This window comes from Endozoicomonas sp. 8E (assembly GCF_032883915.1).
Lineage (GTDB): Bacteria > Pseudomonadota > Gammaproteobacteria > Pseudomonadales > Endozoicomonadaceae > Endozoicomonas_A.
The window spans coordinates 927,136-984,806 of the sequence record NZ_CP120717.1; the positions used below are offsets into that span (position 1 = coordinate 927,136).

General features: G+C 48.5%; 39 protein-coding genes (2 of these 39 only partly in view). 7 read left to right on the top strand and 32 right to left on the bottom strand.

The annotated features are described in order from the left end of the window. On the bottom strand, nt 1-170 hold the 5' portion of the coding sequence (locus P6910_RS03810) for an ABC transporter substrate-binding protein (RefSeq protein WP_317144957.1). The gene continues 2,002 nt to the left of window position 1, outside the view; only the first 170 of its 2,172 coding nucleotides appear in the window; its start codon is at nt 168-170; its stop codon lies beyond the left edge, outside the window. A gap of 756 nt (nt 171-926) precedes the next feature. Between P6910_RS03810 and P6910_RS03815 the strand changes: the two genes are divergently transcribed. Next, a complete protein-coding gene (locus P6910_RS03815; RefSeq protein WP_317144958.1) occupies nt 927-2,705 on the top strand; it encodes an ABC transporter transmembrane domain-containing protein in 1,779 nt (592 codons plus the stop codon). 22 nt (nt 2,706-2,727) lie between these two features. Here P6910_RS03815 and P6910_RS03820 read toward each other — a convergent pair whose 3' ends face one another. Beyond that, complete coding sequence (locus P6910_RS03820; protein ID WP_317144959.1) at nt 2,728-3,159, bottom strand: hypothetical protein; 432 nt, start codon at nt 3,157-3,159, stop codon at nt 2,728-2,730. 154 nt (nt 3,160-3,313) lie between these two features. On the opposite strand from P6910_RS03820, the gene P6910_RS03825 reads away from it, so the two are divergent. After that, nucleotides 3,314-5,074, top strand: a complete 1,761-nt coding sequence (locus P6910_RS03825; RefSeq protein ID WP_317144960.1) for an ABC transporter ATP-binding protein — start codon at nt 3,314-3,316, stop codon at nt 5,072-5,074. Between the two features lie 64 nt (nt 5,075-5,138). Here P6910_RS03825 and P6910_RS03830 read toward each other — a convergent pair whose 3' ends face one another. The 7 genes from P6910_RS03830 to P6910_RS03860 form a co-directional block, all read right to left on the bottom strand. Further along, complete coding sequence (locus tag P6910_RS03830; RefSeq protein WP_317144961.1) at nt 5,139-6,110, bottom strand: aldo/keto reductase; 972 nt, start codon at nt 6,108-6,110, stop codon at nt 5,139-5,141. 114 nt (nt 6,111-6,224) lie between these two features. After that, nucleotides 6,225-6,530: a DUF1244 domain-containing protein gene (locus P6910_RS03835; protein ID WP_317144962.1), complete on the bottom strand. Its 306-nt coding sequence runs from the start codon at nt 6,528-6,530 to the stop codon at nt 6,225-6,227. A gap of 87 nt (nt 6,531-6,617) precedes the next feature. Beyond that, complete coding sequence (locus P6910_RS03840) at nt 6,618-8,834, bottom strand: YgiQ family radical SAM protein (RefSeq protein WP_317144963.1); 2,217 nt, start codon at nt 8,832-8,834, stop codon at nt 6,618-6,620. A 549-nt stretch (nt 8,835-9,383) separates the two neighbouring features. Beyond that, nucleotides 9,384-10,715, bottom strand: a complete 1,332-nt coding sequence (locus tag P6910_RS03845; protein ID WP_317144964.1) for a hypothetical protein — start codon at nt 10,713-10,715, stop codon at nt 9,384-9,386. After that, nucleotides 10,715-11,209, bottom strand: a complete 495-nt coding sequence (locus P6910_RS03850; RefSeq protein ID WP_317144965.1) for a SycD/LcrH family type III secretion system chaperone — start codon at nt 11,207-11,209, stop codon at nt 10,715-10,717. Before P6910_RS03850 ends, P6910_RS03845 begins: the two co-directional genes overlap by 1 nt. A 111-nt stretch (nt 11,210-11,320) precedes the next feature. Further along, entirely contained in the window at nt 11,321-14,545 is a 3,225-nt protein-coding gene (locus P6910_RS03855) for a hypothetical protein (RefSeq protein WP_317144966.1), read from the bottom strand. 117 nt (nt 14,546-14,662) lie between these two features. Then, nucleotides 14,663-15,250: a hypothetical protein gene (locus tag P6910_RS03860; RefSeq protein WP_317144967.1), complete on the bottom strand. Its 588-nt coding sequence runs from the start codon at nt 15,248-15,250 to the stop codon at nt 14,663-14,665. A gap of 96 nt (nt 15,251-15,346) precedes the next feature. Between P6910_RS03860 and P6910_RS03865 the strand changes: the two genes are divergently transcribed. Both P6910_RS03865 and P6910_RS03870 read left to right on the top strand, forming a co-directional pair. Next, nucleotides 15,347-15,661 carry a hypothetical protein gene (locus P6910_RS03865; protein ID WP_317144968.1) on the top strand — a complete coding sequence of 105 codons (315 nt, stop codon included), beginning with the start codon at nt 15,347-15,349 and terminating at the stop codon, nt 15,659-15,661. A gap of 60 nt (nt 15,662-15,721) precedes the next feature. Continuing rightward, entirely contained in the window at nt 15,722-16,789 is a 1,068-nt protein-coding gene (locus tag P6910_RS03870) for a hypothetical protein (protein ID WP_317144969.1), read from the top strand. Nucleotides 16,790-16,873: 84 nt separating this feature from the next. Here P6910_RS03870 and dbpA read toward each other — a convergent pair whose 3' ends face one another. Next, entirely contained in the window at nt 16,874-18,253 is a 1,380-nt protein-coding gene (dbpA, locus tag P6910_RS03875; RefSeq protein ID WP_317144970.1) for an ATP-dependent RNA helicase DbpA, read from the bottom strand. Between the two features lie 143 nt (nt 18,254-18,396). Further along, nucleotides 18,397-19,947, bottom strand: a complete 1,551-nt coding sequence (locus P6910_RS03880; protein ID WP_317144971.1) for a hypothetical protein — start codon at nt 19,945-19,947, stop codon at nt 18,397-18,399. Between the two features lie 251 nt (nt 19,948-20,198). Here P6910_RS03880 and P6910_RS03885 point away from each other — a divergent pair, with 251 nt between their 5' ends. After that, nucleotides 20,199-21,668, top strand: coding sequence for a DASS family sodium-coupled anion symporter (locus P6910_RS03885; RefSeq protein ID WP_317144972.1), 1,470 nt, complete (start codon nt 20,199-20,201; stop codon nt 21,666-21,668). 17 nt (nt 21,669-21,685) lie between these two features. On the opposite strand, the gene P6910_RS03890 is transcribed toward P6910_RS03885, so the two are convergent. The 8 genes from P6910_RS03890 to P6910_RS03925 all read right to left on the bottom strand — a co-directional run bounded on the left by P6910_RS03890 (nt 21,686) and on the right by P6910_RS03925 (nt 27,441). Then, complete coding sequence (locus tag P6910_RS03890) at nt 21,686-22,027, bottom strand: DUF2956 domain-containing protein (protein ID WP_317144973.1); 342 nt, start codon at nt 22,025-22,027, stop codon at nt 21,686-21,688. 71 nt (nt 22,028-22,098) lie between these two features. Then, nucleotides 22,099-22,953, bottom strand: coding sequence for a putative RNA methyltransferase (locus P6910_RS03895; RefSeq protein WP_317144974.1), 855 nt, complete (start codon nt 22,951-22,953; stop codon nt 22,099-22,101). Between the two features lie 205 nt (nt 22,954-23,158). Continuing rightward, complete coding sequence (locus P6910_RS03900; protein ID WP_317144975.1) at nt 23,159-23,419, bottom strand: DUF5062 family protein; 261 nt, start codon at nt 23,417-23,419, stop codon at nt 23,159-23,161. 64 nt (nt 23,420-23,483) lie between these two features. After that, on the bottom strand, nt 23,484-23,711 hold the full coding sequence (locus tag P6910_RS03905; protein WP_317144976.1) for a hypothetical protein: 228 nt from the start codon (nt 23,709-23,711) through the stop codon (nt 23,484-23,486). A 76-nt stretch (nt 23,712-23,787) separates the two neighbouring features. Then, nucleotides 23,788-24,219, bottom strand: a complete 432-nt coding sequence (locus tag P6910_RS03910) for a DUF962 domain-containing protein (RefSeq protein WP_317144977.1) — start codon at nt 24,217-24,219, stop codon at nt 23,788-23,790. A 344-nt stretch (nt 24,220-24,563) separates the two neighbouring features. Beyond that, on the bottom strand, nt 24,564-25,604 hold the full coding sequence (locus tag P6910_RS03915) for a peptidoglycan DD-metalloendopeptidase family protein (protein WP_317144978.1): 1,041 nt from the start codon (nt 25,602-25,604) through the stop codon (nt 24,564-24,566). A gap of 432 nt (nt 25,605-26,036) precedes the next feature. After that, nucleotides 26,037-26,654 carry a pseudouridine synthase gene (locus tag P6910_RS03920; protein ID WP_410493874.1) on the bottom strand — a complete coding sequence of 206 codons (618 nt, stop codon included), beginning with the start codon at nt 26,652-26,654 and terminating at the stop codon, nt 26,037-26,039. 193 nt (nt 26,655-26,847) lie between these two features. Further along, nucleotides 26,848-27,441 (bottom strand): hypothetical protein, encoded by a 594-nt coding sequence (locus P6910_RS03925; RefSeq protein WP_317144980.1) that lies wholly within the window; start codon nt 27,439-27,441, stop codon nt 26,848-26,850. Nucleotides 27,442-27,668: 227 nt separating this feature from the next. Between P6910_RS03925 and P6910_RS03930 the strand changes: the two genes are divergently transcribed. After that, nucleotides 27,669-27,890 carry a TA system antitoxin ParD family protein gene (locus P6910_RS03930; RefSeq protein WP_317144981.1) on the top strand — a complete coding sequence of 74 codons (222 nt, stop codon included), beginning with the start codon at nt 27,669-27,671 and terminating at the stop codon, nt 27,888-27,890. An 84-nt stretch (nt 27,891-27,974) separates the two neighbouring features. Here the strand turns inward: P6910_RS03930 and P6910_RS03935 are convergent, their stop codons facing one another. From P6910_RS03935 to P6910_RS03965, 7 genes are all read right to left on the bottom strand, one after another. Next, nucleotides 27,975-29,303: an MFS transporter gene (locus tag P6910_RS03935; RefSeq protein ID WP_317144982.1), complete on the bottom strand. Its 1,329-nt coding sequence runs from the start codon at nt 29,301-29,303 to the stop codon at nt 27,975-27,977. Nucleotides 29,304-29,408: 105 nt separating this feature from the next. Continuing rightward, entirely contained in the window at nt 29,409-29,582 is a 174-nt protein-coding gene (locus tag P6910_RS03940; RefSeq protein ID WP_317144983.1) for a hypothetical protein, read from the bottom strand. Nucleotides 29,583-29,907: 325 nt separating this feature from the next. Then, entirely contained in the window at nt 29,908-37,275 is a 7,368-nt protein-coding gene (locus P6910_RS03945) for an AAA family ATPase (protein WP_317144984.1), read from the bottom strand. 337 nt (nt 37,276-37,612) lie between these two features. Next, complete coding sequence (locus tag P6910_RS03950) at nt 37,613-38,596, bottom strand: transposase (protein ID WP_317144985.1); 984 nt, start codon at nt 38,594-38,596, stop codon at nt 37,613-37,615. A 109-nt stretch (nt 38,597-38,705) separates the two neighbouring features. Beyond that, entirely contained in the window at nt 38,706-38,840 is a 135-nt protein-coding gene (locus P6910_RS03955; protein WP_317144986.1) for a hypothetical protein, read from the bottom strand. A 216-nt stretch (nt 38,841-39,056) separates the two neighbouring features. Continuing rightward, nucleotides 39,057-47,060: an AAA family ATPase gene (locus tag P6910_RS03960; RefSeq protein WP_317144987.1), complete on the bottom strand. Its 8,004-nt coding sequence runs from the start codon at nt 47,058-47,060 to the stop codon at nt 39,057-39,059. 401 nt (nt 47,061-47,461) lie between these two features. Beyond that, entirely contained in the window at nt 47,462-47,680 is a 219-nt protein-coding gene (locus P6910_RS03965; RefSeq protein ID WP_317144988.1) for a hypothetical protein, read from the bottom strand. 161 nt (nt 47,681-47,841) lie between these two features. Here P6910_RS03965 and P6910_RS03970 point away from each other — a divergent pair, with 161 nt between their 5' ends. Then, complete coding sequence (locus P6910_RS03970) at nt 47,842-48,579, top strand: hypothetical protein (protein ID WP_317144989.1); 738 nt, start codon at nt 47,842-47,844, stop codon at nt 48,577-48,579. Between the two features lie 225 nt (nt 48,580-48,804). On the opposite strand, the gene P6910_RS03975 is transcribed toward P6910_RS03970, so the two are convergent. From P6910_RS03975 to P6910_RS04000, 6 genes are all read right to left on the bottom strand, one after another. Continuing rightward, nucleotides 48,805-48,984 carry a hypothetical protein gene (locus P6910_RS03975; RefSeq protein WP_317144990.1) on the bottom strand — a complete coding sequence of 60 codons (180 nt, stop codon included), beginning with the start codon at nt 48,982-48,984 and terminating at the stop codon, nt 48,805-48,807. 170 nt (nt 48,985-49,154) lie between these two features. Further along, the gene (locus P6910_RS03980; protein ID WP_317144991.1) at nt 49,155-49,817 is read right to left on the bottom strand and encodes a hypothetical protein; all 663 of its coding nucleotides are present in this window, start codon (nt 49,815-49,817) and stop codon (nt 49,155-49,157) included. Between the two features lie 44 nt (nt 49,818-49,861). Then, nucleotides 49,862-51,265 carry a hypothetical protein gene (locus P6910_RS03985; RefSeq protein ID WP_317144992.1) on the bottom strand — a complete coding sequence of 468 codons (1,404 nt, stop codon included), beginning with the start codon at nt 51,263-51,265 and terminating at the stop codon, nt 49,862-49,864. A gap of 63 nt (nt 51,266-51,328) precedes the next feature. Then, nucleotides 51,329-52,060 carry an ATP-binding protein gene (locus P6910_RS03990; protein ID WP_317144993.1) on the bottom strand — a complete coding sequence of 244 codons (732 nt, stop codon included), beginning with the start codon at nt 52,058-52,060 and terminating at the stop codon, nt 51,329-51,331. A 42-nt stretch (nt 52,061-52,102) separates the two neighbouring features. Beyond that, nucleotides 52,103-52,507, bottom strand: a complete 405-nt coding sequence (locus P6910_RS03995; RefSeq protein WP_317144994.1) for a hypothetical protein — start codon at nt 52,505-52,507, stop codon at nt 52,103-52,105. A gap of 241 nt (nt 52,508-52,748) precedes the next feature. Then, a protein-coding gene (locus P6910_RS04000; RefSeq protein WP_317144995.1) for an AAA family ATPase crosses the window boundary here: on the bottom strand, nt 52,749-57,671 show its 3' portion. 2,769 nt of this gene lie beyond the right edge of the window; only the last 4,923 of its 7,692 coding nucleotides appear in the window; its start codon lies off the right edge, out of view — the gene reads right to left on this strand; it ends in the stop codon at nt 52,749-52,751.

Genomic DNA, 57,671 nt, shown 5'->3' on the forward strand with positions numbered 1-57,671 from the left:
ATAGCCGGATCAAAGTGCTGAGGGGGGAGCTGAAAATTGGTGTAGTAGACAGTCTTGTTCTGATGATCAGAACTTTCCTGATGAGGATTATTCCAGGGACCTGAGCAGCCCGTCAGCAGAGTGAAAGCTGTCAGTGTGGCAGCCAGATATCTGGTTGCTTTTCGGTTCATAATAACTTCATCCCCGTTTTCTAATAATTGTTCGTCGATGTCAGAGCTACTGGGTCATGACCGGTGTTTTAATAGTCGGGTAATGTCTGTCAAGTGTCTTGTTTTAGGATTCTACTTATTTGTCAGAGAAACGTCATCTAAAGCAGAACTCCAGTCGTTTTAGTAAAATCCTGGCAATGATCTGCCAGATGCGACGGAGTCTGTAACAGTCTGTTTTTTCTCAAAATCTGTTGCATCAGTTATACGACTAAGAAATAATGATTATTCCTGATGCTTTTATCCTGCAGAAGGATAAAGATAGCGCTAATAGACAGCACTACCAAGTACTATTAAACAGCACCTCTAATCTCGGCCAACAGCTGGAAAGCAGCCTGATCTTCAACCAATACATGGTCTGCATCATCAAGAATAAAAGGTGAAGGAGTACAACATGAACAATACCGCCCAAAAGACCTTTATCATGTCTAAAGCCACCCATACCGGCAATATCTGTCGTGTTGTCCATGTGGCAGGTCAGGGCGGAATGCTGACCCCCCTGCCTTGACGATCCGTCAGCACTGACCGGAAAGGGTCAAACAGTGTTAGGAGCAATCCATTTAGAGCAACCAATGTAGAGCGAATGCATTCGCTGTAACCTTTTATCTGTATTGGTTTAAAAAAGAATTTTAAAAAGTTGTATTGACTTGTTTCGGTACCCTGCAGGTTTGGCTTTGGTCGTCTGTCTGTGAGCTGTATTCAAGTATTTCGGGGGAAGTAATGGATATTTTCTGGAACCTCGGATGGTTCTTTAAGCGCCACTGGCAGCGCTACTGTTGTTGTGTCCTTTTTTTGGTCCTCGTCTCTATCGCGGAAATGCTGCCGCCCTGGCTGATCGGGAAGTTGGTGGATGATATTCAAGCGGGCGACTTGTCCAGAGGTGACATCACTAAACCTGTGTTGCTGATCGCTCTCATCGGTGTGCTGGTGTACGTCTTCAGAAATGGCTGGAGAGTTCTGTTGTTCGGTGGTGCTATTGAGCTGGGCCGGGTAATGAGAAGTCGTCTGTTTCATCACTTTACCCGAATGTCGCCAGAGTTTTATCACCGCCATAAAACCGGTGATTTGATGGCCCACGCAACGAATGATGTGAGAGCAATTGAAGTCACCGCTGCTGAAGGTGTTTTGACCCTGGTGGATTCGATTATCGCCGGAACTGCCGTAGTTGTAGCCATGATTTGGGTGTGCGGTTGGCAGATGACGGTCGTGGCCATCATGCCTTTTCCAGTCATGGCCTGGCTCATGTTTCACTACGCCTCCCTATTACATAAGCGTTTTCGCACGGCACAGGAAACTTTTTCTGAACTGAATAATCGGGTTCAGGAGTCTGTTTCAGGAATAAGAACGATTCGGGCCCATTATTTGAGTCAGGCCCAGAAAGTTAAATTCAGGGAAAGATCTGAACAAACCAATGATGCCAACCTGAAGGTGGCCCGTGTTGATGCACTGTTTGATCCAACCATCGTTTTGTGTGTTTGCCTCTCCATTATGGCAAGTCTTGGCTTCGGCTCATGGCGCATAGCTAACGGTCTCATGACTGTGGGAGAGCTGACGGCATTCACCATTTATCTGGGTCTTCTGGTATGGCCCATGTTGGCTTTTGGTTGGCTCTTCAACATAGTGGAGCGTGGCAGTGCATCCCTGAATCGCCTGCAAAAACTGATGGCAGAGCAGCCGGATGTGGAAGACAGAGCGGCTGATGTGCAGGAAAAGCCCGAAGGGGATATTGCGTTTTCAATCAGCGCCTTCACTCATCCGGGGGCTGAACAAAAATCTCTGGGGCCACTGAATTTTCGGGTAGAAAAAGGAGCTTTTGTCGGAATCTGCGGTCGAACAGGCAGCGGTAAAACGACCCTGTTCAGACTCTTACTGAGGGAATATGAGCAGGAGGGTGTATCCATAAAAATAGGGGGGCGACACCATGACTCCGTGAGTTTGGATGCTCTGAGAAGTTGCTTTGCCCTGGTATCTCAGGAGCCTTTCCTGTTCTCCGCGACGATTGCTGACAATATTGCTTTTGGACGACAAGGCGTTGCTCGCAGTGACATTGAGCGAGTAGCAAAACTGGCCTGTGTTCATGATGACATTCTGGGCTTTACCGAAGGTTATGAAACTATGCTGGGGGAGAAAGGTATCAACCTATCAGGGGGGCAGAAACAGAGGATCACTATTGCCCGCGCCCTGTTGTTGGAAGCGGATATTTTGCTCTTTGATGATGCATTCTGTTCTCTGGACATGAAGACAGAAGCACAGATTCTGGACAATCTGATGAACAGTGACCGACAGCAAACGTTGCTTCTGATTACCCAAAGACTGACCAACCTCCATAGAGCCGATCAATTGATCGTTCTGGAGCAGGGGGAGATATCAGAGTCCGGCAGTCACAACGAGCTGGTCAGAAGCGGGGGCTGGTATTCACGCATCTTCCAGCGTCAGGCCATGGAGATTTCAGCTCAGGAAAAGAGCGAGGAGGGCGTAGAGCAGTTGGCTGCAAGTTGATACTGGCAGCCGTATGAGGAACTTATTGAACAGGTAGACGTTGACGGATCAGGAGTTCAAGACCTGCTATATCGCTGCGTATGCTGGATACATCATCCTTGAGTGAGGCAACATCACTTTTAAGTGTGGAAACATCACTTTTAAGTGAGGCAACATCACTTTTGAGTGTGTCAACATCACTTTTGAGAGAAGAAGAATCACTCCGCAAAGTGCTTATTTCTCCATGGATAACAGCGAACTCTTCATCGACACGCTTAAACCCGGCCATAGTCGCTTGGGTTAGGGCCGAAAGATCTGACCTGACCAGACTAATGTCTTTTTCAACCCGGTCAAATCGACGATCTATCCGGTCAGATTGATCCCGATTATGGTGTTCGTGTTCCAGTACATCGACCCGTGTTTCAAGGTTACTGTGATTTTCCTCAAGTAGCTCAATCCTCGGCTCAAGAGACATATAACTTTCTCCATTCTTATTGATAGTGGAGGAAGCTTAGCAGAGCAGATTCTGACCGTGATTAAAAAAATAATAGAAGAAGTGTGTGGTGATAGAAAAACTACATAAGGAGTGAACCCTGGAAAGGTTAGATAAAAAGGAGCAGTTCAGAAGATTGCTTCGTTATGGATTGCCTTATAAAAACAGGCTGATTCTGAGTTTTACCCTGCTGATGATAGCAACGGCTGCAGGGCTGACAGCACCGGTCATCATGAAAATGTTTATTGATGATCATGTGGTGCCGGGTAACTGGCAAGTAGCCCCTATGGTCATGATGGCATTCGTATTTCTCAACTTGTATTTGCTGGATGCAGTGATGACCTGGCTGGAGACCCTGCTGTTCCAGAAAGTGGCTCTGGCTATTGTGCACGACATACGCCTGCAGGTGTTTAATCACCTCTTTCGTTTACCTATGGCTTATTTTGAGAGGGAGCCAGTGGGTAAGCTGGTATCCAGTGTGACCAACGACACCGAAACGATCAAGGATCTGTTTGTCACCGCTTTGCCAGAGACATTAAAAGGTGCCATTACGGTGGTCGGTGTGGTGATCGCGATGTTTTTGCTGAATGCCAGGCTGGCCTGGTTCTGTATAGCGATATTGCCATTTATTCTGGGCTGTATTTACCTCTATCAGAAATTCAGCCATCCGGTATTTCATTCCTCAAGGGCTCTGCTGAGTGAAATCAATACCCGGGTGAATGAATCCATTCAAGGCATGTCTGTCATTCAGACGCTGTGCCAGCAAAAGCGGGTCAGTGAGCAATTTGAAGCGGCTAACAGGGAATATAAAGAGGTACAAAATCGACTGGTGCGTATCAACGGTCTTTTATTGAGGCCGATGGTGCATCTTGCTTCAGCCTTGGCTTTGGCATTGATGGTGGGGGGCTTTACGGGACAGGCGCTGAATGGTCCGATTGAAATTGGTTTGCTCTATGCCTTTATCAACTATCTGGATCGAATGTTTGAGCCGCTGACTCAGGTCACTATGCAAATGGAGGTACTTCAACAGTCGGTCGTATCAGCGGAGCGAGTATTTAGACTCATGGATGAGTCTGTTGAATCCGGGCAGGAAAGCATCAAAGAGTCTCTGATCTCAAAAGGAAAAATTGAATTCAGAGAGGTAGAGCTTTCTTACGACGGTAAAAACAAGGCGCTGGACGGCATTACCTTTACGGCGGAGCCCGGACAATTTATTGCTCTGGTCGGTCATACCGGCAGTGGCAAGAGTTCTATTGTCAACCTGCTGATGCGATTCTATCAGTATCAGAGTGGACAGATTCTGATTGATGGTCAGCCTCTGTCCAGCTTTCCTGAAAAAGAATTGAGGCAGCAATTGGGATTGGTTTTCCAGGAACCCTTTGTGTTTGAAGGCAGTATTGCCGAGAACATTCATCTCGGTCATGAACATGTGACGGAGAAAGAGATGTGGCATGCTGCGCAACTGGTTCAGGCGGCAGAATTTATAGAAAAGTTGCCGGACGGTTATGCCCAGGTACTGGGTGAAAGGGGGCAATCGCTGTCCAGTGGTCAAAAACAGCTGTTGTCGTTTGCAAGAACACTGGCCCAGAACCCCGGCATTCTGATCATGGACGAAGCGACGGCCAATGTTGACAGTGAAACGGAGCAGGCCATCAAGCAAGGTTTGAAAACCTTACGGGAAGGCCGGACCACAGTGGCTATCGCACACCGTTTAACCACGATAGAAGATGCTGACCAGATTCTGGTCATGGAAAAGGGACGGATAGTACAACGGGGGACTCACCAGCAATTGCTGGCAGAGCCGGGCCTGTATCTCGATATGTACCAGTCCCAGAGAAACCAGATGGAGGGTGAGTCACCGCTGGCAGAGGCCAAACCATTCCAGCCAGTGATGTAAGTGTCTCAAAAAGTCTGATGAAAAGAAGCGGTTTCTGTCAACGCCGAGGCTGCTTTATTTCAAATCAAGGCAGAGGTCGTCCTCTGGAGGCGATATAAAGCTTGTACCAGTCTTCCCTGTTTAGATGAACTTCCATCGCCTGAGAGCATGCGCGAATACGATCTTTATCCGTTGTGCCAATAACGGGCTGAATGCTGGCCGGGTGTCTCATCAGCCAGGCCAGAACAATGGCTTCTCTGGAAGTCTGATAGTCTTCAGCCATCTCGGTGACCTGTTTTGCAGTGGCCTGAACGGCCGCTGGTTCCTTACTGGTATCTTTTCCGGTGAACAGTCCCTGATCCAGACAGCCCCAAGCCTGAAGCTGAATGCTATTCTTACGACAGTAATCAATCATTCCCGGCGTAAAGCCAGTGTCGGCACTCTCATTCATGGCAACCAATATCCCGTCTTCCACGAAGTCACAACGGGCAAGACTGATGGGCAACTGGTTGGCTATCAAAGGCTGTTCGATGCAGGAGTGAAGATAGGCGATTTGATGCTGGTTCATATTGGAAACACCAAAGTGCCGTACTTTTCCGCTGTCGTATAGACGAGTAAACGCTTCGGCGATTAAATCGGGCTCCATCAGCGGGTCAGGGCGATGCAGTAACAGAATATCCAGATACTCTGTACCGAGTCTTTCGAGAATGCCATTGACACTGAACTCTATCCATTGAGGAGAAAGATCGTATCGACCGGGGTTATCATCGTCGGCAAAGCGAATGCCACATTTGGACTGGATGATCAGGCCTTGGCGAAGTCTTGGCTCTGCTTTAATAACATTGCTGAATGCCTGTTCTGCTTTGCCCATGGCGTAGATATCAGCATGGTCAAAGAAGTTAATGCCACACTCCAGGGCTGCATTTACGGTATTATGGGCCAGAGTAGAGTCGTGATCGGAAATAGGATTATTGTTCCACTCACCTCCGAGACCCATACAACCATAAATCAGTCGGCTGGCTTTAGGAATGTGAATCTGTAGCGGGAAACGATTCATACTCAGCTCTCTTCTTAAGGACCATTCGGAAAGCTCAAGGCGGTTCGGAAAAACTCATTGCTGCATTGACATTACTATGGCTGTTTGTTGGATATTCGGTCAGTATTCAGAGCACTACTTCTTTTGTCTGGCTTTAAAAGCGGCCAGCTGTTCTTCAGATGCGGGCTGCTGATGCTTTTCTTTCCATTGGGAATAGGGCATGCCATAGATACGTTCTCTGGCTTCATTGTCGGACACTTCAACACCCAGATCATCAGCAGCCGTTTTGTACCACTTGCCCAGACAGTTCCGACAAAAGTTTGCCAGAATCATCAGGTCAATATTCTGCACCTCTTTATTATCATCAAGGTGCTTTAGCAGACGGCGAAAAGTAGCTGCGTCCAGTTTATCCTGAGTTTCCTGATCAATCTGTGTATTCATCACATCTTCCTTATAAGTTTGGCAGGCAGTGTAAGAAATTGTGGGTCAATAAAAAAGCCCCGGAGTTTTCGGAGCTTTCTTCAGGGATTATCTGGACTTTTTATTGGCTAAAGGCTTTTTCCGGGCTACCGGTTTCTTGCGGGGAGCCCGGTTATCCCATTGACCACCACGGGCCTTCTGGAATTTTCCCGCAGGCTTTTTGTTGTGTGGTCGGCGGTTGTCTTTGCTCTGTTCTTCCGCAGGTACCAGCTGATTGGGGCCGTCGCCGATCAGTTCAGAGCGGTTCATCTTTCTCAGGGCGTTGCGAAGGACATCCCAGTTTCTGGAGTCGTGATAACGCAGGAAGGCTTTTTGCAGACGACGTTGTTCCAGCTCTTTGGGAATATAAAGTCTGTCACCCTTGTAATTGAGCTTCTTGAGCGGGTTACGACCGGAATAGTACATAGCCGTTGCCAGGGACATAGGCGACGGATAAAAGGTTTGTACCTGGTCGACACGGAACTTGTGACGCTTCAGCCAGAGCGACAGGTTCATCATATCTTCGTCTTCACAACCCGGGTGAGCGGCAATGAAGTAAGGAATGAGATACTGCTTTTTTCCGGCTTCTTTGGAGAACTTGTCGAACATTTTCTTGAAAGCGTCGTAGGTGCCCATGCCGGGTTTCATCATCAGGTCCAGAGTACCTTTCTCGGTATGCTCCGGCGCAATCTTCAGATATCCACCGACGTGATGTGTGACCAGCTCACGGACGTATTCCGGATCTTCTACTGCCAGATCATAACGAAGACCCGAAGCAATGGCGATTTTCTTGATGCCGGGAATGGCACGGGCTTTTCGGTAAAGCTCTGTCGTTTGCTTGTGTGAGGTTTCCAGATTTTTGCAGATACCGGGGAACACACAGGAAAGACGGCGGCAGCTGGCCTGAATCTCTGCACTCTTGCAGTTCAAGTGATACATGTTGGCAGTGGGGCCACCCAGGTCAGAAATCTGACCGGTAAAGCCTGGCACCTTGTCCCTGATCTCTTCCAGTTCCTGCAGAACGGATTCCTGGGAACGACTCTGGATGACCCGACCTTCGTGCTCGGTGATGGAGCAGAAAGTACAGCCACCAAAGCAGCCCCGCATGATATTCACGGACGTTTTGATCATGTCATAGGCCGGAATTTTGGCATCACCGTAGGACGGGTGTGGCCTGCGTTGATAAGGCAGGGCGAAGACACCATCAATCTCCGGCGTTTCCAGAGGAATGGGGGGCGGGTTTACCCAGATTTCCCGGTTGCCATGTTTCTGCACCAGCACCCGGGCATTATGGGGGTTGGATTCCTGGTGCAGCACTCGGGAGGCATGGGCGTATAGGGCTGGATCTTTACGCACTTTTTCAAACGACGGCAGACGAATGCAGCTTTTGCTGGAATCGAATTCAGTCTTGCGGTGCAGCGGAAGTGGAACAATACGGACAGGCTGAATATCCGACTGCTGTCCTTTTTTGGATTCGCACTCTTCTTCCTGCACATATTCGTACGGGCTGGTGCCATAGGCTTCTTCCAGAGATCCCGGATCTCTTGGCCAGTCGATACGGGTAGAGTCGATTTCGGTCCAGCCTTCTGGTGTGCCAGGCTTAACGACAACCGTACCGCGAATATCATCCATATTTTTGATGTTAACGCCTGCAGCCAGTTTGTCCGCCACTTCGGCCATGGCTCGCTCAGCGTTGCCATAGAGAAGGATATCTGCCGTGGAATCCATCAGAACAGAACGGCGCACTTCATTACTCCAGTAATCATACTGGGCAATCCTGCGAAGGCTGGCCTCAATACCGCCAATAACGACGGGCACATCGTTATAGGCTTCTTTACAACGCTGACTGTAAACAATCACCGAGCGATCAGGTCGTTTGCCCGGCTCTGCATCCGGTGTGTAAGCATCGTCGTTACGAACTTTCAGGTCGGCAGTGTAGCGGTTGATCATGGAGTCCATGTTGCCGCCGGTGACACCGTAGAAGAGGTTGGGCTTACCCAGACGCATAAAGTCTGCTGTGTTGTTCCAGTTTGGCTGGGCAATAATGCCCACCCTGAAACCCTGGGATTCCAGGAAACGGCCAATGACTGCCATACCGAAGCTGGGGTGATCTACGTAGCCATCGCCTGTGACAATGATGATGTCGCAGGAATCCCAGCCTAACTCATCCATCTCTGCTCGGGTCATGGGGAGGTAAGGCGCTGTGCCATAGCATTCAGCCCAGTACTTTGGGTAAGAAAACAGTTCCTTGGCAGGTACAGGTTGCTGCAGAGAGGAGTGACTCATGAATGTTCTGGTTTTATCTGTTCTATCTGAAGGGGCACTATTCTTTCAAAAAATGTGTCGTTTAGATAGCAAGAATTGCTGCCAAGGGATGAGATGAAACCGAAGTGATGTGGTGATAAACCATCCCTGCCTCGGTATGACCATCATTGATTCATGGCAAAGGCAGGGTGGTCAGATACTTAAGTACTCAGCCATACGGAATCGAATATTTCTGGCTTATTGGGCAGGTGCTCTGCAAGGCGCAACGACGGGAACATAGCAAGCTATGTGACCAGAGTTGCAACGCAGCACGACTGCATGGATGCAGGAGCTAGCAGCCTGTCGGACTTAAGACTGTCCTACTGCGGTTGCAATAAATTGGTCTAAAAATCCCTGTTTCTTCGTCAAATAGCTCGCTATTCTCCTCAGAAACAGAGATTTTTATCCTCAATTTCTTGCAATCCTCGCTACGGACGCTTAAGTCCGACAGGCTGCTAGAGCAACGCAGGAGCAGTTGCCGCGAGTGCCTGAACAATAAGTCAGAAAATATGATTTCGTATGGTTGAGTACTTACACAGAGGTGAAGCGCTTGATCAGGCTCAGTTCAGCGTCTGCATCCTTCATGGAAGAGAGCACTTCGTTAGGAACATCGGATATATGACCGATAAACCTCTTGATATCCTTTGTCTCTGTAATCTCTTTATCACCGGTTGCTGCACTCATGCTGTCTCCGATACTGCTATCCAGTCCCTGAGAGCCCAGAATTTCTTCTGCCAGAGCGGGGTCTCCGCCTTCCAGTGCATTGATAGCTGCCTCAAGCTTCTTCTTGGCTTCTTCTGATTCTGCCTGTTGCTGGAGAGTCTGCAGCAGAGCCTTTCTTCTCTCAAAGTGATCAAGACCTTCGCTGGCAATCTGCAGGCCTTCAGTGGCATCGCTCACTGGAGAGCCGGATTCATCAAAGACTTCATTGCGCTCTTCGGTATCATCCGTTTTTGATGGGTGATTATCGGTTTGTTCAGAGGAGCCGATTTCCACCATGGAGGCTGGCATAAAAGGACTCGCATGTTTGATTAAGCTCACATCCGCATCCCCGGTCTGCTGCAGCATAAAGTCAATTTCATTTTTGGAGAAGATACTCAGATGAGAGTTGTCTTTGCCGGGGTTGACCTCTCGGTCAATCATCAATGCGGTTTCCCACAGCATGACTGGCGGGAACAGGAAAGACAGGGCTTTCAGGAAAATATTGTCAGGATTAGCTGTAGCCTCGGCACTGGCGCTGTTAGCCTCTTCAATGTGTTCCCGAATACGCTCGATATTACTATCATGCCGCTGTTGAGCATCAAGGGAAGCCATCTCAATCTTGTTTTCAGCGTATTTAACCGAGCTGTCTTCCAGGCTGGCATTGATCTGAGCCAGTATTTCTTCGAGCTTATCAGCGGTCAGTGTGCCCTCGACATGCTCTGTCCGAAGTTGGTCTACGGCATTATCGATGTCTTGTAGAACATGAGGAGGGGCTTGCACCATCGTTGACAGTTTGTTATCGATATGATGAAGCGGTTCATTGACGGGCAGATTCGCTAACTCGGGGCGGTTATTGGAAACTGAGTTGGGAGTCTCACCAAATATTCCTCCAATCTCGCCTCGCAGCCTGGCGGCGGTCTGTTGGGTTACCTGCTTTTCAAGGTTACCCACTTCACCTGTTATTGCTGAATCGGGTTCTGGAATGCTGGGAGCCTTTGAAGCACCAATAGGCCAATCAACCTGAACTTCCCCGTTTATGACGGATATCGTGTTACTGTTGTCAAAGCCGCTGGAGACCGGGTTAGTCTTCTCAATCTCTTTTAGAACTTCTGCCTGCGTTGGGACTACAACTGCACTATTGCGATTAACTGAATCGACCATCAGGACTGCCCTCCCTTTTCGTCCTCAAAGTTCTGGAGCAGGTTTTCGACCCTTTTCAGCTCCAGATGTGTAAACTGATGTTTTCTGGCATCTTTCAAGGCACTTTTATAAATCACTTCAGCAATGCCTCTTTCCTTCAGAGCCAGATAGCAATCGCCCATATAGACTTTGGCCAGTGGATTACTGATATCCATTCGCGCAGCGTATTCGAGGGTTTTGATGGCCTGACCGTAGGTCTTCAGCATCATCTGACAGGAACCCAGGCAAAGAAAGTTACGGGCATTCCAGTGATCATAAAAGCAGAGATATTGGAAGATTTTGGCAGCCTCTTCAAAGTGACCATTCTGGTACTGGCTGTAGCCATGGGAATAAATGGACTCAAGGGCTTTCTCACTCATCTGGTTGGCTTCTGCCAGCGTTCCTCCAGTGAGCAGGTATTCGGTGATAGTGGCCAGTTCCTGACTGTCAGGGGCCTGTAAGGGCTGTTTCGACATCGACGGCATCCTTGCTGGTATATCAATTGACTGTTTCTAAAGGTATAGCATCCGCTTTCAATAGACTCCTGCCTGTTAAGACGAAAGTTATAAAAAGGTCTAATGAGTGGTTCAAGGTCCTTTCTTCGACTTATCGCCTGCCTTTTCAGGTTTGGCTTGTTTTACCGGTTGCTTCGTAAACAACTGGTAATCTTCCTCGAAACCGCATTGAAAGTAATGCTCCATAGAAGCAAACCATTGGTGTTCTCCCTCGGAATAAGTGGAGTATTCCAGGCGCAGGTGGGGTTCCGGGTTTGTGCAGAGGTCGAGTTCCTCGGGCCTGACCAGACCTGGCCGGAAGTAGAGCTTATTGCTCATCGGCAGGTTAGCCTGGATAGGAATGTTCAGAGCATCTGACAGAAAGGTAAAGTCAACGCCAAAATACCAGGAGTCTTTCAGAAAAGTACCCTGCTGTACTCTTGCCAGCAGTGCTTTTAAATCCAGCTTCTCAGGCACAGCTTTGCCATCAGGTGTTTTTCCTGTCTCATTGAGAACTTCAAGATAGTCACAGAGCCTTGTCTGGATTTTCAGGCCCAGTTCACCGGGATCGGCATTTTCCTCTTTAACAGCGGTGGCTTGGGGTTGAGGTTCTGTTGGACCTTTTTCTCTTCGCCCCTGCCGCTTCCCTTTTTTGCCTTTTCTGGATTTTGCAGCGGTCAGATTTTTTTCCTGAAAGCTTTCTGAATCATAGAGCTTCATGGGTGCTATAAGCTTGTGCTCTAAGATCGAAATGCCCAGGGCGACCATCATGTTCTCGGGAATAGGCAGCTTCAGGGGTAGCAAAACCTCTTGAGGTTCTTCAATGCCTGTAACTAATGGGGCTTCCATGTCCGTTTCATTGAAGTCCTTTGAAAATTCAGCGCTAGCCACCGGAAGGGTTGCCATGGATGAGGTTGCCGGGTCGGACAGGGAGCCCTGTGCAGAGTCATCACTGCGGCCAGGCGCAGGGCCCGGATCATCAGGGTTCAGGGTCTGTTGTTTGTCTTCAGTGGAGGTAGGGCTGGTTTTTTCATCCGGCGTCGGGGTGTTTGTTTTCGCGATTGAAAGCGTCTGTCGGACTTGAGCCGCCTGTTCACATGTAAGGGTTTTTGCCAGCATTCCCATACTGGTGTCGAGATTTTTGCCGAGTTCTTCCAGATCCTTGATGTGATCGGCTAGCTCGCGATGTCGTTCTGAGTCACTTCTTAACTCACTGCGTCGCTGTGAGCCAATTTTTTTAGACAGCTTGTAATGCTGAATCATTTGACCCCGTCGGGCATAAATATCTGGAATGTCCCTGCAGCATTGAATGACGGCTTTTCCCTCTGCAACCAGGTACTCCATGTCATTGTGAAGGTCCACCAATGCATCAACAAACTCTGGCTGATCTTCATTAAGGCTAAAGAAAATCTCCTGCGCTTCTTTGACGGCCTTATTCATGATCAGGGTGTTGATACTGATTTGCTGCATATTAAGCTTGAACTGCTTCAGTGCTTCCCTGAATTTGATGTCTTTCTCCAGCTCAGGCGGACCCTGATTTTCCAGGGCTTCACTGTAGGCATAAACGGGCTCAATCATTTTGTGAACAGACTTCAGTTGACGCCGAAGCCTGGAGGTCACCATGTCTGCATAACTGTAGTGAGCCTGAGCCTTGTCAAAGCCGCTGACCCGGGAATGATGAATCACTTTCTTGAAGATATTGTTCAGAACACCAATAGGCTCTTTTCTGGCAAACGCCTCAGCTGCCTCGTTCAGAGTACTTTCCAGATCATAGGGCTTTGGCTCAGGGGGCTCTGGCTTCTTCTCTGCGGCTGCGGCCTGTATGGCCTGCTTTTTCTGCCATTGGGCCTCCTGTCTCTGTTCTTCTTTTTCCCGACGTTTTTTTGCTCTGGCCTCCAGTTTTTCTTTGATCTGCTTTTGTTCCTCTTCTTCTTCTCTAATCAGGTCGGAAGCTATCTGAACGACCCCTGCTTCGCGCTCATGAAGATCCTTTATTACTAATTGGTAGTCGTTGTTGATCCGCTCAAAAAGGTACACCAGCGCAGCCCATAGGTCGTCAGTTAGCATTTTTTTCTTGTTAATGGTTCTGATCAGGGTTACTAACTCAGTTAACAGAACTACAGTCCCTTCCAGCCGTGCTTTAAAGTAGGCCAGTGGTTCAGGGCGGTCATAAAGATAGGCTAGCGATACAATTAGGGAATGGCAGAGCGAGAAAACATCCTGTGGGGCAAAGTCAGGATTATTTGCTTCCATCTGTTTCCGGAAGAACTGCAAGAAGCGCTCAGCTTGTTTGGGGTTGTCTGCCAGAATGGCGGCATTGATCAGATGCTTGACTCTCCAGCTGCACAGCTTCACTACTTGTGGCTGCTCCGGGTCGAAGTCAGTCAACCACTGGATGAAGCAGCAGGAATGGGTCGCCAGCATTTGGCGAAGTTTATCCTTACCGTCAGTGGGCATGTAGTCATCCATAGCCAGATCAGCCAGCATGGCTGCCCCGAAGGCCGCTCTATCGAGGGCAATAAGGCTTTCTTCAAGTTTTGAATATTGTTCAAGCCCCAGCTGACATTGAATGACTTCCTGGTACATTTTCATGCATTCTATGGACTGGGGCAAAAAGTCTTCTATCCTTTGGCGGAAGGTTTCGCTCCCTCGTATGGCATCAAGTTTAGGAATTACCTTGAGAGCCGCGAAAAAGCGTATTCCACAAAAACTGGCATAAAGGTGTATCCGTTTTTTCTCTTGCCAGTACTCCTTGTGGCGTTTGTCAGAATTTCCCAGAATGACGAGGTCTTTCAGGAGATTCTGTTCCTCTTCGCTGACCCGTCGCGATCTGGCAGCTCTTCTGGCGGTGCTTTCCAGTTTTCCATAAGCTCTGTAATCCGACTGGAGCACTTGGTACATCTGGTTCACATTGGAAAAATGCGCATCCAGTAATCGTTTCATCTCTACGAACAGAACCCGAGTGGACTCTTTGTAGCCATCATAAAGTTCACATTTAAGTTCGGGTTCCCTTTTATTTAAGTCATTCTCTATTATAAACGCGGCAATGGCTTTTCGGGACTCTTCGACCTTATATCCCATTTCGGCCATTTCATCTGGAGTGTATTTCTTGCTGCTGACGCTGCGCCTGGATAGCTGCCCGTCTTTGCCAGCCATGGTAGTCGCTCTCGCTACCAGATTTTCACCGCTGGTGGGAGTAATATCACGGTGATTACGTTGACCTGTGACTTTGCTTTCCTGTTCAGAGCCTATTGAAGATTGAGAAGGGGGAATATTCCCTGTTTGGGGAGAGGGCATACCCCGATTTGTTCCGTCCACTGTAACCTCCCTTTTACCAGTTCGTTTTTTTCGGTTTAGAAAGTCTAGCAGATTTGTCAGCAGAGGCAGGATGGCAGGAAGCTGGCTCACAGGAGCCAGCTTTAAGTTAGGGATAGGTCAGATATCCCAGTGCAGACCCAGGTTAAAGCCCTTCATGCTCTCATCGTTATAGATGCCCTTGGTGCCATCCATATCGATTTCGTAGAGGCGGTAGCCAGCCTGTAGTTTCAGGCCGGCAAACAGGTAAAAACGGGCACCCACTTCCAGATCATTAAAGTCAGTATCTTCAGAACGCCCTGCGAACAGCTTACTGTAAAAGCTGATAGTGCTGGCCTGAAACAGCTCCACATCGGCAGTTAACATGGGGATTGTATCGCTGAATGAGGCGTCCAGGTATTTACCGCTGTCAAAGCGACGAAGCCCCAGGCCCAGGTCCAGGGCAATATTGCCATTATCCAGAATTTCGTAGTAGCCGGAGGCATCATAACTGTCGAATTTCAGCTTGTCATGATTGAGTTTGCTGTAGCCTACCGAGAGATTGGGGAGCAGTGGGATAGGGTGCTCTATCTGTCCGTAAACGGTGTGAAAGTCACCGTGATCGTCAGTATTCCAGTAGTTGTAACCCAGTTTTGCGCCAATAATATCTGCCTGGGCAACGTTAATGCTGGCCGCCAGGATGACAGCCGTCAGAATCGATTTTTTCATTTGTCGTTATTACTTAGATAAAAATAACAAAATTACCGTTTTGAGCACTGGCTCCTATGCTGACTTTTACCAATAGCCAATGCTCAGCGATATTTCATGTCCCTGAGGAGGGGGTCGCAAAACTCTCTACAGCGTGGGAACGAGTTGACTCCCGTCATTCCCGGCTTCATTCCCGCGAAGGCGGGAATCCACACTGACTCACCACCAGAACCATACTGCCCGGTGCCCCCCTGGCCTTGTCATCCCCGAGAAGGCAGAGATCCACCGTTGGCGCTGGATTCCCGCCTTCGCGGGAATGACGACCTCAGAGCATGGGAACGAGCTGTTGGAGTTTTGCGACACCCTCTGAGGGGAGAGGATGTGGCGGTAAATCCTAACTTCGTCTATATAACTGTGTCTAGAAAAAGATAACTCCAATAGCTCTGAGGCAGCCGGTTCTGAATTATCAATTTTTAGCAGTGGTGAAATCTGATGCGTTTAGTTCGAATGGCTTTATCCAGTCTGACAGGAGCTTTCCTTTCACTGTCTATGGCACATGCGCAAGCAAATAAAGCGTGCTGGCTTACAACCTATGCCAACAGCTCGTACAGCGTCGATGCTCTCTCTGAAATCATCGAAGCAATGGACGATGTGCCACTTTGTGTGATGAATTCGCCGACACGCTCTGGCATTGAGGTTGGGCATGTGGCCTATGAGGGAGTAGAAGGCAGCGAAGTTCTGGCCTGCCTGTACAAGGATTCCAACGGAAATAACTCTTACGGTTATGAATTTCAGTGGCTTTCGGCCAATTACACTCAGTTACAGCAAGAGGAAGCCAATAATCCCTATTTGAAGGATCCCGCGGGAATTACTACTGAACTTTTTCTATCAAAGCGTGTTTTTGAGTTTTGTGATCTACTGACAGGAGAGCCCGAGATTGGTGCTCAGGGTGGAAAGTATCAGGGAGAATCAATCTCCGGAGGTGGCGACAAACCTACCGGGGAAGCTGAGCCTGCCACGCAGGGACCCAGATTCTGTATGGGGAGCAGAACCGAAGAAGTTGGTGGAGAAAATCGCCGTTACTTCTCTTTTGGTACTAAATCAGCCGATGGCGAGCGCTGTGAGCTGGGTGAGTCTCGTTATTACGAGAAATCCCCTTATTATGAGACTCTTGGCTCAGCCAATACTCACAGTGACAGCACTCAGCAGAGCCCCGATCAGGTTTTCTTAGCCCTGGCACCGGAGAATCAGGGGTGCAGGTTCCCTGAATATGTCAAAGGCAACATTGATGTCTGCAAGTTCGATATAGGGACTGATAATGGCCATTACTGGATTCGGGACGGTCAGGAAATGAGGCATTCTGCCGGGAGTCTGGGTGAGTGTGCCCGTTTCAACTACGAACCAAGGTTTTGCATGGATATGAAAGGTCACTGCATTATTGGCAGAAAAGTCAAACACGATAGTGATCACAACCGCAACTACTGTTATGTCTGCAATAAAGAGATAACTCAGGAAGCGAAAAAACTGGACTGGAGCAAGATCAAGTGTATTACCCCTTGATTTAAGAGGCAGTTTCCAGAAAATCCGGCTCATAACACAAATTGGATGTCTTATGGGCCGTGAGCACTTCAAACACTTGAGTTATCAGAGTCTGCGAACTTTAAACTTCCGGCCCTTGATCCTGCCCTGTTCAAGGCGAGCCAAGGCTTTTCGGGCATTTTCTCTTTTAATAGCCACGTAGGCGACAAAATCATAGATATTGATTTTGCCGACCTGGTCTCCGGGAATGCCAGCGTCACCAGTTAGAGCGCCCAGAATATCGCCAGGGCGCACCTTGTTCTTTTTTCCTCCATCAATAGCCAGTGTCACCATTGGGGCTTTTGGGGGTGGCTGTGTTGCTGGCTTCAGTGCTCTGTGGTCACCAAAAGTCAGTTCCGTCCGCAGGATATCGGCAATAGCATCCAGCTTGTATTGCTCACGGGAGGTGTGCAGGTTTAAGGCCAGCCCTTCCTTGCCGGCGCGACCTGTTCGCCCGACTCTGTGGACGTGGACTTCCGGATCCCGACTCAGGTCATAATTGATGACGGCGGCCAGATCATCAATGTCCAGGCCCCGGGCTGCGACATCGGTAGCAATCAGAACGTCGGCACTCTGGTTTGAAAATCGTACCAGCATCTGGTCTCGTTCTCGCTGTTCCATATCACCATGGAGTACCAATGGCTTGTAACCCTGATCATAAAGGTATGTTCCAACTTCTTTACAGGTCTGTTTGGTATTGCAAAAGATGACAGCAGAAGCGGGCTGAAAATGGCTGAGCAGTTTGCAGAGGGTTTCTGATTTATCACTGTTCTCAGCTTGATAGAAAAACTGTTGAATGTGCTGGTGAGTATGCACTGACTCAACAGTGATTTCTTCAGGTTCAGACTGGAACTTTTGGCTCAGAACCCTGATCTGTTTGGGGTAAGTGGCTGAATAAAGAAGTGTCTGTCTGTTTGCCGGGGTGTGATCCAGAATGTTTTCAATGGCATCAATAAATCCCATATCCAACATACGGTCGGCTTCATCCAATACCACTGTCTTAAGTTGCTCGATAGTCAGTGTTCGCTTACGCAAATGATCCTGAATTCTTCCCGGTGTACCGACGACGATATGGGCGCCATGGGAGAGTGAGTTGATCTGTGGACCAATAGGTTGCCCACCGCACAAGGTAACGACCTTGATGTTCTGGCGGTAGCGAGCCAGTTTTCGAATCTCGTTGGCGACCTGGGTCGCCAGTTCACGAGTTGGACACAGCACCAGTCCCTGGCAACCAAAAAAGCGTTGATGAATGCCCAGAAGCATACCAATGGCAAAGGCTGCCGTTTTACCACTGCCGGTTTTGGCCTTGGCAATCAGGTCCCTGCCAGCCATAGCCAGAGGTAAACTTTTTTGCTGGATAGGGGTCATTTCCCGGTAGCCAATCTGCTCCAGGTTGTTCAGCAGCGCTTCGGGCAGCGGCAAGTCGGAAAAAGGGTGTGTACTCAAGGTTTACTCTCTACCGTGAAAAGCACGCATCAGCGGATAGGACATCATACAAATCCAGGTGGCAATGCAGTTTGGGGCTCGGAGTATAACAGAGCTTGAGCAAAAGCGCGGATGTGGAGTATACCCATGGAAGAAAAGCTTTCTTAGAAAAACAGAGGTGTCAGAATGAAAATATGTATCACCGGTTTGAACTGGTTGATGATCCAGTCAAATAATGCGCCTATCTCTCTCCTGTCAATGACAAAGTGCTGGCCTGACAAGCTCAGGATAACATCACCCGAGGCTTCAGGTTGAAAGTTGATCACGGTAACCTGTTGGTCCGGAGCGATCAATTGTGCCATAAAAGGGGTTTGAGCCCCGGTCAGCGCCTCGACATTCTGTAAAGCGCTACCTTCAGTTGGTCCGGGCTCGAAGCCAAAATTTGTCATTGATAGTGCAAGTTTGGCCTGATCATGAGTCTTGCTGAGTTCCTGAATAGCGCCGGTATGTTCGATCGGTGGCGTCTCTGGTGAAGAAAACGCCAGCTCTTGAATATATTCCGTGATAGCCACAGTCAGGGAGTTAGTGAGCATAGCCCCTTGTGATGTGTAAGCAGGATCATCTGGTAATGTATCGACGACTCCCTCGTGAGTAAACATTGCCAAATCTGTTAACCCTTCACTGGCCAGAAAACCGTTAAGAAGGGTAATCATATTATCGATATTGATGGGCATGCTTTGCATACCTACTTCTGTAATAATCCGAGCCTGATCGTTTTCCGCCGGGTGAATATGGATAAGGGTGATCATCCCGTTCTTTTGAATTATGCGCACAATGATGCTTTTTCCTGAGAGCAGAAGCGACTTGAGGTCCGACAGTGAGTGAGATGCAAACTCGATATTAAAATCCGTCAATAGCGAGACCAGGGCAGACAGTTCTGCCTCTTCTCTCAGAAGCATCATAACTTCCCCACGGCGCAGAACCCGGGCTTCGGTGCCTGATATTTTATAACCTTCCTGTTCTAGCAGTTCGATAAGGCTGTGAGCAATTGAAAAAGCTTCGGTAACCTGCACAGGTGTTGGCAAAGCCTCAGCTTCAGTGACAATCTCAGCCTCAACCTCAACCAGAGTACCGTGAAGTGCCAAAAGAGCGTCATAAAGTCTGGGAATGTTACCCTCTTGTGAAGGAGGATTATGACCTTCCTTCGTCGAAGGAGTCTCAGAAATTGTAGCTATTGATTCAACAGCCAGATTGCCGTGGGAGTCGTCGTGGGCAGGAAAACCGGGCTTGTGCACAGCTGATCCATCAAAGCTGTACCTAGCAGTGGCTGGCAGCGATAAACCAGAACGTGTGCCCACCATGGCAGAAGAGGCGACATAGCCGCCTGATACCTGCCCCTGATCCAGTAATAAACGGGAACTTTCCATCATGTCCGCCAATGAATAGCTATGATCTCTAACGTTGTAACAGGAGCTTTGTTCAGCTTCCATAGAAACCGTTTCGGTAGCATAGCGATAGGTTTGCTGAAACTCTATATCATCTTCCATCTCATTTATTGCATCCGACATGCACTGAAGACAGAAGTGCCCCCCGCTGCCGTCCGAATCCATAGCTATGCGGTGTTTCGAACACACGGGTAGGTCACAGGAGGGCCTGTCAGCTGCTTTTGCCTGATGCGTTGATGCCGCTGCAAACAGCATCAGTACAAAGCTCATAAAGTGAGCAATCCTGATTGAAAAAGATTTTACAGAAAATAAGGAGTCCATTACCAAAGTCGTTCATGATTTTATTTTGTTAATTCGGGAAAGGGTAGAATAAAACTTGTCATATTGCTCAGGTAAAAATTGATCAGAATGACCGTTTACACACTAAGGAAGAGGGCGATATTTCGCTTTTTGGAGGTAGACGGGTGAATAAATCAGGGAATTGACCGACTTATAAACAGAATACTTCTAAGGAACAGACCATGAGCAACCAACCCTCCTCAACAGAGCTGGAAGCGGGAGCTAACCCTTACATCTGGCTGATTGGGCTGATCGCAGGGGTGGCATTGTTTGTGATGACCCTGGTGCTGCCTGCACCTGAGAATATGCCTGCTGCTGCTTGGCAGTGTGCTGGTCTGGCCCTGATGATGGCGGTCTTCTGGTCCATGGAAATACTCCCTATTTCAGTGACCGCACTGTTACCTCTTCTTTTGGCTCCGTTAGTTGGCCTGTTATCTCTGGATAAGGTCGCATCGGCTTATGCACACCCTGTCATCTATCTGTTTATGGGAGGCTTCATGCTGGGTCTGGCTATGGAGCGCTGGAACCTGCATCGGCGGATTGCGCTTTTGACCATGCTGGCTTCTGGCACCGGTGAACGCCGGCAGGTCATAGGGTTCATGCTTACCACCGCCTTTATCAGCATGTGGGTGTCCAATACCGCAACGGCCATCATGATGTTACCCATTGGTATGTCTGTGATTGCAATGATGAAAGAAGAACGGGGCTCTCACGGACACTTTCCTGCGGCTCTGCTTCTGGCTATTGCCTATGGCGCCTCCATTGGCGGCTTTGGCACTTTGATCGGAACACCACCCAATGCCCTGTTGGCGGCTTTTCTCAGCGAACAATACGGCATTGAAATTGGCTTTGCCCAATGGATGCTGGTAGGTATGCCTGCGACGCTGTTAATGCTGCTGGTCACGGGCTGGTGGCTCAGTTCCGGGGGTTATGAGCTTCGTCCGGGAGAAAATGAATCTGTACGCCTGTCTTTAAAAGAGCAGTTAGCTGAAATGGGTTCCTTGAGCAGGGCTGAAAAATGGGTGGCAGTGATTTTTACTGCGACCGCATTATGCTGGGTTTTCCGACCCTGGCTGTCCGGCTTTTTACCTGGCCTAAAGCTCACTGACACTGCTATAGCCCTTACTGGTGGGCTGCTGATGTTTATCATTCCCGTCCGCTGGGGTGAAAAGCTCGACTTTCTTCTTAACTGGAAAGATATTCGCAGGTTGCCCTGGGATGTTTTGCTGCTGTTTGGAGGCGGTCTGAGTCTGGCGGCAATTATCCGTAAAACAGGGCTGGCAGAATGGATTGCCAGCAACTTTCAGGTGTTGGATGGACTGCCCACTATTGCCGCCATTGCTCTGGTGGTTTCTGTGATTATCTTCCTGACTGAAATTACCAGTAATACAGCAACTACCGCTGCCTTCCTGCCCCCTCTGGGTGCGCTGGCTGTCTCCCTTGGCCTGGACCCGGAAGTTCTGGCTATTCCGGCAGCCATAGCCGCCAGTTGTGCCTTTATGCTGCCTGTTGCCACTCCCCCCAATGCTATCGTGTTTGGTTCGGGGCTGTTATCGATTCGTCAGATGATTCGAAGTGGCCTGATTCTGAATCTGGCGGGTATCGTGATTATTACTGTTCTGTGCGCTCTGCTGGTGGACAGGATATTATAGCCAGAAAATCTGAAGTTTCAGACGTCTGATGCAAAAAGGTAGGCGGTAAATGCTGCCCAGCTCAGACCCAGCAAAAGCCAGGGCAGCCAATGCTGTCTATAGCGGGTCACTTCCTTGGTAATGGTTTCAGTCTCTGCGGCAGGGTTCTCTACCTGCCTTTTAACTTTTTTCAGGTGTTTGTCGAGTTCTCTGGCTTTGGCTTTTTGCTGCTTTTTATAGTGTTCAATGCCTTTCTGGATGCCCTGGGCGATCAGCCTGGTCTGCTCTTTGCTCTGGCCGGGCCGCTGGGTGGCCCTGGCTACAGACATAGCCTCTTCACGGGTTTTGGATGAATCGGCTTTCTTCCGGGGGCTGGCCATATCGTATAACAATCTCGGGGAAGGGAGAGACGGATAATAGAGCAAGACCCCGACGAAATCAGCTCAGATTTCTATCTTTTCCGTGATGCGCGTTGGATCACATAGAGTTTCATATCAAAGAGGCACTGCAGAGCACCCAGGCTGGCCAGCTTTTCTTTCTGTGAAGGTTTGACATGCCAGTAATGTGGGGTCATTGCCAGTAAGTCCATGATATCTTCTGCTGAGTTCAGCTGCATACTGCCTTTAACCGCTTTTGTTTCTGTCAGGTTAAAGCTTTCAGGAAGTTGATCAAGTAGTTTATCCACAGGGTAAGGTCTGACCGTTTCGTAGATAACCTGACGAAGTTCCAGCAAGTGATTCTCTCCGGGAGATAGCACCAAAACATGCCCTTCAGGCTTTAACAGTCGGGCAAATTCGCTCCAGTCGCATCGTGAAAATACACTTACAATGAAGTCTGCTTCCTGGTCTTTAACGGGAATGTCATTAACACTGGCAACCAGCCACTGGACAGTTTTGCTTCTTTTGCAGCAGGCCATTATGGCAGGCTTGGAGATGTCAAGGCCGACTACTGAGGTTCCCGGAAACGCCTGTTGCAGCCTTTCTGTGTAATACCCTTCACCACAGCCGGCATCAAGAATAGACCGGTTACTTTCTGAAAATGTCTCAAGGCTGTCCAGAGTTTTGGCAAGTGAATCAGCCACCGGCTGATAGTAGCCTTTGTCCAGAAAACGGGTTCGGGCCTGAACCATTGTTTTGTCATCGCCGGGGTTTTTGCTGCGTTTTTTATGCCCCGGAAGAAGATTGAAATACCCTTGTCTGGCTCGATCAAACTGGTGATTCTGGAGGCAGCCCAGACCCGTACCGGAGGTATGGAGTGACTGTGCCAGAGATTCGTGGCAGACAGGGCAACGAAGAGTCAGGGTCATGATTACCAGTAAAGGTTTTTTTGATAGTGCAAATGCTTCGCATCCGGGCCTTTAAGCCACTTCCACGATTTGATGGGAACTGGATTTAGCTCAGAGCTGCTCGAGCCGGGAAGTTTACTGTAATTACTGCTTTTTGCCATGAAAAAATGTCCGCAGCGCCGAACATTAAATCAGCTATGACTTCTCATGGCCTTATTCAGGACGCTTATTTCAACAGCGGATGGTTTTCTGGCAGTTGGCGAGATATCCATAGCGCCAGTTTGCGCTTCATGCTTGGCTCTGACTCTTCCCCTTTCACCAGAGGTTGTATCAACTTGTCATGAACCAGCAGGCGGTAAAGGTATTCAACTTTTTGTTTGGCGGAATCTGTCGGTTCAAACTGACCTACTTTGCGTTTTTGGGCATAAATAGCTCCGACTCTCAGAGCTTCTTTGACCAGTTCGCTTTCATTTTTGAGTTTTTTCATTGGCTTCCCGGTTCTGTTCTCTAAGGTTCACAATAAAGGGTACATCATAATAGCTCAACTGATCTCATGCTCCCGGGTAGTTTGCACTGAGGATCTGCTTAAGCTCAGCAATTCCAGAGTTAATTTCTTCCAGAGTACTATTGGCAAAACCCAGCACCAGACCCTGCTGTTTTTTCTTACCGTGGAAGTAGCCGCTCAATGGACTGCAAAGAATGTTTTGGGTTTTTAGTCTGCGAACAACTGCGTTCTCACCGGAAAGAGCCAGGAGCGCAATGCTTTTAGAGGGTGTCACCGAAAAACACCCCGGTGGGGACTGAAACGCCAGATTACACTCAAGTCTGGTGAGAATGGCAGGGAGTGTATCCCTGTCAGACCCTTAAATTCCACTTCTTGAAAAGAAAATTCAGACACCAGAGTGGCCCGACCAGCAGAAACTGAATGTCTTCAAAGAAGGAGGGTTTTTTGCCCTCTATCTTGTGGCCGACAAATTGGAAGATCCAGGATGCCACAAATACAGTAATGCTCAGGCTCAGTAAATACTCACCAAGGCTTGCGGCGATGCCACTCATAACAGCGTACAAGGCAATGATGGCCAGAGATAAAGGCAAAGACAGCATAAAGTAGAAAATCAGGGTCATGGCCATGACCACAATGACCACGGCAGGGCTGAAAGACCAGACAATGCCGATAATACTGAACATGATAGCCGGAACGCAGATCCAGTGAATCAGCTTATTGGTGGGGTTCTGGTGACTTTCACCATAGGCTTCCAGCCATTCAGTCAGGGGTCGTATTTGCATAGGGGGCCTCATTCTAATGAAACCTGCTAAAGCAGCGTTTTTGTTATTCTTGTCTTTATTCTGCGTAAGTACTCAGCCATACGGAATCGAATATTTCTGGCTTATTGGGCAGGTGCTCTGCAAGGCGCAACGACGGGAACATAGCAAGCTATGTGACCAGAGTTGCAACGCAGCACGACTGCATGGATGCAGGAGCTAGAGCAACGCAGGAGCAGTTGCCGCGAGTGCCTGAACAATGAGTCAGAAAATATGATTTCGTATGGTTGAGTACTTAATGCCTGCTACTGAACCCAGTGGCAGGCATGTCAATGATACCTCGCACCATGGAGTTGTTCACAATGATTTTAAAATGCATCACTGTTTTTCAGAGTTAGCCAGTTATCAGGAGCACTGGTTGCCTTACTGACAAGGAGTGTTTCCTGCTGATTCTGATTCATGGCTGCGATCAACGGTTGTGTGGTCTTTTTAAATCGCTTCAATGCATCACCTTGCAAAGGTTCACCGGTTGGCAGTCTCGCGGTCATAGGATCTACTGCCTTGCCATCGATAAACAGTTCGTAATGCAAGTGGGGACCAGTGGACAAACCGGTATTTCCGGTTTTACCAATCAAATCGCCTTTGCGAACCTTTTGCCCTTCTTTCACATGCAGTTTGCTCAGATGAAGGTACCGGGTGACATAGCGACTGCCGTTTCGCATTTCGATAAAGTGACCGGCTGCCGGGTGATTGGTTTTTGCTTTGACAATGACGCCGTCAGCTGGAGCATAAATGGCAGTTCCTACGGGCACAGCCCAATCTGTTCCATTGTGCGGGCGAATCTGGCCGGTGATGGGATGCTTCCTGGCTGGATTAAAACCGGAACTGACCCGGCCTTTTTTACCCAGAGGGTACCGGGAGAAAGAGCTGCCGAGTATTTTTCCTTCCGGTGTATAGTACTTCCCATCGCTGTAGCGAACCGCCGTGTGGATTTCGTCCTTCTGATAGAGTCGAGCAGCCAGAATGACACCGCCAGCTCCCTTCTTGTTTTTCAGGGAATTGTCAGTCAATAGTTTAAAGCGATCACCAGCCTTCAGATCTTTACTGAAATCAATCTTATGTCGGAAAATGGTCGCAAACTTATGGATGAATGGGCTTGAAACACCCGCCTTTCGCGCACTCCGGTAAAGGCTCCCCTGAATTTCGCCGGTAAAAGTTTTGAACAGTTCAAAAGCAGCGGGTTCATGCCTGTCAGTGGAATGAGCAAAAGCAATCTTTGAGAAAGACACTGAAAGTATCAGAGCGGCAGGCAAACTGCGCCTGACTTTGATGGTGAATGATTTGCTGGTCGAGCGATGAGGCCTGTCAAACAGTCTGGCGCAGGCTTTGTAAAATGAATTGGCAGGCATTCATCAGGACCCCCTGTGGAAAACTGCAGGCAGTATCACAGCCCTCGAAAAAGTGAACTATGGAGGCTTCTCCTTAATAGGTTTGTCATCAGGATAAGCGATAGCACTGGCTATTGGGATTTTTACCAGGCCGACATCGGACAGGAAAATAAAAAGGGAACAAACGAAGTGATAGAATGTGGACTTTCGTACAATCGGTTGTTCTTTCCGAGGTTTCTACTTAGAACAAAATCCATCTATCAGTATTTTTATATATCAGTAAGCAATAATTCTGCTTTTCTAACATTTGCACGTCTGTATCATGTGGCCGCTTTAATGGGTGAACGCACTCATCAATAGGCGTTTCGCCCGTTACCCTGTTGTTCTGGCTCCCGCTATGGGCATGAATCCCTTGTTTACTTTTTTCCTGTAAAAACTCAACTCCGCCAGCCCTCAGAAAGGAGGCTGGCTCTCAAATCTCATGGTTTCAGCCGTGGCAGGGTGTTTGAATGTCAGAAGGCTGGCGTGCAGGCGCAAACGGTCAGACGCTGCTCTGGCTTCATCATGAGCATAAAACTCACAGCCCAGAATAGGGTGTCCCAGCTCAGCCAGATGAACCCTGAGTTGGTGAGACCGGCCTGTCACGGGCTCCAGCCAGACCCTGCCGTGAGTGCCATCACCGGCCATGGAGTAATACCGGGTCAGGGCCTTTTTTCCCTGCTCATGATCCACCTTTTGTCTGGGTCGGTTAGGCCAGTCACAAATCAGTGGCAGGGATATCTCTCCGGAGTCTTGTTCCGGCGTTCCCCAGACTTCTGCAATGTACCCTTTCTCTACTTCCCGATCCTGGAACTGTCGGCTCAGTTCTCTGTGGCTGGCTGCATTCAAGCCGAATACCATGAGCCCGGATGTGGACATATCCAGCCTGTGGACCACCCGGGTTTCCGGCTCAATGGCAAGCAGGCGGGCGTGAGCGCTGTCATTATCATTGGGTGGACGACCAGGAACGCTTAACAGTCCCGCAGGTTTAACAACGACCACCAGTTCGGAGTCACGGTACAGCTCAGTCAAAGGTTCCTGACAGTGAGGCGCAATAAAGGTCATGTAAAAAGGTCAATAATGAATGTGCGGGCATTATGCAGGGATTGAGGAGGGGATGAAACGTAAGACTTCTTGTCTCTGCCGCTGACACCGGAAAAAGCCGACGTTCGTAGTATCCAGCTGAGGGACTCTGCCTAATAAAGTGAAACCTGACATTGAGTTTTCATAGCTCATCTTTTCTTAATATTATATGTCTTTCATGTGAGCAAATGTCCGAATCTGTCGAGGGGCGAATTTTTTTGTTTTCTTTTAAATTGGAGTCTCTAAAAAACAATCTCTGATTGTGAAGGTAGTAATCAAAATCCTCCCAGCAAATGACTAATTTTCCATTATCAATTTTTTTTAACCGTATGTAAGCGGACATACTTCCATGCATTTTTCTTAATTCTTCCAGATCGGTTTCTTTGGTTAAAAAAACACCATTCAAGTCGGGATTTTCAGGGGGAGAAGCTGAAATCCATAAGGCGCTGTGACTTAAGATTCCCTCATCTGTTGTTACATTCATAGTGTAGTTCCCATAACTACCATCTCTCATTACCTGACCGATCTCGATACGACCATCTTCTTCATATCTGGAGAGTATGTAAAGTTTTTCAGAAGCGAAGGTGTTTAGTCCATGAAATTCCAGATTGATATGGTCAAGGCTGGCACTCTCACCACTCCATGAGCCCAATAACTCAAAATAATTAATGGTTGGTCTGGCGTAAGAAACCGATGTCAAAAAAATCAATATAGAAAGAAGCTTGATTCTTATCATAAATAAATCTCATTGATTCGAACGCAATCCTCATTGTAAGAAAGAATTTGAATAATTCCAGAAGACATAACATAAAATTCCAGCGGACTGCTTAAGGTTATGCAAGAAGGTCAATAATGAATGTGCGGGCATTATGATGGGATTGAGGAGGGATGAAAAGTTTTTGACAGGGGTGATGCACATAACTATGTTTGTAGCAATTTGATACAAAAAATAGGATTTGAAACATGCTCGGAAGACCATTAAGACTGGATGAAGAGCTGGTAATCGCTGCAACCCTGGTTGGCAAGGCCAAAAAACGCTCAGCTGCAAAACAAGTGGAATATTGGGCCAGTCTTGGCAAGATAGCCAAGGAAAACCCTGACCTGCCCATTAATTTCATTGAAGATATTCTGGAAGCTGAAGAAGAGCGTAAACAGGGTCTTGTCTCGGACTACCGTTTTGGCTAAAGCAGAATCCCCCGCTTCAGCACAGTTGTCCTTTTAGGTAATTGCTGAACGTTCTATGTCACGATATGGAAAACCGATCTGAACTCAATCACTGGCGACTTTCTTAACGAAGCGAGCGACAAAACGTTCTATAAATTCCGGCACTTTTCTGAAAATAAGGGCACAGATCAGCAGATTGAGTACACCAAGTGTCAGGAAAAACTGTTCAATGGACAGCTCCAGTAACCCCAGGAATACCATGCCAGACAAGGCACTGACCACCATATAGAGTGCATTCTGAACATTCAGGGCAGCAATCGTCTGTGCACGACAGTTTGCAGGTGTTCTCTGCTGAACCATGGCATACAGAGGAACGATAAACAGGCCGCTGAAAAAACCAATCATGCCCAGATCCAGCAAAACCCTCAGATTCTCACTGTTTTCCATAAAGGCACTAATGGTCAGTAAGTTTGTCGTTGTGGCAGGAGTGACAGCGAAATACAAATCGATTCCGAACAGGCTCAGACCCAGGGCACCAATGGGCACAATACCCGGCTCAATATGACCTTTGGAAAGTCGTCCACAGAACAGTGAACCGGCAGCGACGCCAATGATGAAAATCGCCAGCATGACACTGACGACTTGTGGACTGCCTTTCAGGGTCTCGCTGGCCAGGTTGGGAAGCTGTGTCAGATAAGCGGCTCCCAGAGCCCAGAACCAGGAAATGGCAATAATGGATTTGTGAACACTGTCGTTTGATCGGGTTTTCCGGATTATAGTCAGGGTCTGCTGAAAGAGGTTCCAGTTTATTTTCAGGTTGGGATCAGCCGCTGCAGCCCCGGGTATAAATAGAGACGCCAGATAACCCAGAACGGCAAACAGAACGACAGAAACGGCTACCCAGACAGTAGCATCAGTCTGTTCGATCAAAATACCAGCGCCCAGCGTACCCGCCAGTATGGCAACAAAAGTACCCATCTCTACCAGAGCATTGCCGCCAATCAGTTCATTTTCATTCAGGTGCTGAGGAATAATGGCGTATTTAACCGGCCCGAAAAAAGCACTTTGAGCCCCCATCAGGAACAGCAGAACCAACAGGATCAGGTAGTTCTGGCTAATGATAAAGCCGGAAGCGACCGCCATGGTGACAATTTCCAGCAGTTTGACCCGGCGGATAATCATCGACTTTTCATATTTGTCACAGATCTGCCCGGCGGCACTGGAAAAAAGAAAGAAGGGAAGAATAAACAGGCCAGCAGCCAGATTGATGTATAGATCTGAGTTAAGTGGCAGGTTTTCTGCTGCGGCGAATGCCGCCATCAGTAACAGGGAGTTTTTATAGAGGTTGTCGTTAAAGGCACCCAGAAACTGGGTCAGAAAAAAAGGTAGAAAGCGTCTTTTACCGAGCAGTGCCAGCTGACTCTGTTGCCTCATGTTAAAGCCTCGTCATTTTATATTTCCCGGAATTCGGCTTTGCAAAAGCCGGAACGGGACTTTTATACCAGTTTTTGAGTGGGTTTGTTGGAAGCACATAATTCATTACAGGCTCAATGAGTCAGAAATCGAGCTCAAATTCACGCTGTTCAAAAACTCTTCGGCAATTATTGTCGTCTCATCAGATCTGAGTATCAGGGCGTTATTGGCGTTGAGAACCTGCCGTAAGTAGGAATTCTCAATAGCGTTTGCTGAAGAGCCGCTAATCTCAGACATCATGGCATAGAGCTCCTCTGATGAGGATGGGTCATGAGAGCCAGAGCGGTAATCATTCCTGTCCTTGATGTTAGCATCGACACAACAATAGGTTAAGCAGCCGCCTTTCGAGTGTGTCAATCCATACAGGTAGTGACTGAAGGCCTGCTTAATCGCTTGCTTGCATTTGACTTTTAAGTTATCTGGCCATCCATATTCAATCTCCCTTTCAACTGTTATTTGCAGGACTGCATCGAAATTGTTTAATGGATAGACCTTAAGGTGTGATTAAAGTTCCATTTTAACAGTTACCCTTAACCATTGAAGAAAGTCCCCGATCTCGAAAAACTCATAAGGTATCCAATGACTCACAAAGCGAATTCAAATTCACGCTGTTCAAAAACTCTTCGCCAATGGTTGTCAGCTCACCGGATCTGAGTATCAGAGCGTTACTGGCGTTGAGTGCTTGCCGCAGGTAGGCATCCTTCACAGAATTCTGAAACGTTAAAGAGCTATGAATATTACACATCATGACTAACAGCTCTGCTGGTGAAGACGGATCATGAGCGCCATAGTGACGTTTATCATCGCGTTCCCCGAAGAGAGCATCTCCCCAACAATAGGTTAAACAACCACCTTTCGAGTGTGTTACTGAATGCAGGTATTGAATGAAGGCCTGCTCAATCATGGACTTGGATTTAGTTTTTATATCATCCAGAAGACTTTGGTCCTCCCATGACACCCCATGGGGATTTAGTCTGATTTCTTCCAATAACGGCTTCAGGTAAGGGCTGTTATTAATTATTCGTTGATACAGGGCATCAATCTTTTCACTAATCACCGTATCGCGCCAGTGAGGTTGCCCCATGATAATCACTGGACGGTGGTTTGCCTTGCCGGAGGTTAACTTCACAAATGCAGGATGATGCACCAGCATTCGTTCTATATTCGGAATGCCCTCAGGTTCGTCTGTCCAGGCGTTCTGAAGAGATGAGCTGAGAATTTTATCTTCCAGAAATGCTGAAAAACCTTCATAACAATGAGTGATGGACAAGGCATTACCATTTTTTTCCTGGTAGCGTTTATAAGCCGTCCGCCACTTCTGGCTATTTTTTTTCAACGAAAATAACTGCTTATACAATTTTTTCAGGCAGTGGGTGGCGCTGACCTTCAATTCATCGATACCTTCCAGATGCACCAATAGATCATGATGTATATCGGCCCCCATAATCTGGCTATCATAGTCTGGCACAGGATCCAGCCAACCCGATGCCATGGCTTTACGGGCCAATTGAAGAACCGAAGGCTTGGTCAGGTTAGTTTCCTTAAGTAGATAGACCATTGAAGTCAGCCACTTGTATCTGGGTATGCCGGCCTGAAGAATCGTTTTTGAATAGAGTGACTTGAGTTGTTCACTGACCTGATCTTCATCACTGTCGGACAATATTTGTATGGCTGCCTCCGATATGGGTTTAAATTTCAAATCGTAATGATCCAACTCTTCTCTCCCCAGTGACTCGATCACTGAGACACCCATGGAAAAAGCGGATAAACTTTTTTCCTTAAAAAGGTTATTAAATAATTCGGGAATATCTGGATTGCTTTCTGGCAATGCATTGTCTGTCTCAAGGGTTTTTTTCAGTTCCTCAAGACTCATTCCAGAGGCTGCAGCAAACGTTTGCTGTTGTGCTAAATCAGCTCCTTTCAGGAGATTCTTAATCTTCTTTGATGCCGTGCTGGCACTAAGGACCTTCTTGGTGAGCTGGAATTGAGGAGTGATTGCTTTTGGCCGTATTGGTGCTCCGCCCAAATCCACTGACTCCCAGGTTTGGCGTTCATCCACTGAGTACTCGGCAAAGCAGTGGATACGGTTATTAATTTGCCGACATGGAATCCCGAAATAACGACAAAAAGCAACAAAAACAGGCACACGATGACGGCAGCTACCTTGCCGCTGTGTTACGAGGAATTTAAAGAAATTTTTAGCACTCTCTGGTTGAGACGCACCGGAAAACTGCCGGCAATATTCAGTGATTGCCTCAATGCGTTGCCCAGTGTCTTCAGCGTTTTTTATTGACCGCAAAGGCTCCTGTATTTCCAGTGGTTGTTGTTCAATGCTCTTAAACAGTTCGTCCAGTACAGTAATCATACCTTCTGAACAATGGGTGTCTAACCATGTTGATCGTTCTGGTCGGGCTTCTTTTCTACCCGCTTCTCTGGGTTCTACGATATAAGCAAATTGAATACCCTGTTCAGCATTGATCTTGGAAACAGACAGTGTGTGCAGCCCATTATATCGGTCTCTGATCAGGGTATATGGCAAATCGGGTTCTATACGAAGGGCCACGATATGGTCGTTGGGCGTCAGGCTGGGCAATGCAAACTGGCCATTCTTCGATGACCCGTTAAAGGTCGCCAGCGTTTGCTTGCTGGTTAATGCCACTTCCTGGTCAGGCCCGGGTAACCGGGCAGGTATGAGGGGTTCGACCCCCAGAATGTGTATATCATCAAGACTGATCTGTTTGATATTACCCTCAGCAGTGACATAAGTATCCACTGCCCGCCAGCGATACATTGCAGCAGAATGGTAGCGCGTCTCAAAAACCTCATAAACGTCAACTTTTAGTTTCTCCTGACACTCATAGTTTGTTCTCTGGTCCAATGCCCTGGCCTCTTTCTCGAGGACTTCTGGATTGTATTTTTCAGAATCGTCCATCCAACAGTTCGGCAGATTACTTATCTGATGCCAGAACGCAGGCCACCATTGAACTTCATCGGCTTTCCATGCCTCTATCTGCTTATCAGCCTCCCGAAGATAAGGCTGGCAAGCCGGCATTTTCAGAGTTTGTTCCTCTTCTTTCGTCAGCGGAAATATAAGATTAGCTTTCACGCCCGTCCGGCCAAACTCACGATCAAACCAGCTATGCTGCCAGTGTCGGTAAAGTGCCCGGGTGAGAATATCGTCCGACTCATTTGGCTCAAGGGAAAAGCCGGATGCCAGCCATTTTGCCTGAGCCACCATCCTGATAATTTCTGTTTTGGCTTCGGCTTCATTCAGACTGGCCTCAATACCTATTTCATAGCGTTCTTCATCAATACTTTTGTGATCACAGTTTCGTATCAACCACGGGCGATTGATGCCCTTTACTGTTTGGTTGAACCAACTGCAAAGTTCAGAAGCAGGCTCTCCTTTGGCTATGATCAGAGCCGGTGGCTCTGGCAGTTTCTCCAGCGACAGGTCTGCTGCCATCAGGTAAAGCCGGTAGTGCTGAGTGAGGCATTGATAAAGTGCTTTTTCGGTAAAGTCGTTCCCTCTCATAACAGCCTTGGCCACATTCTGCAGATCAAGGCCGGTCGGTTGCAAAGGCAGGTTTTTCTGTTGCAGGTAAGCCCTTAAAAGACAATGTTTTTCTGTCAGCTTTTTAGCGACGAATGTCCCTTCTAAGGACTCTGGCAATACTTTCCCGGCAATGGTCTGCAATTCTGCAGTGTTGTACTGCCGGATCGGCAAATATCTAAAACGCCCTTTCAGTGCCGGTGATAAGGGTTTTCGCCCGCTGTACTCGGGCGGGTTGATGGTGGCAAACAGGTGGAAGCCGGGATGGGCGTCACCGGCCAGAATATCATTCAACTCACCTTCCAGATGCTGGCTGTCAATCAGATTCATTTCCGAAATCACCACGATGCCGCCATCGACTTTTGCCTTCAGGATCTTTTCACAGAGTTTCTCCCAGGAACAATCACAGGCATTCAGGAGAAAGACTTCCGGCATGGACTCTCCCCGTCGTTTAGCCTCCTGTCTGACACTTTCAATCACCAGGTTCAGCGTGGCATCCTTGCCCCGTCCGGCCGGGCCTTCAATCAGTGTCGCCTGACGACCGCCGTGTTTTCTTTTGAGATGATAAGCCTGCTGACAGCGGTTTAAATCCTGCCCAAGCTGTTGCGCCAGTTCACGGACTGCCGATCCGGAGGTATCAAAGTCTGGTCGGATTTTTTCGGTGACTGTACTGAAGGTCCGCTGCATATCCTGCAGGATCTTGTTACGAACTCTGTCGCTCAGGGTGTTCTCCGATTGGTAACGGGCAGCAAACCAGATTTCCAGTGCCGACAGGGCATCCTGATGTGTTTCGGTGATTTCGGGCCCCAGTACATCCCGAAAACTCTGTTGGATCAAACTGTTTATTTGCTCACAGGTCACACTGCCGCGTGCGGGCAGGGCACGATCCAGATACCAGCCCACCCAACTGCAGATATCGGTTAAGTCCCTGGGGGTAAACTCATGCCCGGGCAGCAGTTCCTGATAATATTGCCCGAGTGCCATCACACTGTTGGTGGTCCTGTGTGCATAGTCGCTTATTTGATGCTCCATCAGATGCTCTTGTAAATGCCTGACCAGAGCCGGTTCCACCACCCTGTCCCGAAGGAACGCCTGGTCCAGACGTGGGAAGTAAACTCTGGGCAGTTTCTCTTTCAGGGTCGGGTCCATTTGGCGCCCGGCGTAATGATCCCCGTTACCGGTAAGAATCACCCGGTGTTTCGGGCCGACCTTGACAGGATGACCATTCACATAAACGCAGGGTTTCGGTTCCCATAAGCCGTTCAATGAAGCCAGTAATCCGGTCCGGGCCAGGTTGGCTTCATCCAGAACGAGGCTAATGTATTCACCGTCTTTGTCGGATTTGGTATTGGCCCATTCCATCAACGCCCGGTTTTGCTGCACCATAGAGCGGTCACCATCGGCGTGTTGTTGCCATTGCCAGCGTTTCATAAGGGTTTGTTCACTGTCGGAAGGTCCGAGGGAAATGACTGAAGCTTGTCCTGAAGCTTTGGCCATTTTGGCAGAAAAGTAACTTTTCCCGGTGCCGGTTTCTCCCTGCAGAAAGATAACGGGAGAGTCGCTAAGCCGGTCGTGGAGTCGCGATAATCGGCGACTTTCACGATCTTTCTGACTCATCAAACCGTGATAAAGGTCCCGGGCCAGTGCTGACAGGGGCATACTGGCAGAACCCTGCCATTTCAGTGATTCAGCCAGTCGATGTTCTATGCGTTCAATGCCTTCTGCCTCAGAATTCGCTGCTCTGGCCCTATGAAAACAATCAGTGGCCAGAGCGTGAATGGCATCGGATCGGGTCTGCCCAGATGGCAAAGGTAACTGCCAGCCACAAGCCAGTGCATCTTGCAAACGTTTAATCTGTCTTGATGGCCTGATGGCTAATAGTGAGTAGGGTTTTATTGATTCCAGATCGACTTGCAACTGGTAGGCTATGGCATCTCGTCGTTTTTCAGGTGCATGGGCCGCGATCATGGCACAGAGTCTGTCCAGAAATTCTTCTGCACCAAACTCCGGAAATGGACTTTCATAGGACAACTTTAATTCTTCATTAAATAATCCCACGTCAAAAGCTCTGGCCAGTTGCCAGAGGTTCCGTATCACAAACCCTCTATCCACCCACAAGGCACTGTTGATGATGGCAGTTAACCGATCCGGATCTACCGAGGCGGCTTGACCCTCATCCGGACTGTTATGGGCATCCGGCGTCTTATCCGGTAACAAGAGCCAACAAGCCACTTTCATAAAATCCCGCACTGGCGGATACCGCCGGGTGCCGTGGGTGACGACGCTATTGATAGCCTTGCGCCAGTGGCAGGGTCGGAGTTGTGGAGACTGGTCAACCTGTTGTGCCTGCCGGGCAGCCAGTATCAGGTTATTCAACAACCCTTCGGTCATTTCAGGCAGAGGTTTACAAAGGTCGGCAGGTACGGTTTCAAATGCTTTGTAAACTGAGCAGAGCGCTTGTTCTGGCAGCTCGGCCCGGGGGATACCATGCCTGAGGACATTGATGTCCCAGACACCAACCTCAGGACACGGGTTGCCCATGTCAACCATCGAATTAACTATTGAAGATCGACTTGTCGCAGACCTGGGCCAGAGTATTGTGACATGAGCTTGTGGGTACGCCTGTAATTGGCCATTCACTAACAGAGGTTCGCCAACAATCAGAGGCTCCAGAAGCTGCTGAAGCGTTGGATTACTCTCCAGTCCCAGGAATACAACCGGCTTGCCTGCGGTCAATGCCTTCTGCAACGCACTCTGACTGCGTCCAAAATGAGCCTTTTGCTCCGAGCGGATATGGATATTATCAAAGAGTTGGCTAAAGCCGGTCTGTTCACTGACCCGAATAACCAAAGGTGCTTCCTGCTGATTATTTATCCAATAACTTGCCTCGACATGTTGCTGATAAGTGACAGCATTAAAGGCTGCTGTGTGATCTCTGACATTTTTCTGTAGCTGATGGCTCTTGAACAGAGATTGCTCGTGGTTTTCTGCCAGGCCCAGAGCTTTCGGCTGCCGTCTTGAATGAGCCACCTGCAGGTGGGGTTTCAAGCCTGTCGTCTCGCGAATAGTTTGCAATGAGCCCAGCAAACGAAACCAATGTGCCTCAGTGAGGGGAGACGTTACGGTGACTGCTCCCCCCGTCCGAACCTGCTCAAACAGGCAGGTGTTAGGGACTGCATAGCCTTCCGGGGTAATGGCAATAGGGCTCAGCCATTCTCTGATATTACAATGGTTAATGATGATCGGGTTTCCAGGTGCCTGATCTTTATCAAGCCCTTTATCACCTTCTTTGTTAGAAGAGTGACACAGACTTTGGAACAGTGAATAAAGCTCGCTATTGCCCACCGGCATCCGGTAAAACTGAATATCATCGGGTAACTGACATCTCTTCCCATTGCTTTCAAAGAACTGTTGCGCCAGCATCTGTCGAATCGTCTGTTCAAAGGCCAGGTCGTCCCAATTGGCCCCTTTCAGAATCACCCGATGTCCGGCCCTCAGTGATTCAAGCCTGCCGGCGATGTGCCGGATTCGTCCCTGTTGATCCACACCGGGGCCGCCCAGAAGCAACTGTCGCCAGTGACTGTGCAAATGGCAGTCAATAAGAACAGTATTGTTGGCATCCATGGTGCTTTCGGAGCAGGGCAGTTCAGTCAATACCGGGGGAACTTTGTCGAGCTTCATCGATGGATCATTGCCGTTCTTTGCGTCGAACTGCCAGGTGTTTCCAGGTCGATTAATTCGCCGCCAGAAATCAGCGCCCGGAGCATCGGCCCCCGAGGCGTCATCACGCTGGCCAGCCAATGCCAGCTGTCCGGGATCTGCCACGACCAGCAGAGCAACATGCTCCCCCAGAGGGCGCTTTTTCTGGCTGACTTTGTCGTAAAGACAGGGGTTAGCCGGGTCCAGTAGATCGTTAAATTTTGGCAGATCCTCGCTGGTGAGCTTTCGGATATCGATCACCAGAGTGAGTGGTTGGTAACCTTCAAACAGCTTGCCTGAACCCAGAACGTGGCGGCCATCGTCGAAAATGCTCAAGCGGCTCACCAGATTAGCCTGTGAAAGGTCATCAGGATGGGCAATAAGGGTGACATCCCGGTGTTCATCGCAGGTTTGGGTAACTAAAAGTCGTCGAACCTCATCATCACTGGCGACAAAACGAAAATCGAAGGCATGAGGGGCCTTTTGCAGAGAGGAAGCCTTTGAGGATACGGTTCTCGCTTTGTCAGTCGATGTCATCGGACCTGATGATCTATTGAGTTTGGGAGTGATACCAGGGCAGATCTCTGCAATCTTTGACGGTGAATCCCGATTTGCTTTCCTGACTGGAACGCCTCTTTCAGGTACGAGATCGTTTTTTTCGACACCAATCGAACCATCCATAGTCTATCTCTCCTGTCATTTGAGAGGACGGCATTAAAACTGTTTAATAATTTGACCTTCAGACAGGATGGAAGTTCCAAGAAAAATAAGACACCCATAACAAAAAAGAAAAATAAGAAGAAAAATAAGACACCCATTAATTAAATAAGACATTTAAAAACTGTATTCCAAAAAAGGATCTGAAAACCTATCTTCGAATAGCCTATCAGCGATCCACACAGGAGCATCCCGCGAACAGAGGCTGCTCAGGCCATGATTCAGACAACACAAACTTATACCGACTTAAAGTCGAGGAGGGGTAAAGAGAAAGTGTTTAGTTTCTTAACTAACTTCTACGCTAACCTGTCAGGTACAAACGACTGCAGGCGTTTAAACCTCGAAGCCACTTCTGTCCAGCTTCAAGTGCAAAGGTCTTCATCGCCTCCAGACGTCCAACTGCCCGATAAAAACGATTATTCCATTGCATGGTTTTCAGCCACTCATCCGGATCAATGTCCAACCTTTGAAGAATAGGAGGGGTACACGACGGGATGGAACCTCTCTTATCTGTTCTGGCAATGCGGCCACTCCAGTCAACCAGTTCCAGATAGTCGTGAAGAAGGTAGGGAAGGGCAACATCCGTATTCTGGCCCTGCAAACAAAAAGGTTTCAGGGTCAGCGGCTGTTTTTTAGTCTCAGAATGTGTAACCTGCCCCACGCGTTCCTGAATCGACGTGTAGTCTGACTCTTCCGGTGTTTCTACCTTTCCAGCCCGAATCGGATTCAAGTCAACATAGGACATGCAGGTCAGTAAGGCTGCTTCGTCCAGCAATGCCTGGCTTTTAAAGCGTCCTTCCCAGAAGCGTCCTTTACACTCGTCTTCTTTATTGGCCTCACGAGCAAGATGTTCATTCAGACAACGCATAAACCAGCTGATATCCGTTAAACGACGCCGGTATTCCTCAGCATATTCATCAATACGGGCCAATTCAGCGCTGCCCAGTTTGTCAGCGGCCAGATGCCTTTGCACCAGAAGCGGACCTGCGAACAAGGTCGTCCAACGGTGAAGCACTTCGTCCCGTGACCAGCCTCTGGCAGATGACTGATTGATGTGCAAAACCACATGATAATGATTCGACATGACAGCGTAAGCGCAGACTTCGATAGCGAAGACTGAAACCAGTTCCTGAAGTTTATCCACCACCCACTGGCGGCGATGCTCGTAGTTCTTGCCAGTCAGGTGGTTCTCTCCACAGAGGTAAGCCTGACGAACACATCTTGCCATGCAGTGGTAATAAGGCGTTGAGTTGGGGTCAATCAGGGTATTGCGAGCTTGGGCCATGAACTCACCTGTCTCGGGGAAAAAATCAGTTGTAGGTGAAAAGTAGACCAGGTGGATGGTAAAGCAAATTTATGGGTGTCTTTTTTCTTTTGGGTGTCTTTTTTCTTTTTTATGGGTGTCTTTTTTTTTGCTTGCCAGTCAGGTGGTTCTCTCCACAGAGGTAAGCCTGACGAACACATCTTGCCATGCAGTGGTAATAAGGCGTTGAGCTGGGGTCAATCAGGGTATTGCGAGCTTGGGCCATGAACTCACCTGTCTCGGGGAAAAAATCAGTTGTAGGTGAAAAGTAGACCAGGTGGATGGTAAAGCAAATTTATGGGTGTCTTTTTTCTTTTCTTATGGGTGTCTTTTTTTTTGTGGGTGTCTTTTTTCTTTTTTCTTCTTTTTCTCATGGGTGTCTTTTTTTCTTTTTCTTGGGTGTCTTTTTTTCTCTCTTTTTTTCTCCTTTCTTTCTCTTTCTTCAGGTACCTAATGACTCACAAAGCGAGTTCAAGTTCACGCTGCTCAAAAACTCTTTGGCAATGGTTTTCAGCTCATTGGGTTTGAGTACCAGAGCGTTATTGACGTTAAGTGCTTGCCTTAAGTAGGCATCTTTATACCTGTACTGAAATTCGGGAAGGCTATCAATTTCAGACATCATGGCGTACAGCTCTTCTGGTGAGGATGGATCATGAGAGCCATAGCTGTCCCGCTCCTGAGTTTCAGACCCTACGCAAGCTTCGGCCCAACAATACATTAAGCCATTGCCGTTCGAGTGTGTCACTCCATACAGGTAATGACAGAAGGCCTGTTGAATCGCTTTTCGGCATTTGTCTTTTAAATGATTCAAAAGTTCTTTGTCCTTTGATGACTCAAGGGTCTTTAAACTAAGGTCGTGATTTTTTAGGAGCTCAGTCCGTTTTTTCTCATAGTCTTCTTTTTGAGCCTGAGATTGCGTACCCCCAGCTTCCTTGAATTCTTTGTCCAATTCTCGCACATTACGGACGCATTGCTCAGTGTTTGCACGATGTTTATTGAATCTTTCCAATACCACCTTCAAATCGGGGCTGTTCTCAATTTTTAGTTTAAACAGGGCTTCGATTATTTTGTTACTCACTCTCTTCTCCCAGGAAGGTTGCCCCAGGATAATCACCGGACGCTGGGTCGTACTGCCTGAGATTAACTTCCTGAATGCGGGTTGTTGCACCAGCATTCGTTCTATATCAGGAACTCCCTCAGGTTGTTCTGTCCAGGCGCTTTTCACAGATCGACTGGCCATTTGCTCTTCAAGGAATCGCGAAAACCCATCATGACGATGTTTGACGAACAAGGCATTACCTTCTCTCTCCAGGAAGTCTTTATAAGCTAACTGCCATACCTGGTTATTTTTTTCCCTGGACAAATGTTCCTGATACCACTTGTTCAGGCAACGGGTGGCTTCAACCTTCAGTGCATCGACATTTACCAGACGCACCAATAGATCATGATGTTCATGAGCCTTCACCTTATCGCTTTCACATGTCGGCAGTGGATCCAGCCAACCCGATGCCAGGGCTTCACGGGTAAAGTGAACAGTCGAAGGATCTAAATCGGCGAATTTCAGTATCTCCAATATTGCATTCAACCACTTGTGTGGGCTTGCTCCGGCCTGATCAATCAATTTTGAATGGAGTGACTTGAGCGGTTCAGTCAGCTGATCTCCAAGCCTGAAGGCCAATCTTTCTCTTACTGCGTCTGACATAGGTATAGAGTTATGCCTACCGTCGCGAAGCCCAGAACTGCCAGATACATCATCGCGAGCACACCAAAGCGCATTAACGAGAGATTTATGCTCGAAATCGAGCAAAAGCTCTCCACTGGGAAATCCTTTCTCGTGGTCGGGGCGAGGCTTAACAATGAGCAATTCATTCTTCTCATCGCTCAATTCTTTTGTCTCCAGCGACTCGATCATTGCGACGCCCATTGAAAAACTGGCTAAACATCTTCGCTTCCAAAGTTGCTTTACCATTTCGACAGTGCTTAGTTGGGATACCGGCAATGTAGTGTCTTGCTCAAGGGCTTTGCTCAATTCCTCAAGGCTCATACCACTGGCTTCAGCCAGTGCTACCTTTTGTGCTAAATCAGCACCTTTCAGGATATCCTTGATTTTCTTCGACTGAGTGCCAGAACCATTGACCCGCCTGCGAGGCTGGAAATTGGACAGGATGTCTATATCCCGGGTAGGCGCCCCGCCCAAATTTGCTGACTCCCAGGTTTGGCCTCCATCCAGGGAAAACTCTGCAAAGACATGGGTATAGCTTTTAATTTGCCGACATGGAATCCCAAAATAACGACAAAGAGCAACAAAAACAGGCACACGATGACGACAGCGCCCCTGCTGCTGCGTTACCAGGAAGTGAAAGAAATTTCCCGTTTTTTTCGGCTCAGCCTTACCGGAGAACTGTCTACAATAGTCCTTGATCGCCTCAATGCGTCGCCTTGTATTTTTGGCGTCTTTTATGTTTTGTAAAGGCATCTGTACTTTGGTTGGTTGCCCTTCAATATCATCAAGCACTCCCTTAAGTACGGCTCTCATACCTTCTGAACAACGGGCGTCAAAACGTGTTGATTGTGCTGGTCGGACTTTTTCAGCGGGTGTTTTTTTGCCCGCTTTTCTGGATTCTACGATATAAGCCAATTCAATATTCTGTTTGGCTTTGGCTTCTGGAATAAACAGTGTGTGAAGCCCGGTATATCCATCCCTGAGCAGGGTATATGAAAAATCGGGTTTTATACGCAGGGCCACGATATAGTCTTTAGTCGTCAGGCAGGGCAATTCAAGTTGACCATTTTTTGATTGCCAGGTAAAAGTTGCCAGTGTTTGATCTCTGGCCAATATCACTTCCTGGTCAGGCTCTGGCAACCTTGCAGGTACGAGGACTTCGGCTCCCTGTATGTGTTGATCATTAATACTGATCTGTTTGACATCGCCCTCAGGAGACACATAAATATCCTCTGCCCGCACGCGCATCATTTCGGAAGGGTACCTCTTCGTATCAAAAATTTTATATTCCTTAATGGTTCGCTTCTCCTGGTTCTCATAATTCGTGTTCTGGTCCAATTTCGGAGCCTTTTCCAAGTGGGCCTCTGGAAGGTATTTTTCAGGAGCTTTATCAGCGTTAATAGCCAACGCCTGGTTAACAGGTTGTGGCTCATGGTTCGTTTTCTGATTCAGCGCCGGAGTCCGTCGCTCCTGAACTTGTGGCTCATGATTCGTTTTCTGATTCAGTGCCGGAGTCTGTCGCTCCTGAACTTGTGGCTCATGGTTCGTTCTCTGCTTCAGCGCCGGAGTCTGTTGCTCCTGAACTTGTGGCATGTCCTGATCAGGCGCTTTATCAGCGCCAATAGCGGCTGCTTCATCAATAAAATCCTCTACCAAATGGTTCAGCAGACCACTGATTTGATGCCAGAACGCAGGCCACCATTGAACTTCACCGGCTTCCCATGCTCCTATCCGCTGATCAGCTGTTTGAAGATAAGGCTGGTTAACAGACAATTTCAGCGTTTGTGTCTCTTCTTCCGTCAGGGGAAATACGCTACTGGCGTCCACGCCCGACTGGCCAAACTGACGATTAAACCAGCATTGCTGCCAGTGTCGGTACAGTGCCCGGGTGAGAATGTCGTCCGACTCGTCCGGCATCAGTGAAAGACCGGATGCCTGCCATTTTGCCTGGGCCACCCCCTTGATGATTTCCGTTTTGACTTCCTCTTTATCCGAACGAGTGTTAAAAAGAATTTCATGGCGATTTTTATCAACACAGTTGCGGTCACTTTGTCGTATTAACCACGGACGATCAATGCCCGATACCGATTGGTAGAACCATTCGCTCAGCCCAGGATCAAGGGATCCTTTATCCATGGCAGGAGGCGATGGCTCTGGCAGGTTCTCCAGCGATAGGTTGGCGGCAATAAGATAAAGCCGGTAGTGCTGATTGAGGCATTGATGAAGGGCTTTTTCGCTAAAATCGCCTCCACTGAAGACAGCCCTGGCGACATTCTGTAAATCAAGGCTGGTCGGCAGCAATGGCAGTTTTTTGCGTTGCAGGTGAGTCCTTATAAGACAATGTTTTTCTGTTAGTTTTTTAGCGGCGAATGTCCCTTCTGAGGACTCTGGCAACACTTTCCCGGCAATGGTCTGTAATTCTGCCGGGTTGTACTGCCGGATGGGCAAATGCCGGAAACGCCCTTTCAGCGCCGGTGATAAGGGTTTGCGCCCGCTGTACTCAGGCGGGTTGATGGTGGCAAAAAGGTGGAAGCCCGGATGGGCGTCACCGGCCAGAATATCGTTCAATTCACCTTCCAGATGCTGGCTGTCGATCAGATTCATTTCTGAAATCACCACGATGCCGCCTTCCGCTTTTGCTTTCTGGATTGCTTCACACACTCTGTCCCAGGAACAATCACAGGCATTCAGGAGAAATATCTCTGGCATGGTTTCTCCCTTATTCTCAGCCTGCTGTTTGACACTTTTGATCATCAGATTCAGCGTGGCATCCTTACCCCGTCCGGCCGGGCCCTGAATCAGCGTCGCCTGACGGCCGCCGTGTTTTATCTTGCGATGATAAGCCTGCTGACAGCGACTTAAATCCTGTCCCAGCCGTTGCGCCAGCTCAATGACTGCCGATCCGGAAGTATCAAACTCAGGTCGGTTTTTGTCGGTGTATTGCATGAAGGGCTGCTGTATATCGTTCAGGCTCTGTGTACGAACTTTGTCGCTCAGGGTGTTGTCCAGTTGATAACGGGCAGCAAACCAGATTTCCAGTGCCAAAAGGTCATCCTGTTGAGTCTCGGTGATTTCGGGACCCAGTACATCCCGAAAACTTTGCCGGATCAAACTGTTCACTTGCTTACAGCTAACACTGTCTCCTTTGGATAACGCACGATCCAGATACCAGCCCACCCAACTGCAGATATCCGTTAAATCCCTGGGGGTAAACTCATGCTCGGGCAACAGTTCCTGATAGTACTGCCACAGTGCCATCACAGTCTCGGTGGCTTCATGTGCAATCCTGTTGATTTGGTCGCAGTCCTGCAGATGCCGTTGTAGCTGGCTGACCAGAGCCGTTTCCACCACTCTGTCCTGAAGGAAAGCCTGGTCCAGGCTGGGATAGTAAGCCCTGGGCAGTTTCTCTTTCAGAGCCGGTTCCATCTGGCGCCCGGCGTAATGATTCGGGTTGCCGGTGAGAATCACCCGGTGTTTTGGGCCGACCTTGACAGGATGACCGTCCATATAGACACAGGGTTCTGGTTCCCATAAGCCGTTCAATGACGCCAGCAATCCTGCTTTGGCCAGGTTGGCTTCATCCAGCACCAGGGTGACATAGTGTCCGTCTTTGTCGGACGGGGTCTTAGCCCATTCCATCAGAGCCCGGTTTTGCCGAGCCATAGAGCGATCGCCATCGGTGTGCTTTTTCCAGTGCCAGCGTTTCATCAGGGTCTGTTCGCTGTCACAAGGTCCAAGGGAAATGACCGCAGCCTGTCCTGAAGCCTTTGCCATTTTGGCGGAAAAGTAGCTTTTCCCGGTGCCGGTTTCTCCCTCAAGGAATATAACGGGAGAGTTTGTAAGCCGGTCATGGAGCCGGGATAATCGACGGATTTCACGATCTTCCTGACTCACCTCACCGTGATAAAGATCCCGGGCCAGTGCTGACAATGGCATATGAGCAGAACCCGGCCGTAGCGAATCAGACAGTCGATTTTTTATGTGTTCAATGCGTTCTGCGTCAGGATTTTCTGTGACATATTCTCCTCTGGCAATGTGAAAACAATCGGTGGCCAGAGCGTGAATGGCATCGGATCGGGTCTGCCCCGGAAGTAAAGGTAAGTGCCAGCCGCAAGCCAGTGCATCTTGCAAACGTTTAATCTGTCTTGTTGGCCTGATGGCTAACGATTGATAGGGTTCTGTTGCCCCGGGATCGATTGCCAACTGATGCGCCGCTGCCTGTCGGTGTCGTTCAGGGACATGGGCCACGATCATGGCACAGAGCCTGTCCATAACTTCTTTTTTACTCGACCCTGGAAATGGGCTTTTGTAGGACAGTTTTAATTCGGTATCTTTAAATACTGCCGGGTCAAAGGCTCTGGCCAGTTGCCACAGGTTCTGCTTCACAAACTTTCTATCCAACCGTGGAGCACTGTTAATGATGCTGGTTAATTGATCCGGGTCTACCGAGGCGGCTTGTTCTTCATCTGGCTTGTTATGAGCATCCGACGTCTTGTCCGGTAACAAGTGCCAGCAAGCCACTTTCATAAAATCACGCACGGACGGGTGCTGCCGGGTGCCATGGGTGATGACGCTATCAATGGCCTTGCGCCAGTGGCGAGGTAAAAGCTGTGAGGCATGGTCAACCTGCTGTGCTCGTTGGGCAGCCAGTATCAGGTTATTTAACAACCCGCTGGTGATTTCAGGCAGAGCGCTACAAAGGCCGCCAGGGACGGTTTTAAACGCTTTGTAAAGTTTATTAAGTGCCTGCTCTGGCAGTTCAGCCTGGGAGATACAATGCTTGCGGGCATTGATATCCCAGAGATCGACCTCAGGACACGGCTTTCCTGCGGCAACCAGCGAACAAAATACTGGCGATGGGCTTACCGCGGACTCAGGCCAGAGCAGGGCAATATTAGCCCGGGGGTAGGCCTGTAATTGGCCATTGACCAGCAGAGGCTGACCCATCATCAGAGGTTCCAACAGCTGCGCAAGGGATGGGTTTCGCTCGAGCCCCAGGAATGCTACCGGCGTGCCAGCAATTAATGCCTTCTGCAAGCCACTCTGATGTCGTTTAAAATACGCCTTTTGTTCTGAGGTGATATGGAGATTATCAAATAGCTGACTTAAACAAGTCTGTTCATTGACCCGGATGACCAGAGGTGCTCCCCGGTGATCATTGATCCATTGACTTGCCTCAGCATGTTGCCGATAAGTGACAGCTTCAAAGGCATCATGATCTCTGATTTTTTTCTGTTGCTGGTGGCTCCCGGACACAGGGCGCTCATCGTTTTCTGTCAATCCCAGGGCTTCCGGCTGTTGTTTCCAGTGGGCTACCTGAAGTCGGGGCTCCAGGCCGGTGGTCGCGCGAATAGTCGCCAATGAGCCCAGCAAACGAAACCAGAGTGCCTTAGTGAGGGGGGAGGTTACCGTGACGACACCGCCCGCACGAACCTGTTCCAACAAAACGGTGTTAGGGACTGCATAGCCTTCCGGGGCAATAGCAATGGGGTTCAGCCATTGGGCAATATTACTCCGGTTAATAATGATCGGGTTTCCTGATGCGTTCTCTCCATTGTCATCTTCTTTGACACCTTCTTTGACACCTTCTTTGACACCTTCTTTGGTACCTTCTTTGATAAGAGAGTAGGACAGACTTTGGAACAGTGAATGAAGCTCGTCATTCCCTACCGGCATCCGGTAAAACTGAACATCGTCGGGTAACGGACAGATCTTGCCATTGCTTTCAAAACACTTTTTCGCCAGCATCTGTCGAATCGTCTGTTCAAAGGCCAGATCCTGGCAGTTGGCTCCTTTCAGAATCACCCGTTGTCCGGCTTTCAAACACTCAAGCCTGCCGGGGACGTGCCGGATTCGCCCCTCCTGATCCACTCCGGGACCGCCCAGGAGCAACTGTCGCCAGTGACCGTGCAAATGGCAGTCAATTAAAACGCTATTGTCGTCATCCATAGCACTTTCGGCAAAGGGGAGTTCGGTCAATACCGGAGGAACCTTATCGATATCCATCGATGGATCATTGCCTTTCTGTGTCTTGAACTGCCAGGTATTTCCCGGACGATTAATTCTCCGCCAGAAATCAGCACCCGGTGCGCCGGCCGCAGGCGCGTCATCACGCTGGCCAATGGCTGCCAACTGTGCAGGGTCTGCCAGCACCAATAGAGAAACATGCTCGCCAAGGGGGCGTTTTTTCTGGCTGATTTTGTCGTACAGACAGGGGTTATCCGGGTCCAGCAGATCGTTAAATTTGGGCAGTTCTTCGCTGGTGAGCTGTCGGATATCTATCACCAGAGTGAATGGCTGTGAACCTTCAAACAGCTTGCCTGAGCGCAAAGTATGACGACCATCGCCAGAAATGCTCAGCCGACTCACCAGATTAGCCTGTGAAAGGTCATCGGGGTGGGAAATAACAGTAACATCTTCATTACAGGTTCTGGCAGTCAAAAGCTGTCGAACTTCATCATCACTGGCGACAAAACGAAAATCGAAGGAATGAGTCGCCTTTGGGAGCGAGGAATCCGTTGAAGAGACGGTTCTCACATTGTCAGTCAGGGTCTCCGGAGATGGTGATCTGTTTAATTTGGGCTCTACTTCAGAGCAGCTTCTTACAGTCTTCTTTTGCTTTGACGATAAATCCAGCTTTGCTATTTTGGCTGTCACGTTATGATCAAGAAGGTCAGGATCCAGAGCGTGTTTTTTTGTACCTCCATTAATCTGACCATCCATAGTCAATCTCCTTACTGCTAGCCAAAGAACCAAGTTGAAGTTGTTATATAATTTGACCTTCAGATTAAACGTAAGTTCCATTTAGAAAGACGGTCGCAGCCATGGCAGATGCGACGGCCTCATGAGATATCCATGGACAGTGGTAATCAGTGAGCTCTGTAGGGGACAATTTCGAGACAAAGCTTGATGTGTAAGGGTGACCATCAGCAGGTATATCCCGTTCCCGTAAAGAAGGATGGGGATGTAAGCCCGGCTTGCAAAGCAAGCTCCTTGTGCTATTTTCCAATCCGTCAGGTGTTTTTTGCGATTACGCTACCTGACAGGAAAAGTAAAATACCTTCCGCTTTCTGCCCGTGTTTTTTGATGGGGTCGCCTAAGCTCGTTCTCACGCTCTGAAGTCTTCATTCCCGCGAAGGCGGGAATCCAGTGCCAACAGTGGTTCTCTGCCTTCTAGGGGATGACAAGGCCAGGGGGAGCACCGGGTAGTATGGCTCTGGTGGTGAGTCAGTGTGGATTCCCGCCTTCGCGGGAATGACGAGAATGAAGCCGGGAATGACGAGAATGAAGCCGGGAATGACGGGAGTCAACTCGTTCTCACGCTGGAGAGAGTTTCGCGACACCCTCCTTACGACGGGGAGGATGTCAAAACAAGAGTGAATGTCTGATGTTATCCAACGCACTGAAAAAAAAAGGGTTAATAGCCCTGTTTTTGGTCTCTGTTTTTTCTCTTCAGACACAGGCTAAGAATGATTTTGTCCTCGAATACCGAAGGCCACCCAGCATGCTTCCCGAGGATATCAGCAAGTTAAAGCCAACGGTTTTGTTATGTTTCGTCAGAAATGTTGAAAATGATGATAACGCACCCAACGATCCCAGCAAACCTAAAGAGCGTAAAGAGTATATTGGTTATGTCACTACCATAACATCAGAAAAATCCAGCATACATATCTGCAGATATCATGCAAATGGTTCTATGCAAGAAGAGTTCACAAACTATCATTGGCTGGACGCAGGTTTCTATGACATGGATGGTTTCATGCATTTCCATACAACAAAAGTCACTATCCCGGGTTCAAAAAATTATTATTACGTTATGAGAAAGCCTGAAAATGGCTCTAAGATTAACGAACCAATATGTGCATTTGTCGACAAACAAGAAGGTAAAATATCCTTTGGTTATGAACAAAACGACAGTGGTAATATGACATGTGGAAAACGGGATCTCGTCAAAGCTGTTTATGATCACACTTACGAAAGAATAAATTGCGCAAAAAGACCACAAGACCACAGCTCATCATTTATTGAACTCGGTGGTGCTCCGGATTCCTGTCCTTCCGATGCGGTCACCACCCATTGTCACAACTGTAATGGTGATGGCTGTGGCGCCTTCGAATGCTCAGCATTTACACACTGGGATCCATGTCCGGATCACACCTTCTGCGGTTATGAAAAGTGCGTAGGTGGACTCTGCGAAGATAAACCATGGTGCAGGCCTACAACACCAAATGACGAACTGTAAGACGAGCTGTAAATAATCCCTGATTCTGTTAGAGCATGATGATTGCCTGACGTTAATGATTAAAAAGCTCCGGGCAGTCATCATCATTTATCTACGATCTATACGGACAAATAGACAAAACGTTACAAGACTGATTTAAATGGAGAGCTGCAACCCTTGCGGATGCGATGGCCTCATGAGATATCCATCGACATTGGTAACCGGTGAGAAATATACGCCCTGATTTTAAATCAGAGAGTCAGAAAGCGAATCCAGATTCACGGTATTGAAAAACTCTTCGTAAATTTTGTCCATATCATCGTTTTTGAGCACCAAAGCGTTATTGGCGTTGAGTGCTTGCCGCAGGTAGGTAGCCTTAACAGATTTCTGAAACGCTGAAGAACTATTAAAATCCAGCATCATCATAAACAGCTCATCCGGTGATGATGGTTCATGAGCGCCGCAGTAGTCTGAGTCCGTGGAGTTCTCAGAGCAAGCATCGGCCCAACAATACGTTAAGCAACCACCTTTCGAGTGCGTCAATTCATACAAATAATGACAGAGCGCCTCCTGAATCGCTTGTTTGCATTTATGCTTTAAATCATCACGAAACTTTTTCTTCTTTTTTTCAATGCCTTCCGAGCATTGAAGCGTTGTTTTTTCATGGCCATACGGGTATTGATTTTTTGTAATATATTCTTTAATTCCGGGCTCTTCTCAACAACCTTTTGAAACAGGGCTTCGACTTTGTTATCAGTCACTTCATCGTCCTGGAAAATCTGTCCCATGATAATCACCGGACGGTGATTGACCTTGCCCGAGTCTGGTTTCAGAAACGCGGGATCTTGCGTCAGCATTCGTTCTATATTTGGAATGCCCTCAGGGTCTTTCGTCCAGGTGAACTGTAGAGATGAGCTGACAATTTTATTTTCCAGGTATTGCGAAAACCCATCATGGCAATGAGTGGCAAAGAAGTCATCACCTTCTATCTCCAGGTAGCGTTCATAAGCCAAACGCCATAGCTGACTATTTTTTTCTCTGGACCATAACTGCTTATAAAACTTTTTCAGGCAATGGCTGGCTTTAACCTTCAGTTCATCGACATTTTCCAGGCGCAGCAATAGCTTATGATGTTGAAAGGCTCCTACGACAGGTTTCTTATAGTTCGGCACTGGGTCAAGCCAACCCGATTCCAGGACTTCATGAGCAAAATGAATAACTGAAGGTTTGCCTAAGTCACTGTTTTTCAGTGTTGCCACTATTAAGCCCAACCACCGTTGAACGCTTGCTTCGTCCTGAATAATCATTTTTGAATGGAGCGACTTGAGTCGTTCAGTGACCCGATCTTCCTGTCCAGTACTGATTTCATACCTTCTGAACAGCAGGCGTCAAATCGTTCTGATCGGGAGCCTTCAGCCGACGCATTTTCGCCCGGTTCCAGGGGCTCTACGATATACGTCACTCGAATACTCTGGTTGGCTTTGGCCTCAGGAACAGAGAGTGTGTGAAGCCCGGTATATTGGTCCCTGACCAGGGTAAATGCCAAATCGGGCTCTATACGCAGTGCCACGATATAGTCGTCAGGCGTCAGACTGGGTAATGAATATTGATCATTGTCCGATGGCACGCACAAGGTCGCCAGCGTTTGATTGTCAGCCAATGCCACTGACTGGTTATGCTCTGGTAACGGGTCCGGCGTGAGTATTTCGATCCCCATAATATGTTTATTACCAAGATCAATCGGTTTGATATCACCCCTGGCAGACACAAAAATGTCGTTTGCCCAGCAACGATACATCTCTGAAGGAAAGTCCCGGGTATCAAAAACGATATAATCATCAACTTGTGGCATCTCCTGATACTGATAGTCCGTCATTTGGTCTAATGCCTCAAACTCTTTCTCGTGGAGTTTCGGGTCGTATTTTTCAGCCGCTTTATCAACGCTGATAGCCAGCGTTTCGTTAACAGGGTTCGGCAGCCTTCTCATCTGGTGCCAAAAGGCAGGCCATAACTGAAATGCATTGGCGTTCCATGTCTCTATCTGCTGCTCAGCATTCCGAAGATAAGGCCGGGAAGCCGGTAATTTCAGCGTTTGTTGCTCTTCTTCCGTCAGGGGAAATACACTATTCGCATTGACGCCTGCCTGGTCAAATTCCCGGGCAAACCAGCATTGTTGCCAGTGTCGGTATAGTGCCTGGTTGAGAATATCGTCGGACCCGTCTGGCTTCAGGGGAAGACCGGATGCCTGCCAAAGGGCCTGAGCCACCATCCTGATGATTTCTGTTTTGGCTTCCTTGTCATTGAGATCTGCATTAATACGAATTTCATGGCATTTTTCATCAAGGCTGTTGAGATTACTGAGTCGTAACAGCCACGGGCGATTCATGTCCGGCAATGTCTGGTTGAACCATTCGCTCAGTTCAAGAGCAAACTCTCTTCTACCCATGGCAGGAGACGATAACTCGGGCAGCTCCTCCAGCGATATGTTGGCGGCCATCAGGTAAAGCCGGTAATACTGATTGAAGCATTGATGAAGGCCTTTTTCGGTCTCATCGTCTCCTTGGATGACGGCTCTGGCCACATTCTGTAAATCAAGACTGGCAGGTTGCAACGGCAGGTTTTTCCGTTGCAGGTATGCCCTCAGGCGACAATGTAGCTGAGTCAGCTTTTTAGCCAGGATTTTCCCTTCCCGGGTATCTGGTAACATTTTCCCAGCAATGGTCTGTAATTCCGCCGGGTTATACTGGCGGATCGGCAGATGCCTGAAACGTCATTTCAGCGCCGGTGATAACGGTTTTCGCCCGCTGTACTCAGGCGGGTTGGTGGTGGCAAACAGGTGGAAGCCCGGATGGGCGTCACCGGCCAGAATATCGTTTAACTCACCTTCCAGATGCTGGCTATCGATCAGATTCATTTCCGAAATCACCACGATGCCGCCATTAATTTTTGCCGCCTGGATCTTTTCACACGGTTTGTCCCAGGAACAATCACAGGCATTCAGGTAAAAGACTTCCGGCATGGATTCTTGCCGTGCTTCTGCCTGCTGTTTAGTGCCGACCGGAACAGGTTGACCGTCCACATAGATACAGGGTTCCGGCTCCCATAAGCCGTTCAATGACGCCAGTAATCCCGTTTTAGCGAGGTTGGCTTCATCCAGCACCAGTGTGACGAATTTGTCATCTTCGTCGGGTTCAATACTGGCCCATTCCATCAGCGCCCGGTTTTGCTGTGCCATAGAAGGGTCACCATCGGCATTCTCCTTCCAACGCCAGCGTTTCATCAAGGTCTGTTCGCTGTCAGAAGGTCCAAGGGAAATCACCGCAGCCTGTCCTGAAGCTTTCGCCATTTTGGCGGAAAAGTAACTTTTCCCGGTGCCGGTTTCCCCTTGCAGGAATAGAACGGGAGAGTCCGCAAGCCGGTCATGGAGTCGGGATAATCGACGGCTTTCACGATCCTTTTGATTCATCTCGCCGTAATAAAGATCCCGGGCCAGTGCTGACATGGGCCTGTCGGCGGAGCCCGTCCATTTCAGTGATTCAGACAGTCAATGTTCAATGCGTTCAATGCCTTCTGCTTCAGAATTCGCTGTTCTGGCCCTATGAAAACAATCGGTGGCCAGAGCATGAATGATATCGGATCGGGTCTGCCCCGGTGGCAGGGCTAACTGCCAGCCAGAAGCCAGTGCATCCTGCAAACGTTTAATCTGTCTGCTTGGCCATATGGTCAGGGATTGACAGGGCTCCGCAGCTGCCGGGTCAATTTCCAGCTGATGCGCCATTGTATCTCGTTGTACTTCAGGCCCGTGGGCCACGATTATGGCACAGAGCCTATCCAGAGTTTTTTTTCGGGCCCACCCTGGTGTTGGACTTTCATAGGACAGTTGAAACCCGGTGCCCTTAAATATTACCGGGTCAAACGCCCTGGCCAGTTGCCAAAGGTTTTGCTTCACAAACGCTCTATCCAACTGCAGGGCACTATTGATGATGGTATTTAACCTGTCCGGGTCTACCGAGGCAGTTTGATCCTCATTCGGATTTTTGTGGGTGTTCAGTATCTTATTTTTGTGGGTGTCCAATATCTATATGTGGGTGTCCAATATCTATAATCCTCATTCGGATTTTTGTGGGTGTTCAGTATCTTATTTTTGTGGGTGTCTAATATCTCGTGATATCTCTGTGACCAAACTATGATCACCTATCCAATGAGTCACAAATCGAATCCAGATTCACGGTGTTGGAAAACTCTTCGACAATTTTTGTCAGCTCATCGGTTCTGAGCACCAGAGCGTTATTGGCGTTGAGTGCCTGCCTTAAGTAGGTTACCTTAGCAGTTTTCTGAACGAATTCGCCAAGGAATCCGCTATGAATACAAGACATCATGGCAAACAACTCTTCTGGTGAAGATGGATCATGAGCACCATAGCTGCGACTCAGGTAGATATCAGACGAGATGTGAGCATCGACCCAACAATAGGTTAAGCTACCACCATTCGAGTGTGTCACTTCATAAAGGTAATGACTGAAGGCCTGCAGAATCGCATCTGTGCATTTGTCCTCGAAATTATTCAGAAGCACTCTTTCGCTATTGCTGTCGATATCGCTATCAACAAGATCATCGCTGTCGCTATCAATAAGATCATCGCTGTCGCTATCAATAAGATCATCGCCTGTAACATCATAAGGCACGTTTTTGTCACGTTCTCTTCCGGGACAGGGACTATCCAGTTCATGTTGGAGTCGTTGTGTCTCTGCATTGAATTGATTGAGTTTTTCGAGCATCTGCTTCAGATTCGGGCTGTTCTCAACTTTCCGTTGAAACAGGACTCCGGCCTTTTCACGCATCGCTCGAATTTTCCTTAGTTCTCCCAGGATAATCACCGGACGGTGGTTCACTTTACCCGAGTTTAATTGCTCAAATGCGGGCTGGTGCAAAAGCATTCTTTCTACATTCGGAATTCCCTTAGGTTCATCCGTCCAGGCTTTCTTTAGGGATGTGCGGGTGATTTTGTCTTCAAGGAATGATGAAAAACCTTCATGACAATGAGTGATGAAAAAGGCCTTACCTTTATTTTCCCGGAAGCCTTGATAAGCCAGTCGCCATAACTGACTATTTTTTTCTCTGGCCAATAATTCTCTATACCACTTTGTCAGGCTGAGAGTGGCTTTATCTTTCAGTTCACCGACACCTTCCAGACGCAGCAATAGTTCGTGATGTTGATGGGCCTCTATAGTATCCCCTGAGTAGACCGGCAGTGGGTCCAGCCAGCCCGATGCCAGTGCTTCACGGGCAAAGTGAATAACCGAACGCCTGGTTAAGTTACTGTGTTTCAGTAAATTCACTATTAAGCTCAACCACTTTTGGGCTCTTTCTCCGCCCTGATCAATCATTTCTGAATGGAATAACCTGAGCTGTTCAATCACCAGATCTTCATCATTGTTGGACAACATGCGTTTGACTGCCTCCTCTATCGGATTAAATGGCTCCCTGTAATAGTCCAACGCTTTTTCCCCTGGTAAAGCGATCGTTGACATGCTCATGGAAAAACCAGTTGAATCTTTTTCCTGCCAAAGTTTCTGCAGTATTTCAGGAATACTTAGATGGGTTTCTGGCAATACACTGTTTTTCTCAAGGGCTTTGTTCAGTTTCTCAAGGCTCATGCCACACGCTTTAGCCAGGGTTTGCTGTTGTGCTAAATCAGCCCCTTTCATGAGTTCCTTAAACTTCTTTGGTGCAGTGCTGGAACTACAGACTTTCCTGGTGGGCTGGAAGTGAGACAGGATTTCTGTGTTCTCGTCAGGTGCCCCGCCAAAATCTGCTGTCTCCCAGGTTTGGCCTTTATCGACAGAATATTCAGCAAAGCTGTGGACGAAGCTATCAATTTGCCGACAGGGAATCCCGAAATAACGACAAAAAGCAATAAAAACAGGTACACGGTGGCGGCAGCTCCCTTGTCGCTTTGTTACCAGGAATTTAAAGAAATTTTCACCGCTCTCTGCTTTAGCCTCACCGGAAAACTGTTGGCAATACTTTGTGATCGCTTTAATGCGTTGCGTCGTGTCCTTAGTGTCTCTTATGGTCCGTAAAAGCTTCTCTATTTTGCGTGGGTGTCCACCAATACCAACAGTCTCAAAGAGTTTGTCCAGTACTGTTTTCATACCTTCTGAACAGTGGCTGTCAAACATTGTTGTTGATTGTCCTCGTCGGAATTCTTTAGCCGCTGTTTTTTCGCCAGACTTTCCGGGTTCTACAATGTAAGCAATGCGAAGAGTGTTTTTGCCTTTGGCCTCTGGAATAAACAGTGTATGAAGCCCGGTATATCGGTCCCTGACCAGGGTATATTCGGGTTCTACAGGTTGCCTTAAGAAACTCATTGCCCAGTTGTGCCAGCTCAATGCCAGATCGGGTTCTACACGCAGGGCCACGATATAGTCGTCAGGCGTCAGGCTGGGTAATACATACAGACCATCGTTTGACGACGCTATGAAGGATGCCAGTGTTTGCTTGCTGGTTAACGTCACTTCCTGGCCAGGCCCCGGTAACCGTTCAGGCGTTAGGGTTTCGACCCCCAGAATGTTCTTGCTGATCTCGCTTACTTCAATATCACCCTCAGCAGACACATCAATATTCTTTGCCTGGCAGCGATACATTGCGGAAGTGGGGTAATGGGTATTAAAAATTTTATGATCGTCAACTTGTGACTTCTTCAGCTGCTTATAGTTCGTGCGCCGGTCCAGGAACTCAGTCTGTTCCCCGCTTATATCTGGAATGCATTTTTCAGGAGCCTTCTTACCGCCGATAGCTACCGCTTTTTTAGTATGATCGTCCACACCATGCTTCGACAGATGACTCATTTGATGCCAGAACGCAGGCCAATATTGAACGGCATTGGCGTTCCACGCACTTATCTGCCTGTCAGCCTCATGAAGGTAAGGACGGGAAGCCGACAATGTCAGCGTTTGTTTCTCTTCTTCCGTCAGTTGAAATACGCTATCAGCGCCCACACCCATCTGGCAAAACACACCTTCAAACCAGCGTTGCTGCCAGCGTCGGTACAGTGCCCTTGTGAGAATATTGTCCGACTTCTTCGGCTCCAGAGAAAGACCGGATGCCTGCCATCTGGCCTGAGCCACTTTCTTGATAATTTCCGCTCTGGCTTCCTCTTCAGTCAGATCAGTCTTGATATGAATTTCATGTTTTTTTCCATCAATACTGTTGTGGTCACTGCTTCGTATCAACCAGGGTCGATCAATGCCCGGTAGCGTCTGATTGAACCAACGGCAAAGTTCAGAATCAAACTCTCCACTACTCATGGCAAGAGTCGAAGAATCGGGCAGTTCCTCCAGCGATAGGTTGGCGGCCATCAGATAAAGCCGGTAGTGCTTATTGAGGCATTGATGAAGGCTGTCGTCGGTAAAATCACCCCCTCTGGTAACAGCCTTCGCGACATTCTGTAAATCGAGGCTGGTAGGCTGCAATGGCAGGTTTTTCTGTTGCAGGTAAGCCCTTAAAAGACAATGTTTTTCTGTCAGCTTTTTAGCGACGAATGTCCCTTCTGATGACTCTGGCAACACTTTTTCGGCAATGGTCTGTAATTCTTCCGGGTTATACTGCCGAATCGGCAAATGTCGAAAACGCCCTTTCAGCGCCGGTGATAAGGGTTTTCGTCCGCTGTAATCTGGCGGGTTGATGGTGGCAAACAGGTGGAAACCCGGATGGGCGTCACCGGCCAGAATATCGTTCAATTCACCTTCCAGGTGCTGGCTGTCGATCAGATTCATTTCCGAAATCACCACGATGCCACCCTGCACTTTGGCCTTCTGGATCACTTCACACACTCTGTCCCAGGAACAATCACAGGCATTCAGGTAAAAGACTTCCGGCATCAATTCTTGCCGTTGTTCAGCCTGCTGTTTGACACTTTCAATCACCAGATTCAGCGTGGCATCCTTACCCCGTCCGGCCGGGCCTTCAATCAGTGTTGCCTGACGGCCGCCGTGTTTTCTGTCAAGATGATGAGCCTGCTGACAGCGGTTTAAGTCCTGGCCAAGCTGTTGCGCCAGTTCACAGACTGCCGATCCGGAAGTATCAAAGTCTGGTCGTATTTTTTTGGTGACTGTTCTGAAGGCCTTCTGAATATCTGACAGCGTCCTATTACGAACTCTGTCGCTCAGGCTGTTTTCCGGTTCGTAACGGACAGCAAACCAGATTTCCAGTGCTGACAGGGCATCCTGATGAGTTGCGGTGATTTCGGGCCCCAGTACGTCCCGAAAACTATGTTGGATCAAACTGTTTATTTGCTCACAGGTAACCCTGTCTCCTTTGGATAACGCACGATCCAGGTACCAACCCACCCAACTGCAGATATCCGTTAAATCCCTGGGGGTAAACTCATGCTCGGGCAAGAGTTCCTGATAATATTGCCAGAGTGCCATCACACTTTTGCTGGCATCGTGTGCAGTGTCGTTTATTTGATGCCCCGACAAATGCCTTTGTAAATGCCTGACCAGAGCCGGTTCCACCACTCTGTCCCGAAGGAAAGCCTGATCCAGGCGTGGGTAGTAAGCTCTGGGCAGTTTCCCTTTCAGGGCCGGGTCCATCTGGCGCCCGGAGTAATGATCCGGGTTACCGGTGAGAATCACCCGGTGTTTTGGGCTGACCTTGACAGGATGACCCTTCACATAGATGCAGGGTTGCGGTTCCCATAAGCCGTTTAATGATGCCAGTAATCCGGCTTGACTCAGGTTGGCTTCATCCAGAACCAGGGTAATGTATTCTCCGTCTTTGTCGGATTCGGTACTGGCCCATTCCATCAACGCCCGGTTTTGCTGCACCATAGAGCGGTCGCCATCGGCGTGTTCCTGCCACTGCCAGCATTTCATCAGGGTTTGTTCGCTGTCAGAAGGTCCAAGGGAAATCACTGAAGCCTGTCCTGAAGCGTTCGCCATCTTCGCGGAAAAATAACTTTTTCCGGTGCCGGTTTCCCCCTGCAGGAAGATAACAGGAGAGTCTGTAAGCCGGTCATGGAGTCGTGACAATCGACGGCTTTCACGATCCTTCTGACTCAGCCTGCCGCGATAAAGATCCCGGGCCAGTGCGGACAGGGGCATATCAGC

Excerpts from the sequence above, each read along its gene's own strand:
- P6910_RS03925 (WP_317144980.1), bottom strand. The coding sequence starts at position 27,441 with ATGATAAGAATCAAGCTTCTTTCTATATTGATTTTTTTGACATCGGTT.
- P6910_RS03835 (WP_317144962.1), bottom strand. The coding sequence starts at position 6,530 with ATGAATACACAGATTGATCAGGAAACTCAGGATAAACTGGACGCAGCT.
- P6910_RS03840 (WP_317144963.1), bottom strand. The coding sequence starts at position 8,834 with ATGAGTCACTCCTCTCTGCAGCAACCTGTACCTGCCAAGGAACTGTTT.
- P6910_RS03950 (WP_317144985.1), bottom strand. The coding sequence starts at position 38,596 with ATGGCCCAAGCTCGCAATACCCTGATTGACCCCAACTCAACGCCTTAT.
- P6910_RS03830 (WP_317144961.1), bottom strand. The coding sequence starts at position 6,110 with ATGAATCGTTTCCCGCTACAGATTCACATTCCTAAAGCCAGCCGACTG.
- P6910_RS03890 (WP_317144973.1), bottom strand. The coding sequence starts at position 22,027 with ATGGCCAGCCCCCGGAAGAAAGCCGATTCATCCAAAACCCGTGAAGAG.
- P6910_RS03970 (WP_317144989.1), top strand. The coding sequence starts at position 47,842 with ATGCTTCCCGAGGATATCAGCAAGTTAAAGCCAACGGTTTTGTTATGT.
- P6910_RS03960 (WP_317144987.1), bottom strand. The coding sequence starts at position 47,060 with ATGGATGGTCAGATTAATGGAGGTACAAAAAAACACGCTCTGGATCCT.
- P6910_RS03820 (WP_317144959.1), bottom strand. The coding sequence starts at position 3,159 with ATGTCTCTTGAGCCGAGGATTGAGCTACTTGAGGAAAATCACAGTAAC.
- P6910_RS03870 (WP_317144969.1), top strand. The coding sequence starts at position 15,722 with ATGCGTTTAGTTCGAATGGCTTTATCCAGTCTGACAGGAGCTTTCCTT.
- P6910_RS03985 (WP_317144992.1), bottom strand. The coding sequence starts at position 51,265 with ATGTTACCAGATACCCGGGAAGGGAAAATCCTGGCTAAAAAGCTGACT.
- P6910_RS03910 (WP_317144977.1), bottom strand. The coding sequence starts at position 24,219 with ATGCAAATACGACCCCTGACTGAATGGCTGGAAGCCTATGGTGAAAGT.
- P6910_RS03860 (WP_317144967.1), bottom strand. The coding sequence starts at position 15,250 with ATGAAAAAATCGATTCTGACGGCTGTCATCCTGGCGGCCAGCATTAAC.
- P6910_RS03815 (WP_317144958.1), top strand. The coding sequence starts at position 927 with ATGGATATTTTCTGGAACCTCGGATGGTTCTTTAAGCGCCACTGGCAG.
- P6910_RS03845 (WP_317144964.1), bottom strand. The coding sequence starts at position 10,715 with ATGGTCGATTCAGTTAATCGCAATAGTGCAGTTGTAGTCCCAACGCAG.
- P6910_RS03880 (WP_317144971.1), bottom strand. The coding sequence starts at position 19,947 with ATGAGCTTTGTACTGATGCTGTTTGCAGCGGCATCAACGCATCAGGCA.
- P6910_RS03865 (WP_317144968.1), top strand. The coding sequence starts at position 15,347 with ATGTCCCTGAGGAGGGGGTCGCAAAACTCTCTACAGCGTGGGAACGAG.
- P6910_RS03850 (WP_317144965.1), bottom strand. The coding sequence starts at position 11,209 with ATGTCGAAACAGCCCTTACAGGCCCCTGACAGTCAGGAACTGGCCACT.
- P6910_RS03895 (WP_317144974.1), bottom strand. The coding sequence starts at position 22,953 with ATGACCCTGACTCTTCGTTGCCCTGTCTGCCACGAATCTCTGGCACAG.
- P6910_RS03940 (WP_317144983.1), bottom strand. The coding sequence starts at position 29,582 with ATGATGTCTGAGATTAGCGGCTCTTCAGCAAACGCTATTGAGAATTCC.
- P6910_RS03955 (WP_317144986.1), bottom strand. The coding sequence starts at position 38,840 with ATGGCCCAAGCTCGCAATACCCTGATTGACCCCAGCTCAACGCCTTAT.
- P6910_RS03930 (WP_317144981.1), top strand. The coding sequence starts at position 27,669 with ATGCTCGGAAGACCATTAAGACTGGATGAAGAGCTGGTAATCGCTGCA.
- P6910_RS03885 (WP_317144972.1), top strand. The coding sequence starts at position 20,199 with ATGAGCAACCAACCCTCCTCAACAGAGCTGGAAGCGGGAGCTAACCCT.
- P6910_RS03990 (WP_317144993.1), bottom strand. The coding sequence starts at position 52,060 with ATGTCAGCACTGGCCCGGGATCTTTATTACGGCGAGATGAATCAAAAG.
- P6910_RS03915 (WP_317144978.1), bottom strand. The coding sequence starts at position 25,604 with ATGCCTGCCAATTCATTTTACAAAGCCTGCGCCAGACTGTTTGACAGG.
- P6910_RS03935 (WP_317144982.1), bottom strand. The coding sequence starts at position 29,303 with ATGAGGCAACAGAGTCAGCTGGCACTGCTCGGTAAAAGACGCTTTCTA.
- P6910_RS03945 (WP_317144984.1), bottom strand. The coding sequence starts at position 37,275 with ATGGATGGTTCGATTGGTGTCGAAAAAAACGATCTCGTACCTGAAAGA.
- P6910_RS03900 (WP_317144975.1), bottom strand. The coding sequence starts at position 23,419 with ATGAAAAAACTCAAAAATGAAAGCGAACTGGTCAAAGAAGCTCTGAGA.
- P6910_RS03975 (WP_317144990.1), bottom strand. The coding sequence starts at position 48,984 with ATGATGATGCTGGATTTTAATAGTTCTTCAGCGTTTCAGAAATCTGTT.